At 45.1% G+C, this 57671-nt stretch carries 60 protein-coding genes and 1 pseudogene (2 of these 61 cut by a window edge); 44 read left to right on the top strand and 17 right to left on the bottom strand.

Annotated features, from left to right (window positions below; translation table 11 throughout):
- Positions 1-1017, top strand: partial view of an oligoendopeptidase F gene (gene pepF / locus P404_RS0102860; protein WP_014970844.1) — the 3' portion only. It extends 786 nt beyond the left edge of the window; the window shows 1017 of its 1803 coding nt (coding positions 787-1803); its start codon lies beyond the left edge, outside the window; it ends in the stop codon at positions 1015-1017.
- Between the two features lie 176 nt (positions 1018-1193).
- On the opposite strand, the gene P404_RS0102855 is transcribed toward pepF, so the two are convergent.
- Positions 1194-1949, bottom strand: coding sequence for a DsbA family protein (locus P404_RS0102855; protein ID WP_236624272.1), 756 nt, complete (start codon positions 1947-1949; stop codon positions 1194-1196).
- 127 nt (positions 1950-2076) lie between these two features.
- Positions 2077-2652, bottom strand: a complete 576-nt coding sequence (locus tag P404_RS0102850) for a CYTH domain-containing protein (RefSeq protein ID WP_026829920.1) — start codon at positions 2650-2652, stop codon at positions 2077-2079.
- 105 nt (positions 2653-2757) lie between these two features.
- Between P404_RS0102850 and yjbM the strand changes: the two genes are divergently transcribed.
- The 3 genes from yjbM to P404_RS0102835 are packed head-to-tail and all read left to right on the top strand — an operon-like array spanning position 2758 to position 5118.
- Complete coding sequence (gene yjbM, locus P404_RS0102845) at positions 2758-3408, top strand: GTP diphosphokinase (RefSeq protein WP_034774245.1); 651 nt, start codon at positions 2758-2760, stop codon at positions 3406-3408.
- Positions 3409-3418: 10 nt separating this feature from the next.
- Positions 3419-4222: an NAD kinase gene (locus P404_RS0102840; RefSeq protein ID WP_014970840.1), complete on the top strand. Its 804-nt coding sequence runs from the start codon at positions 3419-3421 to the stop codon at positions 4220-4222.
- Between the two features lie 17 nt (positions 4223-4239).
- The gene (locus P404_RS0102835; protein ID WP_026829919.1) at positions 4240-5118 is read left to right on the top strand and encodes an RluA family pseudouridine synthase; all 879 of its coding nucleotides are present in this window, start codon (positions 4240-4242) and stop codon (positions 5116-5118) included.
- A gap of 45 nt (positions 5119-5163) precedes the next feature.
- Here P404_RS0102835 and P404_RS0102830 read toward each other — a convergent pair whose 3' ends face one another.
- A complete protein-coding gene (locus tag P404_RS0102830; protein ID WP_014970838.1) occupies positions 5164-6333 on the bottom strand; it encodes an FtsW/RodA/SpoVE family cell cycle protein in 1170 nt (389 codons plus the stop codon).
- Positions 6334-6477: 144 nt separating this feature from the next.
- On the opposite strand from P404_RS0102830, the gene fabI reads away from it, so the two are divergent.
- Together fabI and P404_RS0102820 are read left to right on the top strand one after the other, a co-directional pair.
- Positions 6478-7251, top strand: coding sequence for an enoyl-ACP reductase FabI (gene fabI / locus P404_RS0102825; protein WP_014970837.1), 774 nt, complete (start codon positions 6478-6480; stop codon positions 7249-7251).
- Positions 7252-7382: 131 nt separating this feature from the next.
- Positions 7383-7586 carry a hypothetical protein gene (locus P404_RS0102820; protein WP_014970836.1) on the top strand — a complete coding sequence of 68 codons (204 nt, stop codon included), beginning with the start codon at positions 7383-7385 and terminating at the stop codon, positions 7584-7586.
- A 2-nt stretch (positions 7587-7588) separates the two neighbouring features.
- Here the strand turns inward: P404_RS0102820 and P404_RS0102815 are convergent, their stop codons facing one another.
- Complete coding sequence (locus tag P404_RS0102815; RefSeq protein ID WP_014970835.1) at positions 7589-8101, bottom strand: YjcG family protein; 513 nt, start codon at positions 8099-8101, stop codon at positions 7589-7591.
- A gap of 145 nt (positions 8102-8246) precedes the next feature.
- Here P404_RS0102815 and P404_RS0102810 point away from each other — a divergent pair, with 145 nt between their 5' ends.
- Genes P404_RS0102810 through P404_RS0102800 form a run of 3 tightly spaced genes read left to right on the top strand, consistent with a single transcriptional unit; the run spans position 8247 to position 9921 of the window.
- Entirely contained in the window at positions 8247-8792 is a 546-nt protein-coding gene (locus tag P404_RS0102810) for a phosphatidylglycerophosphatase A family protein (protein WP_026827879.1), read from the top strand.
- Positions 8792-9415 carry a phosphatase PAP2 family protein gene (locus P404_RS18005; RefSeq protein WP_051590454.1) on the top strand — a complete coding sequence of 208 codons (624 nt, stop codon included), beginning with the start codon at positions 8792-8794 and terminating at the stop codon, positions 9413-9415. Before P404_RS0102810 ends, P404_RS18005 begins: the two co-directional genes overlap by 1 nt.
- A complete protein-coding gene (locus tag P404_RS0102800; RefSeq protein ID WP_026829918.1) occupies positions 9415-9921 on the top strand; it encodes a hypothetical protein in 507 nt (168 codons plus the stop codon). Before P404_RS18005 ends, P404_RS0102800 begins: the two co-directional genes overlap by 1 nt.
- Before the next feature lie 65 nt (positions 9922-9986).
- Here the strand turns inward: P404_RS0102800 and P404_RS0102795 are convergent, their stop codons facing one another.
- From P404_RS0102795 to P404_RS0102780, 4 genes are all read right to left on the bottom strand, one after another.
- Positions 9987-10859: a DegV family protein gene (locus tag P404_RS0102795; RefSeq protein WP_014970833.1), complete on the bottom strand. Its 873-nt coding sequence runs from the start codon at positions 10857-10859 to the stop codon at positions 9987-9989.
- Between the two features lie 64 nt (positions 10860-10923).
- Entirely contained in the window at positions 10924-12249 is a 1326-nt protein-coding gene (gene brnQ, locus P404_RS0102790) for a branched-chain amino acid transport system II carrier protein (protein ID WP_014970832.1), read from the bottom strand.
- Positions 12250-12526: 277 nt separating this feature from the next.
- Positions 12527-12820 carry a hypothetical protein gene (locus tag P404_RS0102785; RefSeq protein ID WP_014970831.1) on the bottom strand — a complete coding sequence of 98 codons (294 nt, stop codon included), beginning with the start codon at positions 12818-12820 and terminating at the stop codon, positions 12527-12529.
- Positions 12821-13071: 251 nt separating this feature from the next.
- Complete coding sequence (locus P404_RS0102780; protein WP_014970830.1) at positions 13072-13803, bottom strand: hypothetical protein; 732 nt, start codon at positions 13801-13803, stop codon at positions 13072-13074.
- 121 nt (positions 13804-13924) lie between these two features.
- On the opposite strand from P404_RS0102780, the gene P404_RS0102775 reads away from it, so the two are divergent.
- Positions 13925-14482, top strand: a complete 558-nt coding sequence (locus P404_RS0102775; protein ID WP_014970829.1) for a GNAT family N-acetyltransferase — start codon at positions 13925-13927, stop codon at positions 14480-14482.
- An 8-nt stretch (positions 14483-14490) separates the two neighbouring features.
- On the top strand, positions 14491-15219 hold the full coding sequence (locus P404_RS0102770) for an alpha/beta fold hydrolase (RefSeq protein WP_014970828.1): 729 nt from the start codon (positions 14491-14493) through the stop codon (positions 15217-15219).
- Here P404_RS0102770 and P404_RS17300 read toward each other — a convergent pair.
- Positions 15209-15892 (bottom strand): annotated as a pseudogene (locus P404_RS17300) (RNA-guided endonuclease TnpB family protein); the annotation flags it as partial. The gene P404_RS0102770 and the pseudogene P404_RS17300 overlap by 11 nt on opposite strands.
- Positions 15893-16295: 403 nt before the next feature.
- On the opposite strand from P404_RS17300, the gene P404_RS0102760 reads away from it, so the two are divergent.
- From P404_RS0102760 to P404_RS0102740, 5 genes are all read left to right on the top strand, one after another.
- Complete coding sequence (locus P404_RS0102760; protein WP_014970827.1) at positions 16296-17387, top strand: virulence factor; 1092 nt, start codon at positions 16296-16298, stop codon at positions 17385-17387.
- A gap of 357 nt (positions 17388-17744) precedes the next feature.
- Positions 17745-17957 carry a hypothetical protein gene (locus P404_RS0102755; RefSeq protein ID WP_026829917.1) on the top strand — a complete coding sequence of 71 codons (213 nt, stop codon included), beginning with the start codon at positions 17745-17747 and terminating at the stop codon, positions 17955-17957.
- A gap of 95 nt (positions 17958-18052) precedes the next feature.
- The gene (locus P404_RS17295; RefSeq protein WP_034773986.1) at positions 18053-18526 is read left to right on the top strand and encodes a BsuPI-related putative proteinase inhibitor; all 474 of its coding nucleotides are present in this window, start codon (positions 18053-18055) and stop codon (positions 18524-18526) included.
- A 34-nt stretch (positions 18527-18560) separates the two neighbouring features.
- On the top strand, positions 18561-19376 hold the full coding sequence (gene nadE, locus P404_RS0102745) for an ammonia-dependent NAD(+) synthetase (RefSeq protein WP_014970824.1): 816 nt from the start codon (positions 18561-18563) through the stop codon (positions 19374-19376).
- Between the two features lie 110 nt (positions 19377-19486).
- On the top strand, positions 19487-20782 hold the full coding sequence (locus tag P404_RS0102740) for an FAD-dependent oxidoreductase (protein ID WP_051590453.1): 1296 nt from the start codon (positions 19487-19489) through the stop codon (positions 20780-20782).
- Here the strand turns inward: P404_RS0102740 and P404_RS0102735 are convergent.
- Positions 20776-21168, bottom strand: coding sequence for a disulfide bond formation protein B (locus P404_RS0102735; protein WP_014970823.1), 393 nt, complete (start codon positions 21166-21168; stop codon positions 20776-20778). The two genes, P404_RS0102740 and P404_RS0102735, sit on opposite strands and share 7 nt — an antisense overlap.
- A 65-nt stretch (positions 21169-21233) precedes the next feature.
- Here P404_RS0102735 and P404_RS0102730 point away from each other — a divergent pair, with 65 nt between their 5' ends.
- The 5 genes from P404_RS0102730 (at position 21234) to P404_RS0102710 (ending at position 26720) form a co-directional block, all read left to right on the top strand.
- Positions 21234-22124 (top strand): LysR family transcriptional regulator, encoded by an 891-nt coding sequence (locus tag P404_RS0102730; protein WP_014970822.1) that lies wholly within the window; start codon positions 21234-21236, stop codon positions 22122-22124.
- Complete coding sequence (locus P404_RS0102725; protein ID WP_014970821.1) at positions 22108-23220, top strand: N-acetyldiaminopimelate deacetylase; 1113 nt, start codon at positions 22108-22110, stop codon at positions 23218-23220. Before P404_RS0102730 ends, P404_RS0102725 begins: the two co-directional genes overlap by 17 nt.
- 221 nt (positions 23221-23441) lie before the next feature.
- Positions 23442-24830, top strand: a complete 1389-nt coding sequence (locus P404_RS0102720) for a cytochrome ubiquinol oxidase subunit I (protein WP_014970819.1) — start codon at positions 23442-23444, stop codon at positions 24828-24830.
- 12 nt (positions 24831-24842) lie between these two features.
- The gene (locus P404_RS0102715) at positions 24843-25865 is read left to right on the top strand and encodes a cytochrome d ubiquinol oxidase subunit II (RefSeq protein ID WP_014970818.1); all 1023 of its coding nucleotides are present in this window, start codon (positions 24843-24845) and stop codon (positions 25863-25865) included.
- A gap of 186 nt (positions 25866-26051) precedes the next feature.
- Entirely contained in the window at positions 26052-26720 is a 669-nt protein-coding gene (locus tag P404_RS0102710) for a potassium channel family protein (protein ID WP_012370886.1), read from the top strand.
- A 48-nt stretch (positions 26721-26768) separates the two neighbouring features.
- On the opposite strand, the gene P404_RS0102705 is transcribed toward P404_RS0102710, so the two are convergent.
- Entirely contained in the window at positions 26769-27545 is a 777-nt protein-coding gene (locus P404_RS0102705) for a Cof-type HAD-IIB family hydrolase (RefSeq protein WP_014970817.1), read from the bottom strand.
- Between the two features lie 170 nt (positions 27546-27715).
- Here P404_RS0102705 and P404_RS0102700 point away from each other — a divergent pair, with 170 nt between their 5' ends.
- Together P404_RS0102700 and rnjA are read left to right on the top strand one after the other, a co-directional pair.
- Positions 27716-27934 carry a DNA-dependent RNA polymerase subunit epsilon gene (locus P404_RS0102700; protein ID WP_014970816.1) on the top strand — a complete coding sequence of 73 codons (219 nt, stop codon included), beginning with the start codon at positions 27716-27718 and terminating at the stop codon, positions 27932-27934.
- Positions 27931-29598, top strand: a complete 1668-nt coding sequence (rnjA, locus tag P404_RS0102695) for a ribonuclease J1 (protein WP_014970815.1) — start codon at positions 27931-27933, stop codon at positions 29596-29598. Before P404_RS0102700 ends, rnjA begins: the two co-directional genes overlap by 4 nt.
- A 56-nt stretch (positions 29599-29654) precedes the next feature.
- Here the strand turns inward: rnjA and def are convergent, their stop codons facing one another.
- Positions 29655-30194 carry a peptide deformylase gene (gene def, locus P404_RS0102690; protein WP_014970814.1) on the bottom strand — a complete coding sequence of 180 codons (540 nt, stop codon included), beginning with the start codon at positions 30192-30194 and terminating at the stop codon, positions 29655-29657.
- A gap of 378 nt (positions 30195-30572) precedes the next feature.
- Between def and pdhA the strand changes: the two genes are divergently transcribed.
- The 5 genes from pdhA to P404_RS0102665 all read left to right on the top strand — a co-directional run bounded on the left by pdhA (position 30573) and on the right by P404_RS0102665 (position 35861).
- A complete protein-coding gene (pdhA, locus tag P404_RS0102685) occupies positions 30573-31655 on the top strand; it encodes a pyruvate dehydrogenase (acetyl-transferring) E1 component subunit alpha (RefSeq protein ID WP_014970813.1) in 1083 nt (360 codons plus the stop codon).
- 3 nt (positions 31656-31658) lie between these two features.
- The gene (locus P404_RS0102680) at positions 31659-32636 is read left to right on the top strand and encodes an alpha-ketoacid dehydrogenase subunit beta (protein ID WP_014970812.1); all 978 of its coding nucleotides are present in this window, start codon (positions 31659-31661) and stop codon (positions 32634-32636) included.
- A gap of 98 nt (positions 32637-32734) precedes the next feature.
- A complete protein-coding gene (locus P404_RS0102675) occupies positions 32735-34030 on the top strand; it encodes a dihydrolipoamide acetyltransferase family protein (protein ID WP_026829915.1) in 1296 nt (431 codons plus the stop codon).
- A 3-nt stretch (positions 34031-34033) separates the two neighbouring features.
- Entirely contained in the window at positions 34034-35446 is a 1413-nt protein-coding gene (gene lpdA, locus P404_RS0102670; RefSeq protein ID WP_014970810.1) for a dihydrolipoyl dehydrogenase, read from the top strand.
- 106 nt (positions 35447-35552) lie between these two features.
- Positions 35553-35861: an SAV0927 family protein gene (locus P404_RS0102665; protein WP_014970809.1), complete on the top strand. Its 309-nt coding sequence runs from the start codon at positions 35553-35555 to the stop codon at positions 35859-35861.
- Between the two features lie 49 nt (positions 35862-35910).
- Here the strand turns inward: P404_RS0102665 and P404_RS0102660 are convergent, their stop codons facing one another.
- Positions 35911-37398 (bottom strand): aminotransferase class I/II-fold pyridoxal phosphate-dependent enzyme, encoded by a 1488-nt coding sequence (locus P404_RS0102660; RefSeq protein WP_014970808.1) that lies wholly within the window; start codon positions 37396-37398, stop codon positions 35911-35913.
- 132 nt (positions 37399-37530) lie between these two features.
- On the opposite strand from P404_RS0102660, the gene P404_RS0102655 reads away from it, so the two are divergent.
- From P404_RS0102655 to P404_RS0102645, 3 genes are all read left to right on the top strand, one after another.
- Entirely contained in the window at positions 37531-37803 is a 273-nt protein-coding gene (locus tag P404_RS0102655) for a UPF0223 family protein (RefSeq protein ID WP_026829914.1), read from the top strand.
- A gap of 275 nt (positions 37804-38078) precedes the next feature.
- Positions 38079-38267, top strand: a complete 189-nt coding sequence (locus P404_RS0102650) for a hypothetical protein (RefSeq protein WP_014970806.1) — start codon at positions 38079-38081, stop codon at positions 38265-38267.
- Positions 38268-38405: 138 nt separating this feature from the next.
- Entirely contained in the window at positions 38406-39185 is a 780-nt protein-coding gene (locus P404_RS0102645) for an inositol monophosphatase family protein (RefSeq protein ID WP_014970805.1), read from the top strand.
- Positions 39186-39204: 19 nt separating this feature from the next.
- Here the strand turns inward: P404_RS0102645 and P404_RS18480 are convergent, their stop codons facing one another.
- Positions 39205-39375: a DUF5325 family protein gene (locus P404_RS18480; RefSeq protein WP_160166512.1), complete on the bottom strand. Its 171-nt coding sequence runs from the start codon at positions 39373-39375 to the stop codon at positions 39205-39207.
- A 187-nt stretch (positions 39376-39562) separates the two neighbouring features.
- On the opposite strand from P404_RS18480, the gene typA reads away from it, so the two are divergent.
- From typA to P404_RS0102625, 3 genes are all read left to right on the top strand, one after another.
- Complete coding sequence (typA, locus tag P404_RS0102635) at positions 39563-41410, top strand: translational GTPase TypA (RefSeq protein WP_014970803.1); 1848 nt, start codon at positions 39563-39565, stop codon at positions 41408-41410.
- Between the two features lie 27 nt (positions 41411-41437).
- Positions 41438-41791, top strand: coding sequence for a YlaH-like family protein (locus P404_RS0102630; RefSeq protein ID WP_014970802.1), 354 nt, complete (start codon positions 41438-41440; stop codon positions 41789-41791).
- Between the two features lie 142 nt (positions 41792-41933).
- Positions 41934-42980, top strand: a complete 1047-nt coding sequence (locus P404_RS0102625; RefSeq protein WP_026829913.1) for a PQQ-dependent sugar dehydrogenase — start codon at positions 41934-41936, stop codon at positions 42978-42980.
- Positions 42981-43007: 27 nt separating this feature from the next.
- Here P404_RS0102625 and P404_RS0102620 read toward each other — a convergent pair whose 3' ends face one another.
- Positions 43008-43211: a YlaI family protein gene (locus P404_RS0102620; RefSeq protein WP_026829912.1), complete on the bottom strand. Its 204-nt coding sequence runs from the start codon at positions 43209-43211 to the stop codon at positions 43008-43010.
- Between the two features lie 116 nt (positions 43212-43327).
- Between P404_RS0102620 and P404_RS0102615 the strand changes: the two genes are divergently transcribed.
- A complete protein-coding gene (locus P404_RS0102615; protein WP_014970801.1) occupies positions 43328-43780 on the top strand; it encodes a PNPOx family protein in 453 nt (150 codons plus the stop codon).
- A 39-nt stretch (positions 43781-43819) separates the two neighbouring features.
- Positions 43820-45136, top strand: coding sequence for a PhoH family protein (locus P404_RS0102610; protein ID WP_014970800.1), 1317 nt, complete (start codon positions 43820-43822; stop codon positions 45134-45136).
- 66 nt (positions 45137-45202) lie between these two features.
- Here P404_RS0102610 and P404_RS0102605 read toward each other — a convergent pair whose 3' ends face one another.
- Positions 45203-45664 carry a hypothetical protein gene (locus tag P404_RS0102605; protein WP_014970799.1) on the bottom strand — a complete coding sequence of 154 codons (462 nt, stop codon included), beginning with the start codon at positions 45662-45664 and terminating at the stop codon, positions 45203-45205.
- Positions 45665-45786: 122 nt separating this feature from the next.
- Here P404_RS0102605 and P404_RS0102600 point away from each other — a divergent pair, with 122 nt between their 5' ends.
- The 4 genes from P404_RS0102600 (at position 45787) to P404_RS0102585 (ending at position 52292) form a co-directional block, all read left to right on the top strand.
- Positions 45787-46065, top strand: a complete 279-nt coding sequence (locus P404_RS0102600) for an Fpa/YlaN family protein (RefSeq protein ID WP_014970798.1) — start codon at positions 45787-45789, stop codon at positions 46063-46065.
- A 70-nt stretch (positions 46066-46135) separates the two neighbouring features.
- Positions 46136-47407, top strand: a complete 1272-nt coding sequence (locus P404_RS0102595) for an FtsW/RodA/SpoVE family cell cycle protein (RefSeq protein ID WP_014970797.1) — start codon at positions 46136-46138, stop codon at positions 47405-47407.
- Positions 47400-50834 carry a pyruvate carboxylase gene (locus P404_RS0102590; RefSeq protein WP_026829911.1) on the top strand — a complete coding sequence of 1145 codons (3435 nt, stop codon included), beginning with the start codon at positions 47400-47402 and terminating at the stop codon, positions 50832-50834. Before P404_RS0102595 ends, P404_RS0102590 begins: the two co-directional genes overlap by 8 nt.
- A 102-nt stretch (positions 50835-50936) precedes the next feature.
- Positions 50937-52292 carry a cryptochrome/photolyase family protein gene (locus P404_RS0102585; protein ID WP_026829910.1) on the top strand — a complete coding sequence of 452 codons (1356 nt, stop codon included), beginning with the start codon at positions 50937-50939 and terminating at the stop codon, positions 52290-52292.
- Between the two features lie 51 nt (positions 52293-52343).
- Here P404_RS0102585 and P404_RS0102580 read toward each other — a convergent pair whose 3' ends face one another.
- Positions 52344-53237, bottom strand: a complete 894-nt coding sequence (locus P404_RS0102580) for a COX15/CtaA family protein (protein ID WP_026829909.1) — start codon at positions 53235-53237, stop codon at positions 52344-52346.
- A 324-nt stretch (positions 53238-53561) separates the two neighbouring features.
- Between P404_RS0102580 and cyoE the strand changes: the two genes are divergently transcribed.
- The 4 genes from cyoE to P404_RS0102560 form a co-directional block, all read left to right on the top strand.
- Entirely contained in the window at positions 53562-54494 is a 933-nt protein-coding gene (cyoE, locus tag P404_RS0102575) for a heme o synthase (protein WP_014970793.1), read from the top strand.
- 62 nt (positions 54495-54556) lie between these two features.
- Positions 54557-55588, top strand: coding sequence for a cytochrome c oxidase subunit II (gene coxB / locus P404_RS0102570; protein ID WP_051004088.1), 1032 nt, complete (start codon positions 54557-54559; stop codon positions 55586-55588).
- Between the two features lie 34 nt (positions 55589-55622).
- On the top strand, positions 55623-57491 hold the full coding sequence (gene ctaD, locus P404_RS0102565) for a cytochrome c oxidase subunit I (protein ID WP_026829907.1): 1869 nt from the start codon (positions 55623-55625) through the stop codon (positions 57489-57491).
- Position 57492: 1 nt separating this feature from the next.
- Positions 57493-57671, top strand: partial view of a cytochrome (ubi)quinol oxidase subunit III gene (locus P404_RS0102560; RefSeq protein WP_014970790.1) — the 5' portion only. Its footprint extends 451 nt past the window's final position; 179 of the gene's 630 nt are visible here — the first part of the coding sequence; its start codon is at positions 57493-57495; its stop codon lies beyond the right edge, outside the window.

Raw genomic sequence — 57671 nt, 5'->3', positions numbered from 1 at the left:
ACGATTCCTGAACAAGTTTATGATGGTTTGATCGAAGCGGTCCATGAGCATTTGCCATTACTGCATCGTTACGTGGCCTTACGGAAACGGATTTTAGGTCTGGATGAGTTGCATGTTTATGATATGTATACACCACTCGTCAGTGAAGTCGAGATGAAGGTCACATATGAGGAAGCCAAACAATTGATGGTGGACGGTCTAGCCCCGTTAGGCGCTGAATATAAGCATATTCTAGAGGATGGCCTTGCGAAACGATGGGTCGATGTACGTGAAACACGTGGTAAACGGAGTGGCGCATACTCGTCAGGAGCTTACGATACGCAACCGTTCATCTTGATGAACTGGCAAGACAATGTCAACAACTTGTTTACATTGGCACATGAGTTTGGTCATTCCGTTCATAGTTACTATACACGTCAGAACCAACCATATGCGTATGGAGACTACTCGATTTTCGTGGCAGAAGTGGCTTCTACGACAAATGAAGCACTCTTAAATGATTATTTATTGAAACGTGTTACGGATAAAAATGAGAAACTTTATCTATTGAACAACCAATTGGAAACGTTCCGTGGTACGCTGTTCCGTCAGACGATGTTTGCTGAATTTGAACATCAGATTCATGAAGCAGCACGTCTTGGACAAGCATTGACTCCAGAATTCTTGACGAAAACGTATTATGCGCTCAATCAGACATATTTTGGTGATGGCATCGTACTAGACGAAGAAATTGGTTTAGAGTGGGCGCGGATCCCGCATTTCTACTACAACTATTACGTGTACCAATATGCGACCGGCATCTCTGCCGCTGCCGCATTGACATCACAAATTCTAGAAGAAGGACAGCCTGCTGTTGAACGTTACATCAACAATTTCCTAAAAGCAGGGTCAAGTGATTATCCGATTGAGGTCTTAAAAGCGGCTGGAGTCGATATGACGACAAAAGCCCCAGTCGAAGCAGCTCTTCGCCAATTTGAGCGGGTGTTAGATGAATTCGAAGCGTTACTTGGAGAATGACGAATTTGTGAATTTTTGAACAAAGTGCTGGATAAAATAGAACGGTCGGTTTATACTAAGAATGTGAAGAGAATCACATTCCCCTGATGGTTCTCTTTTTCCCCCATCCAGTGGTCATAAACAATAAAAAAAGCCGTTTTCGCGAGTTCTTAATCGCGGAAACGGCTTTTTTTAGGTTAAGCATGGGCAGAGTCTTTTAAATGACGCCATACTTTACCATCACAGTACGTGAGGGACACACATTTTTGCTGAAGCATTAATTTTTTTAACTCATGTTCCACTTGAGCTTCTGTTGCATCATAAATGAAGGCAATTTCAGAAGTCGTTGCTGTATCATACCGTCTCAAGAACTGTTCGAGAGGAGGTTTTGCCTGCTTCTCAAACGGTTGTTCTAACAATTCATTCAGAATCGATACATAAATCAAATATTCATAATGGCCTTCCGCCTTAATCGCTTCCTCATCCCCAACAAAAGCAAGTGTCGGGAGAATACGTACATCCCAATCCGTAACGAGCTCCGTTTCTTTTTCGAGCATCAATTGGATGGTATCTGATTCGATGTCACGATGGAATTCCGCTAAATCCAGACCAAATTCGGTTAAGGCTTCCGCTAAACGCATCAGAGAGGCACGTGAATAGGCACTTTCACCTTCGACATTATGCAACATGCGCAACCGGCGCATAAAACGCATGCCGAATGTTTTTCCTTGTAACTCAATCGCTTTTAAAATCAACAGTGGTGACATGTCACATGCTGATCGTGAAGGGGCACAGGGAATCGTCGCGATCGTCCGAAGACGGAATAAATGACCGTATTCTAATTCTAATTTCTTGAGAACGGGAATCAACCGTAAACCATCCGTTTGTGTGACGTCTAGAAAATGATAAATTTCTAGTGGTTTCGTCGGTTGTTGAATTGATGGTTCGTCCAATGAACAATATGATCCGTTGCATTGTTCGTGTTCCATCCGTTCACCCCTTTTCTATTAATATCGTTACCCTATTTTAGCAACGAAAAAAAAGAAAGAGCAAAGGTTTTGCTTGTACATTTCTACACGATTAACGTGTAAGCGCTTTAAGGTCCATGAAACGGACGATTTTATTTTTGGTTTCACGCGTAGGAATCCCATTCGATTCAAGCAATTCATGAAAAGCTTGTTTGCCTGTCGTATAGTCGGTTACTTCAAATTCAAGTTCATAATCGGTCACGCCTAAGTAGCGGCTTTTATCTAAGACGAGCAGTCCGGTGTCGAGTTGTTTCTCGAACCGCTCTGTTTCTAAACGACCTAAATGTTCAAGGGAAGTCGTCAAATTAAATTTCTCTAATTGTTGTTTCATTGCATTCGAATGGATGAGACCATATTGAAATAAGTCTTCGGCTTCTGTTTCCGACAGGGTAACGTGGGTTTCCAGTAATCCATCGTCTTTCGGTTCTTTTAAGGTCAAGACGAGACCTGATTTTTTTTCACGGATGCGTAGCGCGGCACCGTGACTCCGAAGTTCGAATGTCGGGGTATCAAAATAATCGTTTGCCTGCCAAACGGATGATCCAGATGTGTTATACCGTTCCATCAATCGTTGGTATTCCGTTTCGATTAAAAGATTTTTAAATTCAATTTCCATTTCTTGTCTCATTTGTGACCACACCTTTCTAGTTGAATGCTTGAAAATATGATACCATGAATGGTGTAGTGGAACGAATCGAACTAACAATTTAGATTAAAAGTGGTGACAATGACGATGACAAAAGAAAATTGGGACTTATTTCTCGCACCTTATCAAATCGCAGTGGATGAACTGAAAGTAAAATTAAAAGCCATTCGAAAACAATTTCAACAACGTGGGGAACATTCACCGATTGAATTTGTCACAGGACGTGTCAAACCTGTAAAAAGCATCTTACAAAAAGCAGAACGAAAAGCAATTGATATCGAGCTACTGGAACAAGATATGCAAGATATCGCCGGTCTGCGAATCATGTGCCAATTCGTAGATGACATCATCCATGTTTTAGAATTGTTGCGTTCACGGGGCGACTTCAAGATCGTCGAAGAACGAAACTATATAACGCAAAAAAAGGAAAGTGGGTATCGTTCGTACCACATCATCATCGCCTATCCGGTCCAAACGATTGAAGGAGAAATTCCGACGCTCGTCGAGATTCAAATCCGGACACTGGCGATGAATTTTTGGGCGACGATCGAACACTCGCTAAACTATAAGTACCAAGGTAATATTCCGGAAGAAACAAGAGAACGGTTGCGGCGCGCAGCTGAAGCGGCTTTTTTACTTGATGCGGAGATGAGCCAATTGAAGGTTGAGATACAAGATGCTCAAGTCGTCTTACACGAACGTGAAGCGACCGAAGCGAAGAATCGATCAAAAGAGTAGGAGGATGACGATGCGTTTTGCGGTTACAGCGCGGGGCGATGAACGTTCCCATATGCTAAAAGAACAGTTGGAACAGGCGTTAATTGAACGGGGAAGTCATCGAGACACCGTTACTCCGGAAATCGTCATCTCAATCGGTGGGGATGGGACGATGTTACAAGCCTTCCATTCCTATTTAGATCAAGTCGAAGAGATCACACTCGTCGGGATCCATACCGGTCACCTCGGTTTTTATGCTGACTGGCGACCGGAAGAAATGGACGAATTGATTCAACACATTGCAGCGAACAATATTGCAACTGTCGAATACCCGTTACTTGAACTATCGATTGACTATGCTGACGGGTCGACGAATAAATTGTTGGCATTGAATGAGTGTACGATTAAAAGCTTTAACCAGACGCTTGTATGTGATTTATCGATTCGTGGGGAGTATTTTGAAACGTTTCGGGGAGACGGTCTATGTATTTCCACACCGTCCGGCTCAACGGCATATAATAAAGCATTAGGTGGAGCAATCGTTCACCCGGCACTCGAGGCGATTCAAATTACGGAGATGGCATCGATCAATAACCGGGTGTATCGAACGATCGGGTCCCCGATGTTGTTGCCGAAACATCACGATGTCGAAATTCGACCCGTCAATCCGATTGATTTTCAATTGACGTATGATCATTATGCATCGATCGTCCATCAAAACGTCACATCGATTCGCTGTCGGGTCTCCGATAAAAAAGTGAAATTTGCACGGTTCCGCTCGTTCCCATTTTGGCAACGGGTACGTGAATCATTTTTAGAAGAAGATGGAAGTTAACTAAACGAGGTAACGTTATGGCATTTCAACTAGAAGAACAAGTCACAAAGCAGCAAGACGGGTGGAGTGTCGGTCATTTTTGTACGACCCGTCTGCATATTTCAAGGAAGATGCTTGTTTCGATCAAGCATCATGGTGAGATACTACGAAATGGCGAACATGTCATCGTCAGTGAAATCGTTCATGTGGGAGACCGGATTCACGTCCGATTTCCAGAGGAAGCTCCGGCACCTGACATGCATGCGACAAACGGGGAACTAGAAATTTTGTTCGAAGATGATTGGCTCTTGATCGTCAATAAACCACCGGGCATGGCATCGATACCGTCACGCCTTCATCCGGAACGGTCACTTTCGAATTTTGTACTTGGGTATTACCAACAACATCAGATACCGTACGCGATTCATATCGTCAATCGATTGGACCGGGACACGAGTGGACTGGTCGTTTTTGCAAAACATGCGCTTGCCCATCATCAATTAAGTAAGATGCAACAAACGGGTTTACTTGACCGACGTTACATCGCGTTGATTGAAGGACAAATCCTGCCGCAAACGATTAATCTTCCAATCGGACAAACCGATCACTCGTTCATGGAGCGAATGGTTCGAGAAGATGGTCAGCATGCCGTCACGCATATCTTAACAAGTGAACCACTGTCTGCCTTTTCTCGTGAATTGTCTCAACTGACCATCAAACTCGAGACAGGGAGAACCCATCAAATTCGTGTCCACCTTGCGGCTCTTGGTCATCCGTTAGTCGGCGATACGATGTACAAAGGAACACCTTTGATTCCACGGCAAGCCTTACACAGTGCGTCAGCGTCGTTTCCCCATCCGAGAACAGGAGAGGTAATGCGGTTTGAAGCCCCTTTACCGGATGATTTACGTCTGTAAACGAAAAAGAGTGAATTCCAACTATCGGAATTCACTCTTTGTTGATTAGTCTTCATCAAACATCGAAATACGAGATTGAGAAGCAATCGCCATGATCAGACCAAGTCCAACTAAGTTGACGATCATCGTGGATCCTCCGTAACTGATGAAAGGAAGTGGCAAACCGGTAATCGGTAAAACGCCCATCGTCATCCCGATGTTTTGGAAAATCTGGAATGTAAACATCGCGACATAGCCCGTCACGATGTACGTACCAAACGGATCGGCTGTTTCGAGTGCGATTTGAATCAACCGATAGATGAATAAGAACAAGATGATCAAGACGACAGCGGCTCCGATGAATCCATAGTGGGCCGAGATGGCCGTGAAGATAAAGTCCGTGTGCAGTTCTGGTACGGAAACTTGTAGTTTCCCATATCCGACACCAAACATCTGTCCGGAACCGATTGCATTAATCGACTGAACGAGTTGGTAGGAAAGGTCATCTGCATACTCAAACGGTTGTAACCAAGCCATGATTCGGTTCATGGCGTGTCCAGGGAAAAATGTTGCGAGTAAATCATTTTGGAAATAAAACAGATAAAAGAATCCGACGATGGCAACGGCAAATATGCCGAACATACCGAGTAACCATTTCCAGTTTAATCCGGAAAGTAACATCGCGCAGGCTAAGATGACGCAAAGAATCAATCCGATTCCTAAATCGGGTTGAATGATGATCAACGCTAACGGAAGCAATGTGATCGCGACCATCTTGATCAGCAATAATAAATCACGTTCATGTTGGACGTAACGGGCATTGTGTTCCGAGATGACCGCAGCTAGCGTGACGATCAGGAAAAACTTCATGAATTCGGCCGGCTGAACGGTTCCGATGACCGGAAACTGATACCAACCATAAGCCCCTTTGATGTTTGCGACTAAAGGAGTCCCCCGTAAGACGACGAGACCGATCAAGGAAAGGATGCCGGCGCCATACAAGTACCAGTGAAACCGCTTCAGTTGCTCGTAATCGATGAGGATGACGATGGAAAGTGCGATGAAGCCGATCACGTACCATTGAATTTGTTTTGCGGTAAAGTTGATTTCACTAATCGCTCCTTGCAAAAACGGTTGAGCGGTGTAGATCGCCAGAACGCTGATGACCATCAAACAACCGAGCAAAAAAAGCAATGTGTTATCATAACGTTGTGTAAATGATTTAAAACGGTTCATTCCATCCCTACTTTCTGTCTCTTTCTATATTACCGTAATTTATCAAAATCGCAATATCAAGAGCGATGGTTGACAGAAGCGTTACGTTTTTGTAACCTAGACATAGGTGTTATTACCAGGTACTAATTTAAGGGGGAACTCATAATGAATATTTATCCTTCACTTGAGGGGAAGACGTATGTTGTAATGGGTGTCATCAATCAACGATCAATCGCATGGGGCATTGCGCGTGCACTTGACGCAGCAGGAGCAAGTCTTGCGTTTACGTATGTCGGGGAACGTTTTAAGGCACCACTTGAAAAATTAGGGCAAGAGTTATCACGTCCCGCTTCATATTATACATGTGATGTCACGAGTGACGAAGAAATCGAACAGGTCTTCCAGACGATTCATGCGGATCACGGGCAGATTTCCGGGATTGCACATTCGATTGCGTTTGCAGACAAAGAAGCCTTACGCGGCGAATTTTCATCCGTGACACGCGAACAGTTTACACAAGCTCTTGATATTTCAGCGTTTAGTTTGACAGCTGTCGTCAAAGCGGCAAAAGACTTTTTCACGGAAGATGCGTCGGTCATCACGTTGACATATCTTGGTGGTGAAAAGATGGTTCCGAATTATAACGTCATGGGTGTCGCTAAAGCAGCGCTTGATGCGAGTGTTCGTTACTTAGCAGCAGAGTACGGGAAACAAGGTGTTCGTGTCAATGCGATTTCAGCAGGTCCGGTTCGGACGGTTTCTGCAAAAGGAGTCGGTGATTTCAATTCGATTCTTGAGAGCATCGAAGAACGTGCACCTCTTCATCGAAACGTCACGACAGAGCAGATCGGTCAAAGTGGATTGTTCTTACTTTCGCAGATGTCGAGTGGTGTGACAGGTGAAATTCTTCACGTCGATAGCGGATTCCATATCCTATAATAAGATCTAACTCACTCTAAAATCTTAACTTATCAGCTAAAGCCAGGGGAAACCTTGGTTTTTTTGTTTTTCTTGAAGATATTTTGGGAATAAGACAATAACAAGCTGAAGATGAAGGGGAGGGAAGTCATATGTATCAAGTAGATTTTACGGTTGTACAATATGTAAATCGTCAAGTCAGAGTCGATTTGGAGCGGAAAACAGAACCAGTCGCTCGCATCAACCCAATCAAATACGTAGAACCGCATCATGAGGAATTAGAAGAACAAGCAAATGCTTATGGCGTATTGCCTGAATTAAAACTTCCCGGTCGCACGTTCGACCGGGAAGTTTGATGTTATTGAGATGTGAAACGGAAAGTTTCGTATACACTCCATGAACCGTTGTCCAGTTCATACAGAAGGGCCATTTTCGTGACATCTTCTTGGAAACGGATATCTTCCATCTTTAGACGTTCGAGCACATCAAATAACTCGACGTCCGATAAATCTTGTCCAATCGTGATATGAGGCAAGAAGTCATATTTTGGTGTATGCGCGAGATCACCAGCATGTAGTGCTCGGTGAAGTTGTTCCAGCTCATCCGTCGGCATGACTTTTAAGAACAAGACATTATTTGTCGGATGGAAAGAACGTGCTCCTTGGATATGAAGGGAGACTGGTTTTGTTTGCGCAGCTACTCTGTTGAGTGCAGCAACAATCGTTTCGAGCTCGGCATCGTCGACACTGATCCGCTCTCGCATCGTAATGTGTGGTGTGATTAACGCATACTTGGAATCGTACCGTTTCCGGTATGAGTTCGCAAAATCTTGAATCTGTTTCGATGGAAACAAAACTACCCCGATGTTCATCGAAAATCCCCTACTTTCCCCTGAAATGATAACGCTTTACAGGATAATCATGACCGATTATCCGCTTGATGTCAAAGAAGTTTGAGGAGAGAATAGGAATCCGTGTATACTTATGAAGAACTTTGTCAGAGAGGTGGTTTTTGTCATGAAAGAAAAAGCACATTCAAAAGAAGTCAAACAAGCAGCAATCGATAAACTGCATGAACGAGGGGTAACGATTCATGCGATTGCTGAAATCGTCTACCAGATGCAGGCTCCGTATACGATTGAATTAACACTTGAAACGTGTGTCAGTTCAGTCGAACGTGTCCTTGAAAAACGTGAACTCCAACATGCAATCCTCGTCGGAGCGGAACTGGATATCTTAGCGGAAAAAGGGTTGTTATCTGAACCCCTCCTATCAATCATCCGCAGTGATGAAGGACTGTTTGGCGTAGATGAGACGATTGCAATCGGTGCCGTCAACACGTACGGATCAATTGCCGTGACGACGTTTGGGTATCTGGATAAAGCAAAAATCGGCATCATTAAAGAACTGGATACAAAAGTGGATGACGGTCGAGTCAACACGTTCATGGACGATATCGTCGCTGCAATTGCTGCGAATGCGTCCGGACGACTGGCACACCGTTTGCGTGATAAGGAAGACTACTCGGCAGAAGAGCTGGAACAGCGAAAGGGCACGTATTGATGAAAGTAAATCAGCGGGTATTAATCGTCGCAGGAATCGTACTCGTTCTTTTTTTAACGATTGCGTTATCAATTCGCCTGACCGGTTACTTTTTGTTTGATGCACAATTATCTAATGAAATGGCAGAACGCGTCCCAGGGAGCTATGTGTCGTGGTTCACTCAAATCGGATCAGGCGTCGGAGCCGTGACGATCACGAGCATCCTTGCGATTATGAGCTACTTAATTTGGCGTGATAAAATCGGGAGTATTTGGTATTTCGTGACCTGCCTATCTGTAGGTATGTTAAATCAAGTCGTGAAATTAATTTTTGTCAGAGATCGTCCGTCACTTAATGACTTGGTAGGAGGCGTTGGCTATAGCTTTCCAAGTGGACACTCGTCGATGGCATTTGCCGTATACGGAGGATTCATCGTCCTTGCATGGCGCTTTTTAAGTCGAACAGGACGGATTGTCGTCAGCACAGTCTGTACCTTGATGGTTCTTGCAATGGGGTCTTCAAGAATTATTTTGAACGTCCATTACTTCTCTGATGTGCTCGGAGGCTTTTTATTCGCTGCCTTCGTCCTCAGCTTGTCGTATGCCTTCGTAGCACCGAGACGAAAAAAGGAGATTTATAATTAATGTTATTACTTGATATTGACACTAGTATTTTGTTTGATGAAGCAACGATGCAAACGATGGACCAACCGACCTTGCTCGTCGAGCGGATGGACGGAAACAAACGGTTCATGACGATGCGGGCGCATTTACGTCTGAAACGATTAGTGGAGATCAACCAAGTGATTCCTGTTACGAACCGAACAGTGGAGCAATTCAAACAGCTTGAATTGTTTCAAATTGATGCGAAACCGAAATGGGCAATCCTTGAGAAGGGCAAGCTTTTATTAAAAGATGGAAAACCGGATAAACGATATACGAACTGGTTGCGACAACAGCAACAAACAACTTCCTTGGATACAATCTTAAGTTATCTAGAAGAAGTGGAGCACTTAGCATGGTCGGTCTATCCAGCTGAAGCATGGACCGAACGAATAAATCGAAAGCATCAAACAATCCATCATGTAGCAGACGAAGCTAAAATGCTCGACGACGTGTTTAAAGACGTTCAAGCTGAAGCTACTCGTTAGGAAAAATGATAATCCAAAAACCCCTCTTTGCCGTCATTAATAGACGGCAAAGAGGGGTTTTTGGGTTAAAACGGAACAGTAATGTCGTCAAACCAAAAGACACCAACTGTTTCCGATCCAGCATGAGTCAAAATGGAAGGACCGAATTGTGTGATTTCAATGGAGAGTTGTGGCAGTTTAGCCTGAATCGTGTCCCGCAACTGTTCAGCGGCCGACAAGGCGAGCGTATGACCGATATAGAGGGTCTGTTTGTATAAACCGGATCGTTCCACCTGTGAGACGATTTCTGATGTCATTTCATGAAACGCTTTTTTGATCGAGCGAACCTTCTTGAAGGGAACAAGTTTACCGACTTCGTCGAACTTGACAATCGGTTTGATGTTCAGCATGTTTGCGAGTAAAAACTGGCTGCTCGAGACACGACCACTTCGGCGCATCGTCTCCATGTTACCGATGATCAAATAGAAATGGGACTGATGTTTGAATTGATCCAAAACAGCCATCACTTCTTCTGGTCGTTTACCGGCTTGAGCTAATTGCATGGAAATACGCAACATTTCTTGTTGATTGGCACCACCTGTATAAGAATCGACCGCATACAGTTTAAATCCGACGGCATCTGCAGCGGCGACAGAACTAGCATACGTTCCGCTTAAGCCACTTGTGATGTGTACTGCATAGGCATAATCATAACCTTCAGCCTGCAGACGTTCGTAGAGTTCGACTAACTCACCAAAAGAAGGTTGTGAAGTGGTTGGGACAACGGAAGAATCTTGACGCATCTTTGCATCAAGTTGTTCGACTGAAAGATCAACGTATTCACGATAGGATTCTCCATTGATGATGATTAACGTTGGTACTACGTGGACTCCGATTTTTTCTGATTCCCCCGGTGGGAAAAAAGCCATACTATCGGTAATCCAAGCGATCTTATCCATTAAAGCGACGCCTCCAGTAAAAAGTCATTTTGTTCATCATACCATAGCGATGAAAGCGGCATCACTAGCCAATACGCTTTTCAGGAATAGAATCTTTAGAAACGTGTCCAATCGATGAACTGATGACGAATGTAACTAAAACGGGCAAAAGCCAAGCTAAATTTTGTTCGGTCAGCGGAAAGATCTTGTAGATAGTAATCAAGATCCCCGGTAAGACCTTTAAAGAGGTTAAGGCGCTTAATAACGAAAATAACGCAGTCACGAATAAAGTCGTTCGGTAAACGAGTGATGGTCTTTTTAGGAATGAACGGATGAACGTCAATCCGATTAAGACGATGACGATTGGATAAAGGAACATCAACACAGGAACAGCGATGGTGAGTAACGTGTTGAGACCGAAAATCGAGATCGCAAAACCTAGCACGGTCGTAAGTGTTCCAGTGATGGGGAGCGAAAGTCGACTTGAGAACGACATCAAGTATTCAGAAAAAGCTGTGACGAGACCGACGGATGTCGTCAGACAGGCGAGTAAAATGGCGATTCCTAAAATAATCAGACCAATCGTTCCAAACGTATTATCGGCATATTGTTGCAATAAAGAGGGTCCATCGACGGATCCAACGGCACCAAAACTGTTTCGGCCGATGAATCCGAGTCCGGTATAGACAAGAATCAGTGATACGGCAGCAATTAAACCAGCTCTTGTGACTGTTTTTAACTGGACCGTCCGATTCTTCAGACCACGTGCGTGTAACGTATGCAAGATAATCACTCCGAATACGAGTGCGCCTAAAGCGTCAAGTGTCAAGTATCCTTGCAGGAATCCTTGAATAAAGGCATCTGTAAAACTAGCATAACCCGGTGCCGGTTGTTGGACAGTAGACAAGGGGTTCATGATACTGCTAATACTTAGCGTGGCAAGTGCGACAAGCAACAACGGTGTGATGAATCGGCCGATGATATCAAGCAACTTGCCCGGTTTCAGGACAAGGTATAACGTCACTAAAAAGAAGAGCGAAGAAGAAATCATTAAACTCGTCTGGCTTGGTCCACTTAAAAACGGGACGACACCGAGCTCATAGGTGACGACAGAAGTCCGGGGAATTCCGAAAAACGGACCGATGGCGACATACAGCGCAAATGTCAATAAAGCGCCGACGAATTTAGGCAACGGATTTGCAAGCGTACTGATCCCCCCGCCGACCCAGGCGACGGCAATTAATCCGACTAACGGCAATCCGACACCAGTGACGATAAAACCGAGCATGGCGGGTAAAAATTGTGTGCCCGCTAAAGCACCGAGCTCAGGAGGGAAAATTAAGTTACCGGCTCCAAAAAATAAAGCAAAAATCATGAATCCTAAAGCGAAAATATCTTTTCGGTTCAACATATATATTACCTCCTGTTTTTCAATAATCTCATACACTATACCATTTGCTAAAAAGTGATGAAAGAATTTTTAGAATATTCATTTCTTTAAGAAGCTACTTTTTCATGGGAGTCGTCAATTCTTTTACTGTTAATTTTGCAAGACTAACATGACGTGGACGATTCCTCAACAGAAATTGCCAGACAAAAACGCCCTCTTAAAGCCAGAGTTTCCTGACTTATGAAGAGGACGTACGCAACAAAGTAATAGACACATGGTAAACTAGAGGAACAAGTATTCAGCTAGATGCCATGAAACGACCTTTCTTTTGTCGTCTCAATTTATGGAGTAGCCAAGCGTGAACGACTTCGCACGATTGACGAGGGAGGGTCAGTTCCACTAAAGGTTCCTGTTGCTGACCACGGATAATGAATAATCCTGTTTCTTCATCAATTGGTGAAATAGTCATTGAGCTCGCTTCATTCAAGGACACTTTCAGTTCGCCCGTCGTGGCATCCTTTAACTTCAGAATGTTCCCGTTCGTCGCAAACTTGGTGAATGAACCGATTCCGTTCACTTTTAACTGATCCATGCTAAATTCCTCCTTCGGTTAATACATTGCTGAAATAAATCATAAGAAAAACCGTACCAATTTCTAACTTCCAAAAGGTTAATCTTATTATAACGAAGTCTACTCAAGATGCCAGCTTTAATTTATGTGAAAATTCAAATGATTCAGTAATGTTATCGTCATATAAACGATTGGACAAAAAATGAGGCGGAGCTCTCGTCAGAAAGATATGAAAAAAGCATCTTGTCATGGAGCGACGAAGATGCAGAGGATCATTGTAACTCAAAAATCCAAGCTTTTTTACGGTGAATCAGTTCACCACGTTTTACAATCGATTCTTTATTTGTATCCAGGTCTTCTTTTAAGACCGTCATATCTTCGTATCTTCCGGCGACATAAACCGGAATGGTGATTTGTCGCGTGAACACAGACTGTTTAACGTTCGCAAAATCAATCAAAACGCCTTCATGCAGCAAATGACGAAGGTTGATGATGATTTCGGCAGTGAGAGGAGAAGCAGACAGAACACGGAATTCCCGTCGGATTTTTCGTTGGATTAGTAAAGAGAGGGCATGTTCGATCTGAGACCAGTCTTTTAAGTAGACCGTAGCTTGGACACTGTCTTGTTCGCTGAAGTAGGCCCACTCGTTGCCGACGGATGAAAGGAACGGACTAGGCATACCACGTTTCATATGCATCAAAAATAGCAATTCCGCGATTTCGACGTCTGTTAATGTGTCGAGTGAATGCGAAGAACGAATATCGATGGTACTCAAGGGGGAGCGTTCGACATCGATCGATTGGGCAAACTGTTCGACTTCGTGTCCTTCGACATAATGAAAAGAAGTTCGGAAAGATTGTTTAACGGATTTGAAGGCTGCCCCTGAAACGAGTAGCGGACGTTTTGAATCGATAGACAGGATAAAGTCAGAAAACGAAACACCAGACATCGTCAATCGGTGGTTTTCCGCATCTTCATACAAGTAGAGTAGTGAACTAGACATGATAGGAAACTTCCTTCCTTGATAAGTAACTTCGTTATTTCAATAGTAGCAAAACTTCCGGAGAGCGAAAAGGATATTTCCCTTTGAAAACGGGCATAATATAAAAAAGAGGTGATAGGGTATGTGGGGATTACGAAAACCATTCCCGGAACTGAAAACAGAACGTTTTATTTTAAGAGAGTTAGAAAATAAGGATGCGCGTGATTTGTTTAAAATCTTATCAGATGATGACGTGATGTATTATTATGGATCCGATCCATTAGTCACCGTATATGAAGCCAAAAACGTCATCAGTTATTTTAAAGAACAGTTTACGCAAGGTAAGGCAATCCGATGGGCGATCGCCGATCAGGAGACCAATCAATTAGTAGGGACGATTGGGTTTCACAATTGGTTGACCCAATACCATCGTGCAGAAATTGGATTTGAGGTTAGCCAAGAGTATTGGCAACAAGGGGTAGCTTCTGAAGCAGCACGTGCCGTGTTGACTCATGGATTCGAAGATTTCGCTTTGCACCGAATCAGCGCCCTCGTCGCACCTGAAAATATTGCATCCAATGCACTCGTGCAAAAGTTGGGATTTCAAGCAGAAGGACTGCTTGAAGACTATGCATACAGTCACGGTCGGTTCATGGATTTAACGATTTACCGCATGCTTGCATCGGAATGGAAAGGATGACTAGTTGAATGTCAAAAAAATCACTTGTCTTATTACACGGATTTGCTGGAGGAACTGATTATTTTAACCGAGTCGAAGCGCGACTTCGCTTATCGTTTGATGTGCTTGTACTCGCATTACCGGGACACGAAGGGGAATCGGTCGGACCGGATACAATCGAAGGGTTTGCGACATGGGTGATGAACGACTTGGAACGAAGAGGGATTGAGCAACCGATCTTAATCGGGCATTCGTTTGGTGGATACATCGTCGCATCAATTGTCGAGATGTATGCTGAAAAAATTTCTGGTTTTGGATTAGTCTACTCGACCGCAAAAGCAGATACGGAAGAAGCAAAACAAAAACGAAATCAAAACATCAACCGGGTGTCAGAAATCGGGGTTCGTGAATTCGTTGACGGTATAGTACCTGGACTGTTCGCAGAAGATGCGGATCCGATGATTGTCTCGGAAGCAAAAGAACTCGGATACATGATGACTGTCGAAGGGGCAATCCGGGCATTAGCTGCGATGCGGGATCGAAAAGATTTAACGGATGCGTTGAGTCAAGCGAAAGTCCGTGGTGTGATCGTTCATGGTACAAAAGACCCCTTGATTTCCGAAGCAAGTGCCTTTGCGCCTCAAAATGATCAGATTATGTTCCGTTCGACAAGCAGCAGTCATATGGGGATGTTGGAAACACCGGATGCTTTTTGTGACATCATTGAAGAACGGTTTTCTCAGGAAACCTCTTTTTAAACGTACGATTAATGCGTTCTGCTTCTTGTTTGAGATTCAGTCCTGCGTTCACATCACGGTCGTTCTTGTATACCGTGCCATCCGACAGGATGGCGAAGTTCTTGAGTCCGACGTCGACGCCGACGGATGAACCGGTCTTCGGCAGTTCGTTGATCTCCTGCTCGACGAGCAGGGAGACGAAGTATTTGCCTGAAGCGTTACGTCGGATCGTGGCGTTCAAGATACGGCCTGTGACCTGTTTCGAGTGGGCGAAACGAACCCATTTCAGCTTCGGAAGTTTGAGCTGGTTGCATCCAATCGAGACTTCAGGAAGCTGGTTTTTGCCTTGGATGTTGGTCTTGTACGACTGGACGGGATGGCGCTTGGACTTGAATCGAGGGCGTTCGTTCTGTTTCTTGAAGAAGCGATCAAACGCATCGGCAAGGTGTTTGACGCTGATCTGAACAGATGTACTATCGACTTCCTTCAACCAGTCGAACTCCTGCTTCAACAAAGGAATTTCTTTGGAACAAGAACCGTAGGACAGTCCTTTTCCAGTGGTCTTGTACGTTTCATCCCACTTCGCCAAGAAGTGGTTGAAGACGAAGCGCGAACACCCGATCGTCTTCGCGATCAGGATTTCCTGCTCTTTTATGGGGTAGATTCTGAATTTGTAGGCCTTATGCTTCAACACCATTTTTCACCTCCTTCCAAGGGAATATACCCGAAAGGCAGGCTGGCGAGAATACTCCCACTTTCACTTCGTTTAGAAGTGGGCGTATTCTCGCCTAATTTTGATAAAAGGAATCACTCTTTCTTTCGCGCGCTTTCTTCAGGTGAGACACAAGCCGGCTTCGCTGTCCTTGATGGACAGGAAACGGGTCCGCATAATCTTGCACTTTTCCTAGGAGCCGCATGAAGCGAGTGGTCCCCTTTCAACGAGACGCGGGTGGCGGATTTAACATCTGCCACCCACGTCTGTGTGGAGAATGGATTTTGAGTCAATCCTATCTTTTTTTGAAACCACGCAGCGAAGAAAAGCGTTTACGTTGCAATTTGAAGTGAATTTCTGAATGATGAATGGGGGAGGGATCAAGATGAAGATTATAGCAATCGAACCAACACCAAGTCCGAACAATATGAAAGTAATCGTCGATGAGACATTTTCTGAAAAAGGCCAAACATTTGAACATCCGGTTGGTGCGCCAGAGCATATCGTAAAGTTACTGGACATACCAGGCATCAAATCGGTCTACCAGGTGAGCGACTTTTTAGCCGTCGAACGTTTTCCGAAATATGATTGGCGAACACTTGTCATTGAGATTCGTCGTACGTTTGGCGAAGTGCTCAGCGATGTCGAACAACACGAAACAGATGCAGCGTTTGAACCTGTTCATTTATTCGTCCAGTTTATTTTAGGTGTCCCGATGCAACTGAAAGGGGTCAAAGGTCTGGAAGAAAAACGACATGGTCTACCTGAACGATTCCGGGAAGCGGCTTTATTCGTTCAACCCTATGTCAAAAACGTCATCAGTGATCGTCGGTGGGTCGAGCAAGCACCACGTTATGGGGATTTAGATGATAGTTTAGCTGAAGTCGCGCAAGAAATTGAAGTGGCGTACCCTCAGGAGCGAATTGAACGCTTAAAAACGATTGCTTCCGGAGAAGAAGTGACGTTTGATGGGGAAACATTAACTTCATCTGATTGGAAACAACGATTTGCAGCACTGGATGAGTTACCAATCAATCTAGCATGGGTACCTGCCTACGCTAAAATGCTCCAGGATGAAAAAATGCAAATCCGAAGACAGGCCGTCGTCAAACTCGGAATGTTTGAAGAGAATCGACTGGAGTTATTGGAATACATCACGAATGCGCTGCACGATCCGTCGAGCAGCGTACGTCGAACGGCCGGGGATACGATTTCCGACTGGGCGTTACCTGAAGCGGAACCAATGATGATTGAGGCGCTGACTGATAAAAACAAATTAGTGCGTTGGCGAGCAGCACGCTTTTTATTCGATGTTGGGACAAAACAATCGATTCCTCGATTAACGGAAGCGGTCCAAGATCGTGAATATGAAGTGGCGCTACAAGCTGAATTGGCGTTGGCTCGAATCGAGAGTGGGGAAGAAGCACTAGGAACGGTTTGGCAACAAATGAATCGAATGACTGGTGAAGGTTCATGAGAACTTGAAAAAAAGAGCGTAAGAAGAACCATTCGACAAAATAACGCATAGGTTGTCTAGGTATATTTTCCCTATCGCTTAAGAAAAATGGGAAAATATGAATATTATTTTGTAATGGTTTTGAAACGGAATTGAAATGTGTTGATAAAACGCCAATTTTAAGATGTATTTGCCAACTAATTGAATGTGTAAAAAAATGGTTGTATCTTTTGTAATAAAGTTTTGACACGAAATGTCGAATGAGAATTTCCTGATGTTTGTACCGGTTTGATAAAGTGAAATCACAATAACTGATTCGATTTCAAACAGCTGTTTTGGTTTGACTGACATCTGACATAACAAAGGAGATTCGGGGATATGATACTTTTTGCTGAAACAGATTTAGCGGTAGGATACAAAGAACGGACGGCGACAGGTATATTCGTGACGATCGAAACAATGGACAGTCGGACGATCACGCTCGTCGCACCAGCGACTGCGACGGACGCGATTTGCGACGAATTGTTCGTGACGGGGATCGAACAATTGTTTTCGATGACAAAAGCGAGTGTAACGATTCCAGTTGCCTAACGTAAGAAGCCAAGAGGTAGGATGAGGTCAAACCTCATCCTACCTCTTTTTTGTGCTAAAATCGGCAGTAGAAGAAGTAGGGAGGGGGCGTTGTCTTGAAATGGATAACCCGGTTATCCTGTTTATGTGTACTGACATTGATCATGGTTGGTTGCAGTCAGCAAGAACAACAGAAGCAGGTTGGACAAACGACACAAGACGCTGCCTTGGAGCAACCAGTTGAAATCACGGTATCTGCAAAGCAGACGAAGCCGACAGTGGTGGAAGCAATCGTGTTGTTGAAGAATCCTAACGATGAGGATCTGACAATAACGTTTCCGACATCCCAACGATTTGAATTGATTGTCGAGGATGTAAACCAAAAAGTCTTGTACACGTTCTCACAAGAACAGGTATTTACCCAAGCGATTGAACAGGAACGTTTTGAAGCACTGGAGACAAAACGTTACGAAGTGAAAATTGAACTTCCCGCTTCGAGTAACCCGGCAAAAATCGTGGCCTCAACGATTCGACAGGTGGACGGTGCGGCTACATCCGTTATAACGGATCAAAATGAAATCACAAAATAAGCTAAGACAAACGCTGAAGGAGAGTGACGGTTTCATGCAACAGGAAATCATTCAAGTGACGGGAGTCAAACCGGTCATCGTAGCTGAAGACGAAATGAAACAACGGATTCAATTTTTAAAGGAGTATCTTGTACACACGGGAGCAAAAGGGTTTGTGCTCGGGATTTCAGGTGGACAAGATTCATCATTAGCCGGACGTTTATGCCAGCTTGCAGTCGAAGAGTTACGAGAAGAGATGGAGCGAGACTATCAATTTTATGCCGTCCGTTTGCCACACGGTCAACAACAGGACGAGTCAGATGCGCAACTCGCTTTATCGTTCATCCGACCGGATCACGCGCTACGTGTCGATATCAAACCGGCCGTCGCTGCCTCGATGGCTTCATTCGAACAAGTGACGGGGCAAGTTCTGTCGGATTTCAGTAAAGGAAATACAAAAGCCCGTGAACGGATGAAGGTGCAGTATGATTTAGCAGCACACTTCGGTTGTTTAGTCGTCGGGACGGATCATGCAGCAGAATTCGTGACCGGATTCTACACGAAACATGGAGATGGGGCCTGCGACTTGACGCCATTGACGGGACTGAATAAACGGCAAGGAAAACAATTGTTACGTCATTTAAAAGCACCTGACGGATTGATTGAGAAAGTGCCGACAGCTGATTTAGAGGACGATCAACCAGGATTGCCGGACGAACTGGCTTTAGGGATGACGTACGATGAAATTGATGATTACTTGGAAGGGAAGCAGATTTCAGCGGAAAGCCAAGCTAAACTAGAAGCACAATATAAACGTGTAGGTCATAAACATCATATGCCTGTCTCACCGCTCGACACATGGTGGAAATAAGTCATACCACATAGGAAACGATAGCTGCGTCAGCTGTCGTTTTTTTCGTCTGAAATCGGGAAAAGAACTACAAGGTTAGACAAGTGTTGAGAAAGTCGGAGGTGAAGGACGTGGAGACGGTTGCTGTTGTCGGTGGAGGATTAGCAGGGTTGTCAGTTGCAGCGTTACTTGCGCGTCAAGGGAAACAGGTCCATCTGTATGATGCCGGTCTTCTAGGCGGGCGGGCAACCTCACAAGTCATCAAAGGATTTACGTTCAATTACGGAGCCCATGCCATTTATGGGCGTGATCAGTCTATTCTACGGACGATCATCAAGACGTTGAAGCTAGAGATCACATGGCTCGATTTTTCTTCGACCAAAGCGAAATATGAATTTGCGGGTCATCTGACGGCGGCCCCTGCGAATGCGATCGGATTATTAAAAACAGAAGTCATCAATGGGACGGATAAACTCCGATTTACATGGGAGGTCGTCAAAACGGTGTTGCATCTCGAGCGGGGAACACCAGATGTATCGATTGGTCAATGGTTGGCTCAAGAAAAAGTAGAAACGGACGTCTCGCGTCTGATGCTTGACTTAGCTTCAAGTAATTTCTTTACGACAGAACCGGAAAATATTCCTTCGGTCGTTTATTTTGATTATTACCGGAAACTATTTCGGACGCGAAAACCGGTTTCGTACATTGCTGGGGGGTGGCAAGTACTGATTACTGAGCTGGAACGTGTGTTACAAGAAAATGAGGGAACAATCCATCGGAAAACAAAAATTACCGCGATTGAAGAAATTGAGCAACGTTATCGGTTGCGTGATCGAAAAAAAGACGAGTGGACGGTTGATCGGATCATATTCGCTCTTCCACCTCGCGACATGCGGAAATTGGCATTACCGGTTCCGATTCAGTCCTTCATCGAACCATTCGCCTATTATGAGCCGGTCGAGGTGCTTGTCTATGATGTTGGTCTCAGCCCTTATATCCAAACACCGTTTTCGTATGTCTACGACCGGACGCATCAACTATTCGTGACGGATTTATCCCACTATGATCCGAGCATCGCACCGAAAAACGGCCAAGTTTTACAAGTGGTTGCTTATTTAGCGCATCAGTATGTCGGGAATCCAGACTATCTCGCAGAAAAAGTGGACCAGATTCATCGTTTGCTGGATCAACATTATCCGGGATGGCGCGATCGGTTAACCGTTGAGCGAACGATGAAGCGGGCCATCGTACAAGAAATCAAATGGAAGATGGGACAAATCGCCTTACCTTGTTTTATGAATGAAGAAACTGGGCGCACGGTCGCTTTTGTCGGAGACTGGTGTGAGGGAGAAGGGCAATTATCGGAGTTATCTTTTTCAAGTGCCTATACCGTTGCGGCCGCATGGGAACAAAAAAACGCTCATTGAGCGTTTTTTTGTTGGGGGTAGAAGGCGAGGATGACCAGTAGCGTAAACGCGATCAGACTCATCATCGGAATCGTCAAGAACCCAAAATAATTGACCCATTTGATCAGACACCCATTCGTACAGAGGGCTTCTCCGTCCGGCAAACGTTCCAATATGACGTGATAGGCAGCAACTGCAAAACCAAGTAACGTGTACAAGCGGATGAAAAAGGCATCGACTGGTCGGTTACGGAATAACGAAACGAGTAAATAGATAGCCGTCGTATACATGAATAAGCGTTGCCACCAACACAACGGGCAGGGGATGAAACCTCGAATTTCACTAAAATATAGACTCCCGAGAGTCGCGATCGTTGAGACGATTAACATAAAATGATAGCGTGACATATGTACCTTCCTCTCTAACGTGTTAAACTAATGCCATCTTATATCATGAGGAGTCGAATCATACATTGCAAGTGTCGGAAATGGAAATGTTGATTACGTTATCGGAAGAATTGAACATGCGAAGAGCAGCGGAACGTCTTTTCGTCTCACAACCGGCCCTCAGCCAACGACTAGTGGCAATCGAGCGACGCTGGGCGACGAAACTCTTCATTCGTTCGTCTCGTGGATTGAGTATCACGCCTCAAGGGGAAAAGGTCATCGGACTTGCAAAAGAGATGAACCGAAAAGAGTTGGAACTAAAAAGTGAACTGACCGCAGAAGAAGGAGCCGTCTACGGGACGCTCCGAATCGCCGTTGCCTCGATCATGGGGCAGTACTGGCTCCCCCGTGTCCTAAAACGGTTTGTCGAACGGTACCCCCATGTGCGGATCCAACTCGTCACGGGGTGGTCGAGTGAGATGATGCGTCATATGTTAGAAGAACATTTTCACATCGGCATCATCCGAGGAAATCCGGACTGGAAAGGCGTGAAGGAACGCCTGTTTTCTGATCCATTGTATCTTGTTGATAGCGAACTGACATCATTAGAGCAACTCCGGAAAACAGAACGTCCTTTCATTCAGTTTAAGAGTGACTCGACATATTACCAGGAAATTTTAGAATGGTGGCAAGATCGCTTTTCGAGTCCACCAGCCCGGACACTTGTCGTCGATCAAATCGAGACATGTAAGCAGATGGCTCTCCACGGAATTGGATTTGCTATCTTACCGGAATCGACGATCCACGAAGCGAATGAAGTGATGCAAATTCCACTCAAAACATCATCCGGGAAAATTCTAAAGCGGGACACATGGATTCTATCAACGGAATCGATGCTGGAATTAAAACAGGTCCAGGCGTTTTGGGACATCGTAAAAGAAGAAGGAGGAAGTCAGTCAGATGGAATACGCAATTGAAATGCGCCGCGAACTTCATAAAATACCGGAACCTGGATTCAAGGAGTTCAAAACGCAAGCTTTCATTTTAAATCAAATCCGGTCCTATCCGGAAAATCGAGTCAGCTATGATACGTTCGAGACGGGCGTATTCGTTCGGGTCAAAGGATTAACAGGGAACCGGACAATTGGCTATCGTGCGGATATTGACGGATTACCGATTGAAGAAGCGACCGGACTTCCGTTTTGCTCAGAGCATCCAGGGTTCATGCATGCATGTGGACATGATATCCATGCCTCGATTGCGCTTGGATTACTGAGAAGGATCGTGGAACTTCCTGTCATGGATGATGTCGTCTTCTTGTTTCAGCCGGCGGAAGAAGGACCAGGTGGGGCTGAACCGATGATCAAAAGTCCGTTATTCGAAAAATATCGACCGAGCGAAATGTACGGTTTACATGTTGCACCAGAATATCCAGTTGGAACGATAGCCAGTCGCCCAGGTGTTTTATTTGCAAGTGCACGCGAAGTCCACATTACGATTTATGGGCAAAGTGGTCATGCGGCGTTCCCGCACTTGACCATCGATACCGTCGTCGCGCAAGCGGCTCTGATCATGCAATTGCAGACAATTGTCAGTCGATCGATCAATCCGATGAACTGTAGTGTCATTACGATTGGCAAGGTCGAAGCGGGCATTCGGGAAAACGTCATCGCTGGTCGCGCCTTACTCGACGGCACGATGCGTGCCCTAAACGGCACGGACATGGAGAAATTAGAACAACGTGTACGGGAAATCGTTCGCGGTATCGAAGCCTCGTTTGGTGTCAAAATCGATCTACAGTTCGGCAATCGGTATTATGAAGTCGTTAATGATCAAAATGTCGTCAATAAATTTTCGTCATTTGTGAAGATGAACGCAACGTACATCGAATGCGATGCTGCGATGACAGGAGAAGATTTCGGATTCATGTTAAAAGAAGTGCCGGGGATGATGTTTTGGCTTGGCGTCAACAATGCGACGTCTGGACTGCACCAGCCGACGCTCAATCCGGATGAAGAGGCCATCCCATTTGTGATCAACTTGTTGGATCATTACTTCAGAGAGTATGTCTAAACAAAATACGTGACAAGCTGCCCTTTATTCATGAAAAAACGGATAAAGGGCTTTCATTTTATGGAATGGAACAGTTTTCGAACGTTTTGTGAAATAAATCACGAGTATATGTGAACAATTTGTTACATCAAACATTAAGAACAGACACAAATGATTATGTTCTCTATGATACGGATATAAACAATATATAGAAGTACGTTTAGAAAGAGGGGGCTATACACATGTTCAATGATCCAGTAATGCTCAGTCGATTATTGACAGGGCTCACATTAGCATTCCACATCATCTTTGCGACGATTGGGGTAGGGGTTCCATTGATGGTACTCGCAGCCGAGTACATCGGAATTAAACGAAAAGATCCAGATTATATTCTGTTAGCTCGACGCTGGACGCGCGGTTATATCGTAACGGTAGCAGTAGGTGTCGTGACAGGAACCGCGATTGGATTGCAGTTATCACTTTTATGGCCTTCCTTGATGCAAGTAGCCGGTCAAACGATTGCGTTGCCATTATTCATGGAAACGTTCGCGTTTTTCTTTGAAGCGATTTTCCTGGGGATTTATCTGTATACATGGGATCGATTCAAAAACCCGTGGTTACACTGGTTAATCGGGATTCCGGTCGTCATCGGTGCGACATTGTCGGCATTTTTCATTACGACGGTCAACTCGTTCATGAATTCACCAGAAGGATTTAAAATCGTCAATGGGACATTGACACAAATCGAACCATTAAAAGCGATGTTCAATACGGCGACACCAACAAAAGCGACGCACGTCATCGTTTCCGCTTATTTGACAGTCGCCTTTATCTTAGCGGCGATTGCAGCGTTCCATTTACTACGCAAAAAAACGTTGTCTGCAGCTGAAACGGCATATCATAAAAAAGCACTTCGCTTAACAGTCATGGCTGGATTGATTTTTGCCTTCTCAACAGCACTCGTAGGTGATTTCTCAGGGAAATACCTGGCGAAATACCAACCAGAAAAATTAGCAGCAGCGGAGTGGCATTTTGAAACGACTAGCGAAGCCGAATTGATATTTGGTGGTATTTTAGATGAACAAGCTGATGGAAGTTATGAAATCAAAGGTGCAGTCAAGATTCCATACGCGTTATCGATTCTCGCAGGTGGGGCACCGGATACGGAAGTCATCGGATTAAATGAGTTTGCAAAAGAAGATCAAGCTCCACTGTTTGTCCATTATTTCTTTGATATCATGGTATCAATCGGAATGTATTTGGCGGCGATCTCAGCCTTGTTCGTCTTAGCGTTCCGCCTTAAGAAATTGAATCCGTATAACAAGTGGTTATTACGTGGTATTTTCATTGGTGGACCACTCGCCATCGTCTCGATCGAAGCCGGTTGGATGTATGCGGAAATCGGACGCCAACCATGGACACTCTATGGGATTATGAGAACGGCCGATGCGGCGACGACGTCAACCGCCGTCGGACCAATGCTCATCTTATTCAGTTTGCTTTACCTGTTGCTTGGAACGATCTGTACGATCGTCCTGCTCCGGATGTTTAAAAATAATCCTGTCGGCAAAGAACTCGCGGATGACCATCATACACGTGGTGAAGCGATGTTTGCAGACGACAATAAATAAGGAGGGAACGAGTTGGACATTCAAACACTTGGAATAACCGTACTTTGGACGTTCCTTTATGGATATCTCATCGTTGCCTCAATTGACTTCGGTGCCGGTTTTTATGCGTTCTATTCAAAATATACGAAACGGGATCATCTGACGAACCGTTTGATTTTACGTTACCTTTCGCCAGTCTGGGAAGTGACGAACGTCTTTTTCGTCTTCTTCTTTGTCGGACTCGTCGGGTTTTTCCCGGATACGGCGTATTATTATGGAACAGCTTTACTTGTTCCAGCATCAATCGTCTTAGTCTTGATCGCTATTCGCGGTAGTTTTTATGCCTTTGCGAACTATGGCTCAAATGACAGCATGTTCTATACGTTCTTATACGGAGCAACCGGACTGTTGATTCCGGCTGCGATGTCAACGACGCTGACGATCAGTCAAGGTGGTTTTATTCGTAAGACAAACGAAACGGTCGAGTTCCTCGGAACGAAACTGTTCACGAACTTTTATTCCTGGACGGTCGTCGCACTTGCGATTGTCTCCGTCCTTTACATCAGTGCCATGTTCCTCTTGTTTTATGCGGACAAGGCGAAGGATGAGAATGCCACACCGCTCATTCGGAAATGGGCATTGTTTTGGAGTATTCCAACCATCGTCGTCTGTGCGTTAGTCTTCTTCGGTTTAAAAAATCAAGCGGCCTGGCATTATGAAAACATCTTAAATGGTAACTGGTGGTGGTTCGCGGCAAGCTTCTTATTCTTCTGTGTTGCCGTCACACTTGTTTATTTGAAAAAAAATTATGGTATTGCCTTTATCGCCGTCATGGCACAGTACGGAGTTGCCTGGTTCGGATATGGTTATACGCATCTGCCGTATATCCTCTATCCGTATATCGATATCAATAAAGCTGTCGTAAACGAAACGATGGCGACGGCACTTGTTGTCGTCTTCATCTTTGGACTCCTCTTATTGATTCCAGCCTTGTACTTGATTCTTCGCTTATTCTTATTTGATAACGACTATGTCAGTGGAAAAAAAGCCAAGTGACGTATCCAACAAATCGCATCATACGGACGTGTAATCCTTTCAGTGGATTACGCGTTTTTTTGTTGATCCTGACGTGGATTTCGCCATCCCGTATGAATGGAAACCCCATCGTCAATACGTTCGTAGTATTTTAGAAGTGAATCAGTTACACTACTACTGAAGCAGAATTGTGAAGGAGAGCTGACCATGAATGGAGAGTTTGCAGTAATCGGTTTAGGACGGTTTGGGGGATCGATTGTCCGGGAATTATCGAAGAATGGATATGATGTGTTAGCGATTGATTCAGATGAGGAACGTGTCAACGAATACATGGGAATTGCCACGCATTCGGTCATTGCTGATACGACCGATGAGAATGTCTTGAAGAGTCTTGGGATTCGAAATTTTGACCATGTCATCGTTGCGATTGGTGAAAACATCCAAGCGTCGATTTTGACGACGTTGATTTTAAAAGAACTTGGCGTACAATCGATTACCGTCAAGGCGACGAATGATTACCATGAAAAGGTTCTACGAAAAATCGGAGCGGACTTCATCGTCCATCCGGAGCGCGATATGGGAGTCCGGATTGCAAACGGATTGATGAGTTCGAATATTTTGGACTACCTTGATCTCTCACAAGAGTTCTCCATCGTTGAGATTAAAGTCAGTGACCGGATGGCGAATCAAACGTTGATTGATCTGGATCTACGAAGTAAGTATGGTGCAAACGTCGTGGCGATCAAACGTGGTGAAAATGTCATGATTTCGCTTCAGGCAGACGAACTGATCGAAAAAGGTGATTATCTTGTCGTCATCGGTGAGAATGATGACTTGGATCGATTAGAACGCGCCATTCACAAAGTGAAAAATTGAAAACAAAAAAAGGCTGAGGAGCTGTTCCTCGGCCTTTTTAGTCGTGATTCAAATCAATTGAAACTCTTTTAATCCATGGGCGATGCCATCTTCTAGTATGTGTTTGGTGACAAAATCAGCTGCCGCTTTTGTTTCAGCAAGCCCATTGCCCATCGCGATACCTGTTCCGACGTAGCGTAACATCTCTAAATCGTTTAAGGCGTCGCCAAACGCAAACGTATCTTCACGTCGTATGTTCGTCAGTTTCAAGAATTGTTTGATACCATCTGCTTTTGACGAACCGACATTGATGACATCCATTGCGTGAGGATGCCAACGAATGAAGTCGAATGCTTGATAGTTTTGGACGTATTCAGCTTCTTCTTCTGCTGTACAGTAGACGAGCGTTTGAAAGACGTCATGCGTCAAAAATGCCTGTTCATGAAAAGCGGGTAAGGGAATATCGAGTTTTCCTAATGATTCTTGGACCAACTGGTCAGAAGGTTTCGTTGAGAATCCTTGATTTTCCCCTAGATAGACAAGCGTATGTCCATTTTTATGTGCTCGAGCCGTCAAGTGTTCAAGATCTGCAGTCGGTTGGGGCCGTTTATAGATGATTTCATTTTGATGGACAACGATTTGTCCGTTATAACCAATGATCGTGTCGATGTTAAGTAGTTCACGTACACCTGACAACATTGCGGGACCACGTCCTGTCGCGATGGCGACATACACGCCATTTTCTTGTAATTGTTTGATTGCTAGTTTGGTCGACTCGGGAACGAAATGACCATCGTGAAGTAAGGTTCCATCGATATCGAAAAAGACGACTTTCTGATTTGCCATGGTTTCACCTTCTCTTTTTAATTGGCTGTTCAGCCGGATACATGTGGAATTATAGCATAGCGTTGACGTTTACGCAGACCTTGGATTAGGAATAGGATGAAAAAATAGTAGGATATCGTGTATACTAATCTAAGGACAAAAAACAATGGACTGATAAGGAGTTGCTAAACATGATTTTTAAAGTATTTTATCAACCGCTTCGTTCGGAAGCCCCGGTACGGGAACGGACAGAAGTAATGTACGTTGAAGGAGAGAACATTCGTGAAGTGCGAACAGCGATTGATCATCTCATCAAAGACATCAATGTTGAATTCATCCGTGAAGTAAGTGGAGAATTCCTCGAGTATGAACAACTGAGTCCGGATTACAAGGTTGAAACGTTCGCATGAAGTTCGTTAAAAACCATCAAGCAGCCGTATTCGCACTCGGCGGTTTAGGAGAAATCGGGAAAAACACATACGTCGTTCAATTCCAGGACGAAATCATCGTCATTGATGCTGGTGTCATGTTCCCGGAAGATGAATTGCTTGGGATTGATTATGTCATCCCGGATTATACGTACTTGATCAAAAACAAAGAGAAAGTAAAAGGTGTCTTCATCACCCACGGTCACGAAGACCATATCGGCGGTCTGCCGTTTTTACTCAAGCAAGTCAATCTACCGATTTATGCAGGAAAGATTGCGCTTGGTCTCATTAAAGTGAAGCTTGAAGAACATGGCTTGTTACGGACGACTGAACTTCATGAGATCGATGAAGATTCAATCATCAAGTTCCGCAAAACGAGTATCTCGTTTTTCCGGACGACACACTCGATTCCAAACTCGTTTGGAGTCGTCGTCAAGACGCCACAAGGAAATATCGTCCATACCGGTGACTTTAAGTTTGATTTCACACCTGTCGGAGAACCTGCTGACTTAACGAAGATGGCGGAACTCGGCAAGGAGGGTGTCCTCTGTCTGTTATCTGATTCAACGAATGCAGAGATTGAAGGCTTTACAATGAGTGAGCGCGTGGTCGGGGATACGATCTCAAACATCTTCCGTAAAGCAGAAGGTCGCATCATCTTCGCGACCTTTGCCTCAAACATCTATCGTCTGCAACAAGTTGTCAATGCGTCTGTCGAAGCTGGTCGAAAAATCGTTGTCTTCGGACGTAGTATGGATAAAGTCATGATGATTGGGCAGGAGCTTGATTTCATCAAAGCACCAAAAGGCACCATCATCGAACCAAATGAAATGAAACGGTATAAGTCAAACGAATTAACGATTCTTTGCACCGGATCACAAGGGGAACCGATGGCAGCACTTAGTCGGATCGCAAACGGGACACACCGCCAAATTTCAATCATTCCGGATGATCTCGTCATCTTCTCGTCGTCTCCGATTCCGGGGAACGTCGTCTCAGTCGGTAAAACGATTAACCAGCTCTATAAAGCAGGTGCAGACGTCATGTACGGGAAGTTAAATGATATCCATACGTCGGGTCACGGTAGCCAGCAAGAACAGCTATTAATGCTTCGTCTGTTGCAACCAAAATACTTCATGCCGATCCACGGTGAGTATCGGATGCTCAAGAAACATATGTCGCTTGCGATGGACGCTGGTGTTCCGGAAGAAAATTGTTTTGTCATGGATAATGGTGAAGTCTTGGCGCTTGATGCCAATGCGGCAGCCATCACTGGGAAAATCCAAGCAAATGCCGTCTATGTAGATGGAAAAGGAATTGGAGATATTGGGAATATCGTCCTGCGTGACCGCCGTATTCTTTCAGAAGAAGGACTCGTCGTCGTCGTCGTGACACTGGATTCGAAAACCAATCGTCTCGTTTCCGGACCGGATATCATCTCACGCGGATTCGTCTATATGCGCGAATCAGGAAACTTGATCAAAGATGCTGAACGCCTCTTGAAACGGTCACTTGAACAGTCGCTTGCGAATCGTAACACAAAATGGACGGACATCAAGCAAGTCATCAACGACACGTTGACACCTTATTTGACAGAAAAAACACAACGTCATCCGATGGTCATGCCGATCATCATGGAAGTATAAATCAAAAAAGACATTTCCACATCGTGGGAATGTCTTTTTTTGAGGGGGAACCCCGCTTAGAGCGGTGATCCGTAGTCCTTAAATGGTTCTTTTGCATCGATGCGGTCATAAAACATGACTCCATCTAAGTGATCGTATTCATGTTGGCAAACCACGGCTTTTAATCCCTTTAATCTTAATTTTATGGGATTTCCGTTATGATCGATGCCAGACAGGGTAATACGCATATAGCGTGGCACGTGACCTTCCACTTCACGGTCAACGGATAAACATCCTTCACCGCCGGCTAAATACGTTTGTTCCACGGAGTGGCTGATGATTTTAGGATTATAGATTCCGAACTCGAGTAAGTCCTCTCCATCCTGTAGGCGAACCGCGAACATCCGTTTATTGACCCCGATTTGAGGTGCAGCTAATCCGATCCCGCTACGCAAATCATATTTTTCTGCTAACTCATCGTCTTGACTGTTGGATAAATACTCCATCATGAGACGCATCGTTTCTTTATCTTCCTCACTGAGTGGGAAGGTAACATCGACCGATCGTTCGTGAAGTGAAGGTACATCTTCTCGAACGATCTCATTCATGGTAATCATGAACAGCCCCCCTTTCATCTAAAAAAATTATAGCATAACAAAGGAGGAATATTAATAACTAACACAGGGGTAGATAGTTGAATAGTACAGAAGTGACAACGTTCTTATAATGTGATTGATTTCACAAGAGGGTTTGCTAAAAAAAATAAAACATTTCCTTTGATTTTATAGGTGTTAGAGTTTTATACTTGTAACGTAATGAACAAGACATGCATTCATGTCTCGTCATGTTAATACAGTTTACTCAACTGGATAGGTACACAGATATATGTTCAAGAAAAGGTCATACGGGACTTCATTTTTTGAACACTATTCGTATGTGAGCAAGTCAGTCAGAGGAATATTTCGCTGAGCACAGTGAAAGGATGAGGTGAAAAGATGAACTTAAACATGTTTAAAAACGTGGAAGAAAACTTTGAAACATTCCGCATTCTGGATGAGAAAGGTGAAGTCGTCAACAAAGACGCGATGCCAGATCTTTCAGATGAAGAACTTACGGAATTAATGCGTCGTCTCGTCTACACACGTATTTGGGACCAACGTGCAATCTCACTCAACCGTCAAGGACGTCTTGGTTTTTATGCGCCAGTCGCAGGACAAGAAGCTTCAATGATCGGTACACAATTTGCATTAGATAAAGATGATTGGATTCTTCCTGGATACCGTGATATTCCACAGATGGTCTTCCATGGTTTCCCACTTTATAAAGCGTTCTTGTTCTCTCGTGGACACATTACAGGTGGTAAGATTCCTGAAGGTGTCAACGTCTTAATGCCGCAAATCATCATCGGTGCACAAATCGTGCAGGCTGCTGGTGTTGCGCTCGGTCTTAAGAAAAGTGGCAAAAAACAAGTTGCGATCACATACACAGGTGATGGCGGAGCGTCACAAGGTGATTTCTACGAAGGTATGAACTTTGCTGGAGCGTTTAAAGCACCTGCAATCTTCGTTGTCCAAAACAACCGTTTTGCGATTTCGACACCGGTTGAAAAACAATCGATGGCGAAAACAATCGCGCAAAAAGCTGTTGCAGCCGGTATCAACGGAATCCAAGTTGACGGTATGGACGTTCTTGCGGTTTACGCAGCAACAAAACAAGCACGCGTCGAAGCACTGAACGGTGTACCGACATTGATCGAAACACTAACATATCGTTACGGACCACATACACTTGCTGGTGATGATCCAACACGTTACCGTACAAAAGATATGGACGATGAGTACCAAGCACAAGATCCACTCGTTCGTTTCCGTGCCTTCATGGAAACAAAAGGTCTTTGGAACGAAGACAAAGAAAACGAAGTGATCGAACAAGCGAAAGCGGACGTAAAAGAAGCGCTTGCTCAAGCAGATAAAGAACCAAAACAAAAAGTAACAGACTTCATCAACGTGATGGCTGAAAAGTTACCACAAAACCTGCAAGAGCAGCTTGATGAGTATACAGCAAAGGAGTCGAAATAACCCATGGCACAAATGACGATGATCCAAGCGATCACTGACGCAATGCGCGTCGAGATGAAACGCGACGAGCAAGTTCTCTTGTTCGGTGAAGACGTCGGTAAAAACGGTGGGGTATTCCGTGCGACAGAAGGTCTTCAAGACGAATTAGGCGAAGACCGTGTCTTCGATACACCACTTGCCGAATCTGGTATTGGTGGTCTTGCAGTCGGATTCAGCTTAACTGGTTTCCGTCCAATCATGGAAATCCAATTCTTTGGTTTCGTATTCGAAGTATTTGATTCTGTAGCGGCACAACTCGCACGTTTACGTTACCGTTCAGGCGGCACGTACAATGCACCTGTCACAATCCGTTCACCATTCGGTGGTGGCGTTAAGACACCTGAGCTTCATGCAGATAACTTGGAAGGATTAATGGCTCAGTCACCAGGACTTAAAGTCGTCATCCCTTCAACTCCATATGATGCAAAAGGTCTTTTGATTGCTTCCATCCGTGATAACGACCCAGTTGTTTTCCTTGAGCACATGAAACTATACCGTTCATTCCGCGGCGAGGTACCAGAGGGCGATTACACGATCGAACTCGGAAAAGCTGACATCAAACGTGAAGGTACGGATGTTACAATCGTGACGTACGGTGCAATGGTTCACGCGTCACTTAAAGCAGCTGAAGAACTCGAAAAAGAGAACATCAGCGTTGAAATCATCGACTTGATGACAATCAGCCCGATCGACATCGACACAATCGTTGCGTCAGTCAAGAAAACGAACCGTGTTGTCGTCGTTCAAGAAGCACAAAAACAAGCAGGTGTGGCTGCAATGGTCGCAACTGAAATTCAAGAGCGCGCAATCCTTGATCTTGAAGCACCAATCCTTCGTGTGACGGCTCCTGACACGATCTTCCCGTTTGCACAAGGTGAAGATGCATGGCTCCCAGACCACAAAGATATCGTTGAAAAAGTGAAAACAGTTTACAATTTCTAAGCGTATATCGGAGAAAGGAGAGAGGCAATTCTCTCCTTGCTTCCGTTTTAAAGATAACAATCGACTTTGAAGAGTGAAATAAAAGGAGGCTAATTCAAATGGGTTTATTTGAATTCAAATTACCAGATATCGGTGAGGGTATTCATGAAGGTGAAATCGTAAAGTGGTTCGTTAAAGCAGGCGACACAATCAAAGAAGATGATATCCTTCTAGAAGTCCAAAACGATAAAGCTGTCGTTGAAATCCCGTCACCAGTTGACGGTACTGTCAAAGAAGTAAAAGTAGACGAAGGTGTTGTTGCCATTGTTGGCGACGTGTTGATCACGTTCGAAGTTGAAGGCGAAGGTTCTGCTCCTTCTGAAGAAGCGGTCGAGCAGCCTAAAGCGGCAGATAATGCGAAAGATGTCCAAGACACAGACAAAAAAGTCGAAGACAAACCAACAGAAGTCCAAATCCATAAATCAGAACGCGTCATCGCGATGCCATCAGTACGTAAGTACGCACGTGAAAAAGGTGTCGACATCCGCGAAGTTCAAGGTTCTGGTGACAACGGTCGTGTCGTCAAAGAAGACATCGATGCATTCGCAAACGGTGGACAATCTTCAACTGCACCAGCAGCAGAAGAAAAAGCACCAGCTGCACAAGCTTCAGCTGCTAAATCTGAAGTGAAACCGTATGTCGCAGCTCAACCCGAGCTCGAAACGCGTGAGAAGATCAAAGGAATCCGTAAAGCGATTTCAAAAGCAATGGTTAACTCGAAACACACAGCACCACACGTAACGTTGATGGATGAAGTAGACGTGACGAATCTTGTGGCTCTCCGTAAAAACTTCAAAGAAGTTGCGGCAGCACAAGGTACGAAATTGACTTACCTTCCGTTCGTCGTCAAAGCGTTGACAGCAGCAGCTAAAAAATACCCTGCGATCAATGCATCAATCGATGACGTGAACGAAGAAGTCGTTTACAAAAACTACTTCAACATCGGTATCGCAGCAGATACAGACAATGGTCTTGTTGTTCCTGTCGTCAAAGATGCAGATCGTAAATCGATCTTCGCATTAGCAGACAACATCAATGATCTTGCTGGTAAAGCACGCGAAGGTAAATTGTCTGGTGAAGAGATGAAAGGTGGATCAATCACGATCACTAACATCGGTTCTGCTGGTGGACAATGGTTCACACCTGTCATCAACCACCCAGAAGTAGCTATCCTCGGTATTGGCCGTATCGCTGAAAAAGCGGTTGTTAAAAACGGTGAAATCGTTGCAGCACCAGTACTCGCATTGTCATTCAGCTTTGACCACCGTCTCATTGATGGTGCTACAGCACAAAACGCGCTTAACTTGGTTAAACGTTTGTTGAACGACCCACAACTTCTCATTATGGAGGGATAAGCAATGGTAGTAGGTGAATTCGCACAAGAAACAGATTTACTCGTAATCGGGGCTGGCCCTGGTGGTTACGTCGCTGCAATCCGCGGTGCGCAACTTGGACTTAAAGTAACAGTCGTCGAACGTGAAAACGTCGGTGGTGTGTGTTTGAACGTCGGTTGTATCCCGTCAAAAGCATTGATTACAGCAGGACATAACTTCCAACATGCAAAAGGTTCGGATTCAATGGGAATCACGTCTGAGAACGTTGCAGTCGATTTCTCTAAAGTTCAATCTTGGAAACAGTCCGTTGTTAACAAATTAACTGGTGGCGTTGGTGGCCTTCTTAAAGGTAACAATGTTGAGACAGTCGTAGGGGAAGCGTACTTCCAATCTGAAGATACAGTCCGTATCATCAACGAAGATTCTTCAACACCTTACAAATTCAAAAAATGTATCATCGCAACAGGTTCGACGCCAATCGAACTTCCAGCGTTCAAATGGTCAAAACGTGTCCTTTCTTCAACAGGCGCATTGAACCTTCCTGAACTTCCGAAAAAACTCATCGTCATCGGTGGCGGATACATCGGAATGGAACTTGGTACAGCGTATGCTAACTTCGACACGGAAGTTGTCATCTTAGAAGGTACAAAAGATATCCTTTCTGGTTTTGAGCCGGCAATGACACAAGTCGTCAAGAAAAAGCTCAAACAAAAAGGAAACATCACGATTCACAACGAAGCACTTGCACAAAGTGTCGAAGAGACAGAAGAAGGCGTGAAAGTCACGTTTGAAGTCAAAGGTGAAACACAAACTGTTGAAGCGGATTACGTCCTCGTCACAGTTGGTCGTCGCCCGAACACATCTGATCTTGGTCTTGAAATGGCAGAAGTTAAAGTCAGCGAACGTGGACTTGTTGAAATCGACGATCAATGCCGTACGTCGAACGAAAACATCTATGCAATCGGTGACATCGTTCCTGGACCACCACTTGCGCACAAAGCTTCATTCGAAGCTAAAATTGCTGCAGAAGCTGCTGCTGGACATCCGGCTTACCTTGATTACAGCGCAATTCCTGCTGTTGTCTTCACGGATCCAGAACTTGCAACAGTTGGTTATACAGAAGCACAAGCAAAAGAAGAAGGTCTTGATTACCTCGCTTCTAAATTCCCATATGCTGCGAATGGTCGTGCGCTTGCGCTCAACGAGCCAGATGGCTTCTTGAAAATGATCACGCGTAAGTCTGACAATCTCTTGATTGGTGCTCAAATCGCTGGTACAGGTGCATCTGACATGATCGCTGAGATGGGACTCGCAATCGAATCTGGAATGACTGCGGAAGATATCGCTTTGACAATCCATGCGCACCCTTCACTCGGTGAAATCGCAATGGAAACAGCTGAAGTGGCTATCGGAAGCCCAATCCACATCATTAAATAAGTTGAAAACCCTTAAGCGGAGAGCCGACCGCTTAAGGGTTTTTTTGTCGAATCGTTTAGATTGCTGTAAAAGCAGGAAAAGAATAAAAAAGAAAGGATGGGACACGATGGAACCTCAATTGTCACCATTAGAAGAACTGTATCATGTCTCAGAAATCGATAAAGTTCGATTCATCGGCGTGACGACGGAACATGCGCGGTATGATTTTGGCGTTGTCTTTACGGGTCAGTTTTTCGGTAAGATGTTAGTCGTCAGCTTGAGTAGTGGACGAGCGGCTTTACTGGATCACGAAGATGTCCTGGATGACGAGGCGTTGCATCGCTTACTCGATGTCGACCCAATCGATACAAGTGTTGTCGGTGACTTTTTAGCGACCCTTTTGCCCTATGTCCCAAGTTATGAACAGGCTGATTAAAAAATCACGCAGTGCATACGCACTTGCGGGGTTTTTACGGTAGTTCTGATTACCGAATGGCATTGGATTGTTGAATGACTTTGATCGTCTCAAGCGTATGATCTTCTAATCCTTGTACAGGCAGACCAGCTTCAATGTTTTCTTTGATATACGCTAGATTGTCCGTCGTAATCATTTCACCTGGAATAAAAATCGGGATTCCGGGTGGATACACCATCATGAATTCTGCCGAAATCCGACCGACGGCGTCTGCGAGCGGAATTGTTTCCGTCTCCTCATAAAAAGCATCGCGTGGACTGAGCGCAAGTGCAGGGATGTCTGGTAAGACGATGGAATGAGAAATGGTTTTTGATCCTGTATCACGATGACGCTCTACCAGTTCAGCCATTCCTGTCAGCAAAGCGTCAATCGTTTCTTCTGAGTCACCAGACGTGATGATCAGTAAAATATTGTTCAAATCAGATAGTTCCACTTCGATGCGGTGTTCGTCGCGTAAAAACTCTTCGACGAGATGGCCGGAAATACCAAGTCCTTTGACGGAAATCAACACTTTTGTTGGATCAAAGGCGAACGTTGCACTCGAATGCAAATCGGACTCCCCAAAAACAGCAAGGTAAGGGAGTTTCGCTAAGCCCATCCGCATCCGGGTAGCAAGTTCAAGTGCACGACGGTTCATCGCCTCACCGTTGATCGCGAGGTGACGACGGGCACAGTCGAGTGATGCTAATAACAAATAAGAAGTGGAAGTCGTCGTCAGCATCGAGAGGACGGCTTGGACTTTGTCTGGCGAGACAAGACCACGTCGGACGTTCAAGACGGAGCTCCCTGTCAAAGACCCACCTAATTTATGAACACTCGTTGCTGCAAGATCAGCACCTGCTTGCATCGCAGATAACGGCATATCATCATGGAATGCGATATGAACGCCGTGGGCTTCGTCGACAAGCACCGGTATCCCTTTGCTATGAGCAAGGGAGACGATACTTTCTAGGTCACCTGCAACGCCGAAATATGTCGGGTTGATGACGAGGACAGCTTTTGTATCTGGGTGGAGGCTGAGTGCACGTTCGACCGCACTTGGCGTAATGCCATGCGCGATACCAAACATTTCATCAAACTCAGGGTGAATGAAAATCGGGTGCGCTCCAGAAAGAACGATAGCCGACATGACCGATTTATGCACATTTCGAGGAACAAGGATTTTGTCGTCGGGACCAACGACACTCATGATCATTGCCATGATTGCTGTTGAGGTTCCTTGAACAGAGAAAAATGTTTCGTCTGCATGAAAGGCTTGGGCCGCAAGACGATGGGCATCTTTGATGATTCCTTTTGGATGATGGAGATCATCGAGCGGAGCGATATTGATCAAATCGATATCGAGCGCGTTCTGACCGATGAATGATCGAAAAGCAGGATCCATTCCTTGACCATTTTTATGACCAGGAATATGAAATTGAATTGGTTGACGTTTCGCATGCGCAAGTAACGCATCGAATAAAGGTGTATCGAGCTGTGTTAAGCTTTTTGTTTGCACCAGATTTCCCCCCTTAAAACCGAATAAAAATACAATCAAACAAGCTAACTATAACAAGTTTTCATGAGGTTGCAACTGTTTTATCTTCGATTTCGTTGTAAAATAGGAAGCGTCAAGAAAGGAAGTGTCATAATGGCAGTCAATTATCCGATTAATTCGGACTGGTCGACAGAAGAAATCGTTACAGTCATTCATTTTTTTAATGTCGTAGAAGAGGTCTACGAAAAAGGGGTCGACCGCGGTGTTTTTTTAAATGCTTATCAAGCTTTTAAAACGATTGTCAATTCAAAATCAGAAGAAAAACAATTGGACCAGTTTTATTTCGAAGAGACCGGATGTTCAAGTTATCGGGCCGTACAACAAGCTAGAAAACAAGAACAGTCCCTCTTACGTTTGAAAAAATAAGAAGTGTAGATCTAAAAAAATAGTGAGAACTTCAAACTAATTTTTGAGAGCGGCTTTTCCTCCTGGGTTTCTAGGGGAAAGAGCTGCTTTCTTGTTTAGAAAAAACAAAAACTGGTTATATACTACATACAAGACGATATCGTACAACTGTAAAAATTAAAAATAGATCCTTTACATCTAAGTTAAATCGTACTATTATGGATTCAATCCACTAATTAGTCGCAATTGTCTGATAACTGAGTCAGTTTTTTATCCCGCGAAGGAGTGTGGTTACTGTGAAACAAGTAATAGAAGCATACAAAAGAAAAGATGCAGAAAAACGCATTCCTGTATTGCGCCTTGAAATCGATTATGAACTTGCGACGTTGCACGATGCGATCGTAGCGAGTGATATGGAAGCAATGGGTGCGAGTAAGGAACGCCTTGAGAAATATCGTCAAGAGATGGTGCGTCTTGAAGCATAAACAAGGTTGTCCCTATTAAAAATAAAATAACCTAAAATAAAATAATGCCATGATCAACCAGCGAAACTTTTCGTTGGTTGATTTTTTTTGTTACTATTACAGTAGAACGATCTTGAACAGACTGAAGGGGTGAGATAGATGCAAGGGATTGAGTTACATGCAATCGATCTAATGAAACGGGCAGGTAAGTATATCCGCCAAAAAATGGATCAGGCGTATCATATAGAAGAAAAAACGAATAAAAGTGATCTTGTCACGGAAATTGATCAACATGTCGAAGATCTATTGATCAAGGGCATCCTAGATAAATATCCGGATCATCTCATTTATGGCGAAGAAGGGCGAATAGCACGTCCGGAGACATTGGACGGAACGATTTGGTTTGTTGATCCGATTGACGGGACGATGAACTTCATTCGTCAAAAACGTCTATTTGCGATTTCAATCGCCATCATGGTGGAGGGTGAGTTACGGTATGGATTTGTCTATGATGTGATGGCAGATGAGATGTTTCACGCCATCAAAGGGCAAGGGGCCTATGAAAATGGGATCCGTCTTGCTCCTCTTGTCGAGCGGCCGGTCAAAGAAGCGATTGTCTGTATGAATGCGACATGGGTGACGGCGAATCGTCGGATTGATCCGGCATTGCTTGCCCCACTCGTTCGGGATGCAGTCGGGACGCGGGCGGTTGGCGCAGCTTCTCTTGAATTGGCGTGGATTGCTGCCGGTCGGGTAGATGGCTATATTACGATGCGGAACATGCCGTGGGATTATGCAGGTGGTCAAGTGCTGATCGAAGAATTAGGTGGACGTGTTGGAACGATCGAGGGGGACGCGATGACATTTCTTGAACAGACAAGTGTTCTTGCAGGAAGTCACGTGTTTGTTTCCGACGTGTTGACGTATGTTCAAAAATAAAACGCCCCAGGAGGACGTTTTAAGCTTGTTTCCGGAGACGGGCTTTTAAGACGAAACCAAGCCCCATCGTACCGATCGTCAAAAGGAATGAGACGAAAATCATGACTACATTTTGTTCTGCGATAAAAATACCGATTGCAGCCATCGAACCAACTGCGATGATGGCTAATAGTAGAAAAAGAATCCGCATCTGTCGTTTCCCCCTCGATTTACATGAGTACATCTTTAGTTTAGCGTGAATCGTAGACAATGAAAAGGCTTTCGCTGTCAGCTTAAATCGAAGTGATTGCCAACTACTGGTCAACCTGTGCTATACTCATAAAGTTGACCGAAAGTATTAGTGGATTATTTAAATGAACAGAAAGAGGTACACACCTATGACAACAGTAGTAAGAAACGATTTACGCAACGTCGCGATCATCGCCCACGTTGACCATGGTAAAACGACACTCGTCGATGAGCTTTTAAAACAATCTGGAACATTCCGTGCGAATGAACTAGTCGAAGAACGCGCAATGGACTCAAATGATATCGAGCGTGAGCGCGGAATCACGATCCTTGCTAAAAACACAGCAATTGATTACAAGAATACACGCATCAACATCGTTGATACACCAGGTCACGCCGATTTCGGTGGTGAAGTGGAACGGATCATGCGTATGGTGGATGGCGTTATCCTCGTCGTTGACGCACGTGAAGGCTGTATGCCACAAACACGTTTCGTCTTGAAAAAAGCACTCGAGCAAGGGTTACAACCAATCGTCGTCGTCAACAAAATTGACAAGCCGATGGTTCGCCCACTCGAAGTTGTTGACGAAGTTGTCGATCTTTTGATTGATCTTGGTGCAGACGAAGATCAACTCGAATTCCCAGTCGTTTATGCATCGGCAGTTAACGGCTCAAGTTCATTTGACCCTGAACTTGAAAACCAAGAAGATACAATTACAAACGTTCTTGACTTGATCCTTGAACATACTCCGGCTCCTGTTGATAACAGCATGGATCCATTACAATTCCAAGTTACGATGCTTGACTACGATAACTACCTTGGTCGTATCGGAGTGGGACGTGTCTTCCGTGGAGAAATCAAAGTTGGAGATAGCGTTTCGCTTTCTAAACTTGATGGATCAATCAAAAACTTCCGTGTAACGAAACTATTTGGTTACTTCGGTCTAAAACGTGTCGAAATCGAAGCAGCGAAAGCTGGAGATTTGATCGCGATCGCAGGGATGGAAGACATCAACGTTGGTGAAACGGTTTGCCCGACTTCACACGTCGATCCACTCCCATTGCTTCGTATTGATGAGCCGACTCTTCAAATGACGTTCATCGTCAACAACTCGCCATTCGCTGGTCGTGAAGGTGACCTCGTCACTTCGCGTAAAATCGAAGAGCGTCTTGAAAAAGAGCTTGAAACAGACGTTTCGCTTCGGATCGAAAACACAGATTCACCAGACCGCTGGATCGTATCTGGCCGTGGTGAGCTTCACCTCGGTATCTTGATTGAAAACATGCGCCGTGAAGGATACGAAATTCAAGTATCTAAACCGCAGGTAATCATCAAGGTTGAAGACGGCGTAAAAGTTGAGCCGTTCGAGCGCGTTGTCATTGATACACCTGAAGAGTATACAGGTGGTGTCATGGAATCGATCGGTCTCCGTAAAGGTGAACTGACGAACATGCAAACAATGGATAACGGACAAACAAAAATGGAATTCATCGTCCCTTCACGTGGATTGATTGGATACCGGAACGAATTCTTGTCTGCAACACGCGGATACGGAATCATGAACCACACATTCGAAGAATACCGTCCGTTCATTAACGCGGATATCGGTGGACGTCGTAGCGGTGTTATGGTTTCAATCGAAGCTGGTAAAGCGACTGCGTACGCGATCTCTGCACTCGAAGACCGCGGAACGATCTTCATCGAGCCAGGCCTTGAAGTATACGAAGGAATGATCATCGGGGAATGTAACCGTGACGTCGATCTCGCCGTTAACGTCGTTAAAGCCAAACAGTTGACGAACATGCGTGCATCTGCGAAAGATACAACAAACGTTCTTAAACGTCCACGTGTCTTCTCACTTGAAGAATCATTAACATTCTTGAATGAAGATGAGTATTGTGAGATTACACCACAATCTGTTCGTCTTCGTAAGCAAGTCTTGAACAAGAACGAACGTGAAAAGCAAGACAAGCGTCGTCGTCTTGGTAAAGACTGAGCTCTTAACACGTAAGGGGGACTGGCAATGACTGCACAACCTGCCGTTGCGTCTGATTTCTCGAAATATGATATTCCTGCCGTCGCGAAGTTAGTCGGCGTAGGAAGTGACCCGAATAATCTAAGTGCTGGTTTTAATGCGCTGATGATTACGGTCGTCATCTTGACGTTAATCGTTTTTAAATTAGGTTTTGCGAAAGAGTTAGCGTGGTGGAAATCACTCATTGTCTATCTGCTGTTGGCTGTCTTCTCTGCAGCCTTAACACTTGTCTTTTGGACATGGCCGATTCCTGAAGTCTTGCTTGCGATGGTCGTCATTCTCGGAATCTATCGGTTCCGGATGTGGATGGTCAAACGAGAACGAGAACGAACCGCTTCTTGATCGACAATACGAATAATCGAAAGTCCGTCTTCTTCATGGAGACGGACTTTTTTTGTGTGAAATGAAGGGAAAGGTCATGCATGTTCAAATTCAGGAATAGTTTGCAAGCAGTTTGGGGAAAAAACAATAAGGGGGGATAAACATGAAAAACCGAATCTGGGGCATTCCATGCGGTCTCGCAGTCGTGTTAGCAGGATGCTCAGAGCCCGTAGAACAAGATTCATCATCGGTTCCAAAAACATCGGAATCGGTTAAGAGTGACGTCGTGTTCAAGGATTTACGTGCACCTTGGAATATCGAGAAAAATCAGGAAGTTTTTTATATCACAGAGCGCAACGGCGCCATCGTTAAAGGAACTAAAGATGATTATGTCCGCATGAACCTTGATTTAAAGGAACAGGTCGTTGCCGAGGGGGAAGGTGGATTGTTAGGGATGGCACTTGATCCGGACTTTACAGACAACCAGACGGCTTACATCTACCATACGTATGAGAAAAATGGATCACTTTTGAATAGAATCATTGCGATTGTCGAACAGGACGGCATCTGGAAAGAACAACGTGTGTTACTCGATGCGATTCCTGGAGCGTCAATCCATAATGGTGGGCGGATTGAAATCGGGCCGGATGGATTATTATACGTAACGGTCGGAGATGCAGCCGTTCCGGAAAATGCACAGAAGTTATCTTCTTTATCTGGCAAGATTTTACGGATGAAGTTGGATGGACGTGCTGCTTCAGGAAACTTACAAGACTACGTGTACAGTTACGGCCATCGAAATCCTCAAGGGTTGGTTTTTTTCAATCAGACGTTATATGCTACGGAACACGGACAGAGTGGACATGATGAAATCAACCGAATTGAAACCAAAAACTACGGTTGGCCGCTGATTGAGGGGACGGAGAAACAACAAGGACTCGTGACACCGTGGTATGAAGTCGGTGAACAGTCGGTCGCGCCAAGTGGGGTGGCTGAGTTGGGTGGGAAATTGTATTTTGGGACTCTTGTTGGTCAGAGTCTTCGTTCAATCGAGACGTCAACGGCTCAAGTAGAGCAAGTCGTATCGGATCGAGGGCGAATTCGGGACGTGATGACAGATGGGAAGCAGCTCTATTATGTGACGAATAATACAGATGGGCGAGGTAACCCATCAGACGGGGACGATGTCCTCATTCGTCTCGAACTGTAAAAAAGCTACTTTGATATACAAAGTAGCTTACCATCTTTTTTTCGTCGTCGGCCATGTAGGGTACAGCTTAAATTGACCTGTTTCTTGCCGAGCAAGGGTACGTTGTGTGACCCGCTCGTGGCATTCATCACATATGTAGATGCGGACTGGTTTGTTACGCAGCCTTTTTGCCGTAAAGGACCAGTCGTCGATGGTTTCTCGTTTATCACAAATTGTGCATTTGACACGCATTGGAGGTCCTCCTCTTTTTTTCTTAGTATATCATATTTGACAATTGTTCAAATTGAAAAAGGAAAGCGAACACGTGATATCGAATGTAATGAAATAAGGAAAGAGGGGATGGTAACATGGCAAACAAAGTGGAACATCGTCTGAGTGAAAAACAGATGGAAGCATTAACAGACCTGCCACTTGTGTTTTTAATTACGCATGATCAGTCAAAAAGCTGGCCGATTACACATGCCATCAGTTGGGTGTATGCCAAAGATGAAGCGACGATTCGCTTTGCGATTGAAGCCGATTCGCTGATTGTCAAAACGTTAACGGATCATCCCGTCTTTACACTCATTTTCTTTGCCGATCAATCCACCTACAGTCTAACCTGTACGGGTGTAACGGCATGGGAAACGACAGCACCTTTACCATTGAAGGTTGCACTATATGAAGGGCAAATCAAAGAGGTACGCGATATTTTATTTTACGGGGCAGCTGTTTCAGATCGACCGCGTGTGCATAAGACGTATGACGAGGCAGCGGCAATGCGGCTTGACCAACAAATCCAGACCATCTTAAAAGGATAACATTCATCAAAACTCGACTCTAAAGGAGCGAACGATGGAATGAAGAAAATATATGTGCTCGATACCAATGTCATGTTACATGATCCCTTGTCGCTGTTTCAATTCCAAGAACACGATGTCGTCATCCCGGCGATTGTTTTGGAGGAACTCGACGGAAAAAAACGAAATATGGATGAAGTGGGACGAAATGCACGTGAGACAGCACGAATTCTTGATCAACTCCGTGAAACGGGGCATTTGCATGCGGGCGTTCCGCTTGGGAATGGTGGGATTCTTCGCGTCGATATTGGCGATACAATCAGTGATGCTTCACCCTTTACCCATGATTCCAATGATAATAAGATTTTGGAGCTCGCCTGGTCCATTCATCGGGAGCAAAAAGAACAACAAAGTGGACGTGATGTCATCCTAGTCTCAAAAGATATCTTAGTCCGTGTCAAAGCGGATGCGTATGGGCTGGTGGCAGAAGACTATCTCACCGATCATATTGCGGACTTGACGGGACTTTACACCGGTTTTGTTGAGCTGGTCGTCGATCAGGAGTACATCGATGCATTTTATCAGGATAAACGCCTGTCGGTCGATGTCCTGCCGGAAAAAGTTCACCCGAATCAATTCGTCATTTTAAAAAGTAACATATCCAAAGCCTCTGCGATCGCCGTCGTCGACCAAGAGATGCCGGTCATTCGCGCCTTGTCGCTTGACGTCGATCAAGTGTGGGGCGTCATTCCGCGGAACGTGCAACAACGGATGGCGTTTGAGTTGTTGCTGCGGGATGACGTGCCGCTTGTGACCCTCGTCGGGAAGGCGGGAACCGGAAAAACGTTGCTTGCACTTGCTGCCGGTTTGTTACAAGTCGAAGATGAACATCGTTATAAAAAGTTGGTCGTTGCGCGGCCTGTCGTTCCGATGGGGAATGATATCGGGTATCTACCGGGTGAGATGGAAGAAAAACTTCGCCCATGGATGCAACCGATCTACGATAACTTGGAGCATCTGTTTAATACGAGTTCAGGTGACGAGTTAGGAAACATCCTTGCCGGCATGAAGTCGATTCAACTCGAAGCGTTGACGTATATCCGGGGTCGGAGCATGCCGGGACAATTCATCATCATCGACGAAGCGCAAAATTTGACGAAACACGAAGTGAAGACGATTTTGACACGCGTCGGTGAAAATTCGAAAATCGTACTTGTGGGAGATCCCCAACAGATTGATCATCCGTATCTCGATGAGTACTCGAATGGACTTTCCTACGCCGTTGAACGACTTAAAGATGAAAAAATGACGGGGCATGTCAAGCTCGTCAAAGGGGAACGGTCGAGTCTGGCGCGACTTGCAGCAGACCTTCTCTAGTCGGAAGAAACAAAACCGCTCTGGTTCCCTCTTCGTTTTCAGAAGGAAGCAGAGCGGTTTTTTGTTTTACAAGACGGTAATCCGTTCGATGGAACGAATCACGTGATTTTGATACAACAGATGGACGGGACCATCCGTCAACACTTTCCCGTCTTTTGAAAATTGTAGGTACAATTCTGGTAAAGTGCTTAAAGCGAGTTCAATCGTCTCGGCCCCTTCAAAACGAAGTGACGTCGCTCCGTCGAGTACTTCAGCATTCTGGATGAATGGGGCTAACGGCATCGCAAACGTACCACGTAAGGCGGCGTCTTTTTCTTCACGCGTCATCGGTTTATTGTGATCGGTCCGACTGCCTTCGGTAATTCCTTTATCCCAAGCAGCCCCCATCTTGGCATAATACGCTTCTTGTGCGTTATCGTCGATTGTTTTCCCAATCTGATTGACCTCAATCTTCCGTTCATCAAAGATCCAGACGGTTGGATCGATTGTGAGTGGATACCGTACGTTACCTGTTATCGGAAAAATCATCATTATTCCCCCTAAATGTATGAGTCGTGCAAATCCATTATACCGAAACGTTGAATTGTTGGCGAAAGTAAGGTAAAGTTTATCTATAACAGGAACGCGTCATTTGATGAGGAGGGATTGGATTGTCAACTGAAATCGGGACAGTTCATCGCCAGCGCGCTCTTGAGCTACTAGAAGCGGATGCCCATAAAATCCGCCGGTTGATCGAGGTCCAGCTTGCGAATTTAACGATGCCACAATGTCCTCTTTATGAGGAAGTATTGGATACACAAATGTTCGGATTGTCGCGTCAAATTGATTTTGCCGTTCGTCTCGAACTGATTGATGCGAGTGAAGGAAAACAGTTACTCGACTCATTAGAACAGCAATTATCTGATTTACATGATGCGGAGACGTGCTGATTTTCTACTCAAACGTGAAATGCGGCGTTTGGGTATTTTTTTTTAGAACTAGAAAAAGGACGTGTACATAATGCAATCGAAGTTTAAAGAAAGACGTGCGTTTTTTGACTATCGCTTGTTTTTTACGATGCTGATCCTCATGGCAATCAGTACGGTGATGGTCTACAGTGCTAGCGTATGGAATGGCGGCGACTACGCCAATACTTCATTTTTTGAAAAACAGTTGATGTTTGATGTCATGGCGATTGCACTTTTTTTGTTTGCAGCACATGTCAATCATGAAGTCTTTCGGGGTCCGATTTTTCGTTTGATGCTCTATCTCGTGACGTGGTCCTTACTCATGGCAACATTGTTTGCCACTCCGTTAAACGGTGCACGTGCGTGGTTGAATTTCGGGATTTTTCTAATCCAGCCGATTGAACTGTGTAAGTTTGTGCTGGTCATTGGACTAGCCAATTACTTTGATCAAAAACATAAAGGACAAATGAATGGAGTAGTGGGGATCGTCCATCATTTCATTCATCGACAAATGGCGCCTTCTTCATCGATAAAACGGATTTTACTCAGCTTTGCGGACTGGATCTTAATCCCGATGCTCGTGTTGCTAGCGCCCTATGCCATCATCATCCGGATGCAACCGGATGACGGGGGTCTGTTCATCCTGCTACTGATTACAGTGATGATCTGGTTTGCTGTTGGTTTACCAATCGGTTACCTGGCGTTAGCAGCTGTGGGTGGTCCGTTAGTTGGTTTATATGCTTGGAGTAATTTCTCGGCGAATCAGATGGAACGGATTCAAGCCATTTTTAATCCATTCCTTGATGCCGAGGGAAAAGGATACCAACTGATCAATTCGGTCATCTCGATTGCCCACGGTGGCTTCTTCGGAGTCGGATTAGGGAACAGCTTTCAAAAGTACGGCTATCTCCCAGAACCGGAGACCGACTACATCATGTCGATCATTTCAGAAGAAATGGGATTTGTTGGTGTGTTTGTTGTGCTTGGTTTATTGTTCTTTTTAATGTTCCAGGGAGTACGGATCGCCTATCAATCAGCATCGATTTATTCCAGCATGGTCGCTTTCGGGATTTCATCGATTATTTTCATTCAGACCTGTATCAACATCGGAGCAATGTCCGGTCTGTTTCCGGGAACCGGTGTCACGCTTCCATTCATTAGTTATGGCGGTTCGTCGCTACTTGTCATGAGTACGATGCTTGGTGTCGTAGCAAATATTTCGATGCAAAACAAGCACCGGATAGCGTATCATAAAGAAGTACAGGAAGCACGTAAGATGAGTGCTACGAGTTCGTTACCTAAAGGGGGAGCATCAGTTGACTAAAATCAAAAAGATTCTTGTCGCAAACCGCGGAGAAATCGCGATTCGGGTATTCCGTGCGGCAACCGAACTTGGGATTCGGACAGTCGCTATTTATTCACGAGAAGATATGGGATCGCTTCACCGATACAAAGCCGATGAGGCCTATCGAATTGGCGAAGGGAAAAAGCCGATTGAAGCCTATCTCGACATCGAAGGAATCATCGCCACTGCAAAAGAAGCAGCATGTGATGCGATTCATCCGGGTTATGGTTTTTTATCAGAAAATATTGAACTCGCAACACGTTGTCGCGAAGAGGGAATCATCTTCATTGGTCCTCGGGAAGAGCATCTCTATAGTTTTGGAGACAAGGTACGCGCACGCACGACGGCAATCGAGGCCGGTCTACCTGTCATACCCGGTACGGACGGCCCCATCACATCGATCGATGAAGCCTATGCCTTTGCGCAACAAGTTGGATATCCATTGATGGTCAAAGCGTCTCTTGGTGGTGGTGGACGAGGGATGCGTGTCGTCCGGACGGAAGAAGAACTACCAGAAATGATTGAACGCGCGAAATCAGAAGCCTTAAAAGCATTTGGCTCAGATGAGATTTATGTCGAAAAATTAATTGAACGTCCAAAACATATCGAAGTTCAGATCATCGGAGATGCCCACGGGAACATCGTCCACCTGTTCGAACGGGATTGTTCGGTTCAACGCCGTCACCAAAAAGTCGTTGAGGTCGCACCATGTGTTACGTTATCAGATGCAGGAAGAAAGAAGATTTGTGATGCTGCCGTCACACTGATGAAACATGTCGGATACGAAAATGCGGGAACGGTCGAATTTTTGGTCACGCAAGACGAATCGTTCTATTTTATCGAAGTCAACCCACGTGTGCAGGTCGAGCATACGATTACAGAAATGATTACCGGGATTGATATCGTTCAGACACAAATTCGAGTAGCAGAAGGCGAATCACTACATAGTGAATTAGTTGGCATTCCTGCTCAAGAAGATATTCAAATGCTTGGTTTTGCGATTCAAAGCCGGATTACATCGGAAGATCCGGAAAATGGATTTTTGCCGGATACAGGTAAAATTAAAGCCTACCGCTCACCGGGCGGTTTCGGTGTCCGACTAGATGGCGGAAATGCCTATGTCGGAGCGGAAATTTCACCTTATTATGACTCATTGCTCGTTAAGATCTCGACACACGGCTTAACGTACGATCAAGCCGTTGCGAAGATGAGCCGTAACTTAAGTGAATTCCGAATTCGCGGCATTAAAACAAATATTCCATTTTTAAGTAACGTCTTGAAGCACCATGCGTTTGTCAGCGGGGACTACAACACGTCCTTTATCGACGATACGAAGGAATTGTTCATCTTCCCGAAACGCCATGACCGCGGAACCAAGCTGTTGACGTATATCGGAGAAGTCTCCGTTAACGGATTCCCTGGAATCGGGAAGATTGAAAAGCCACTTGCCCGGGATGTCCGGATTCCAAAAGATTTGCCGGATGGTTATCAAGCAGGTGCAAAAGCGATTCTAGACGCGGAAGGACCGGCTGGTGTCATCCAGTGGTTGAAGACGCAAGAACACGTCTTGTTGACGGACACGACGTTCCGAGATGCCCATCAATCGTTACTCGCGACGCGGATGCGGACAAAAGACTTGGTCGCAATCGCCGAAGCAGAAGCCAAACTCTTACCGGAACTCTTTTCGGTCGAGGCATGGGGCGGGGCAACGTTTGATGTTGCGTACCGTTTCCTCTCGGAAGATCCGTGGGTTCGTTTGATGAAGTTACGCGAGAAGATGCCAAATGTCTTGATTCAGATGTTGTTACGTGGTGCCAACGCGGTCGGTTACAAAAATTATCCGGACAATGTCATTCATGCATTCGTTAAAGAAGCGGCACAAGCTGGTGTCGATGTCTTCCGGATCTTTGATAGTCTCAACAATCCGGAATCGATTCAGCTCGCGATTGATGCGGTATTGCCAACTGGAAAAATTGCGGAAGCAGCCGTCTGTTATACAGGTGACTTGTTTGATGCCAACCGTCCGAAATATCATTTGCCTTACTATGTCAAACTGGCGAAACAACTAGAAGCAAGTGGTGCGCACATCATCGCAATCAAGGATATGGCAGGTTTGCTGAAACCGGAAGCGGCATATGCGTTAGTATCCGCATTAAAAGACGCCGTTGACTTACCAATTCACCTCCATACACATGATGCGAGTGGAAACGGAATCTACACATATGCCCGTGCTGTTGATGCCGGTGTTGATATCGTCGATGTTGCTGCTTCAAGTATGGCGGGACTCACGAGTCAGCCGGCAGGAGGAAGCTTGATCCATGCCTTGAGTGGTCATAAACGCCAACCACTGGTCTCCGTTCAGAAATTTGAACAGATTTCTGACTACTGGCAGGATGTCAGACACTTGTACCAATCATTTGAACTCGATATGTTAGCGCCAAACCCGACTGTCTACGATCATGAAATGCCGGGTGGCCAGTACTCGAACTTACAACAACAGGCGAAAGCAGTCGGCTTAGCAGATCGTTGGTCAGAAGTAAAAACGATGTATGCGCGTGTCAACATGCTGTTTGGTGATATCGTCAAAGTCACCCCTTCCTCAAAAGTGGTCGGAGACATGGCCTTGTTCATGGTTCAACACCACCTGACGGAAGAGGACGTGCTGGAACGCGCCAGTAACTTAGATTTCCCTGATTCTGTCGTCGAATTGATGAAGGGTGAACTTGGAACACCACCGGACGGGTTCCCAAAACACGTTCAAGCCGCTATCTTAAAAGGGGTCGAACCGTTGACGGAGCGCCCGGGTAAGATGATGGAGCCGCTGAACTTCGATGCCATCAAACATGAACTGTTTGAAAAACTAGAGCGTCCAGTGACGGAGTTTGATGCACTTGCCTATGCGCTGTATCCAAAAGTTTTCCTGGATTACAGTTCGTACGTCGAACGGTATGGCGATATTTCGGTGCTCGATACAAGTACGTTCTTCCATGGTATGCGTTTAGGTGAAACGATTGAAGTGGAGATCGAGCGAGGAAAAACGCTTTATCTCAAACTGATTCAAGCCGGTCAACCCAATGATCATGGTGTCCGCATCATCTATTTCGAGATGAACGGTGTCCCACGCGAAGTGGAAGTGAAAGATATTAGCGTCAAAGAAAGTTCGTCAAGTCGTCCCAAAGCGGATCGAGCGAACCCGAAACAAATCGGTGCTTCGATGCCGGGTAGCGTCTTGAAAGTGCTTGTTGAACCAGGAACACGTGTCCGTAAAGGGGAACAATTACTTGTCACGGAAGCGATGAAAATGGAAACGACGATTCAAGCACCAGAAGACGGTGAAATCAAGGCCGTTCATGTCAAAGAAGGCGAAGCGATTGCGAGTCAGGATTTATTGATCGAATTCATCTGACACGTAGAGTGGACCATCATTAAATAGTCATGACGAGAAACAGGCGAAACGCATGGCGGATTGCCTGTTTTTCGTTCATTATCATGTTGGGGAGGGACGAATGTGAATATCATCTGTTGGATTCGGAGTGATTTTCGAATCGAGGATAACCATATGTTGGCGCAAGCCGCGCAATATCTTGAAGACAATCCGCAGGCAAACGTCGAGTTCGTGTTTTGGATAAATCCGGATTATATCGGAGAGTATGATGCCCGGCAACAGTATTTTTTTCAAGCACTCGAACAGTTTGCGAAGACATGTAAATCACATCGGATGCCGATTCGGTTTATCGAAGGAGACGAAAATGACTTCTTAGAAGCGACCGCGATGGCGGACCTTCTCTTGTTCAATGCAGAATACGTAGAACCGTTCAAGACACGAGATGATAACATCATAAAAAAACGAGGAGGCAAAAAAACGGAACGCTTACTTGATCGTCATCTGCTTCACCCCCATGCCGTCAAGAAAAATGACGGCTCCTATTATAAAGTATTCACCCCCTATAAAAATGCATTCCTTAAAAAAGAGTTGCCGGTCCCCTATTCGGTCAATCTAACATGTTTGCAAGAACGTTATCAGACACGCCGGCAAAATAATACGTTCATGGTGGAATATTTCAAACAAGCTGGGTCGGACGTAGCGTTTAAACCGGGCGAAGAGCAGGCGAAGAAACGGCTTGATCAGTTCCTTCAAACAAGTCTGGCATCGTATGAAGAGCAACGTGATGTTCCGTCAATCGATGGTACGAGTTTAATGTCACGTTATTTGCGGACAGGGGAAATCGGTATCCGGACGATTTTTGAGGCGGTTAGTCAGAAGGAAGACTCGAAGGGGAAACAAACTTATATCACGGAGCTGATTTGGCGGGAATTTTATTATACGATTCTGTTGCATTATCCAGAAGCCAAACGTTTGCCGGTCAATGAACAGTATACGAACATCGAGTGGGAAGAGGACGAAAAAGGATTTCAAGCTTGGTGTGAAGGGAAAACCGGGTATCCAATCGTTGATGCTGCAATGCGGCAACTGAACACGACAGGGTGGATGCATAACCGACTCCGTATGATCGTCGCCTCATTTTTGACGAAGGATTTGCTGATTGATTGGCAAAAAGGAGAACGTTACTTTCAGCAAAAGTTAGTCGATTATGAAGCAGCATCGAATATTGGCGGGTGGCAGTGGGCAGCGTCGGTCGGAACGGATGCCGTTCCATACTTCCGCGTCTTTAATCCGACGACCCAATCGAAGAAATTTGATAAGGACGGAACGTTTGTTCGTCAATACGTACCGGAAATCAAAGAATTATCAAACAAGTACATTCATGAACCGACGGACCAACAGCGACAAGATCATGCGTACCCCATGCCGATCGTGGATCATGACATGGCACGAAAACGAGCGATTACCCGCTTTAAATAAAAAAGCATTCCGAGTGATGTCGGAATGCTTTTTAGCGGGTTGAATATCCGGTCAGTGTAACCGGGAATTTGCTTTTCGGGTCCGAAAAGCATGATACGCAAGATACGAGATGACCCCGAAGTAACACGTGATCAAGAAGGCGTGTAACAACGGGACATATGTCGCATGCCCGCCTAAGACGATCCAGGCGCCAGTAGCGACCTGGCAAGAAATGAAGAACGTCGCAAACAACATGCCAGTGCGGGTCGTCCGGTGTTTGAGACGAATCGCCATGTAATGGACGAACAACGTATAGAAGAACAGCAGTCCGGCTAAAATACGGTGAATCATCTGCACCCATGCTTCAAACGTCATCGAGGGTTGCGAACAGATGGGCCAGCCGACACAGGCGTATGTCGCTCCGACGTGGCGCACGAATGCGCCGGTATAGACGACGATCAACGTATAAATCAGGAGACCATAAAGCAGTTTACGCAAGAATGCTGGGACCGATTCCCTGAATTCTCGACCCGGACGCTCCATGATCAGTATCGTTAAGATAAGTAAGGAAGCAAAGGATATCAAAGAAATTCCGAAATGCAACGCCATGACGAGATCCGACTGTTGCCAGACGACTGCTCCTGCCCCTACGATGGATTGAATCAACATGAAAATAAAGGCGAGGAAAGCAAAAATCTTTATATCGAGACGCTCTTTGAATGCAACGAGTGTCCAAAGACATAATGCAATGATCAGTAATCCAACAACACCTGTCACGGCCCGATGACTATACTCGATCATTGTTTCTACACTCGGGTTGGTCGGAATCAGTTCGCCGTGACAAAGCGGCCAGTCCGTTCCGCATCCATTCCCTGAATCTGTTTTCGTGACTGTTCCGCCCATGAGTAAAACGATCATCATCGTGAATGTGACAAATGCTGAAAAAATCGAAAGTTTTCGATTCAAGACGCAGACACCACCTTTCTGGAAAAATACAAGATACTTGAAATACCTAGCAATAGTATCGCATAAAAAATATCGAAACGCTTGCAATCTTTTAGAACAACGCTATTCTAATATTAGGTAAATATGGTGAACTGTGAGGTAAATCACATAGATTTCACATTTTGTTCATTATGTCGAAAGTATTTTCATACGTCATGCCCGTGAATATGTGGTATCTTTTATAGAGAAAAGGGCGTTTCGTGGCGTGTCTGTGTTATTTCTGTGAAGAAAATACGTGAATCATACGTGCAGAAAGAACAGAGGCGGTTAGAAGGAGGAAACAACATGGCGAAAGTAAACGGGGAGACCCTTGATATCATGATCGAACAAACCGATCAGCCGACATTCAAGGACTACGTCACCCTAGCAAAGATGGGGATCGTCCGGGCGAATCTCATCACAGTCTTCGCAGGTTATGTCATAGCAGCATCTTATTTAACGGATGATGTTCTACTGTACCTGTGGCAGACGAAGTTGACCTTATTGTGGACACTTCTCGGAAGTGGACTGGTCATTGCCGGTAGTTGTTATCTCAACAACTACATTGATCGCGATATCGATTACAAGATGGAGCGGACGATGGGAAGACCGAGCGTGACCGGTAAGATGGATGGGCAACGTATATTGGCATTAGGACTGGGCATACTGGCTACCGGTACCGTTCTTTTGCTCATCGTTAACCATGTCGCGGCAGTCTTCGGACTGATTGGATCCTTTGTCTATGTCGTCATCTACACGATGTGGTTAAAACGGACCCATACGATCAATACGGTCGTAGGTGGTATTTCAGGAGCAGTGCCACCGATCATTGGATTTGCGGCAGTCACTCCGACACTTCACATCGATGCATGGATTTTATTTCTCATCATGTTTGTCTGGCAACCGCCTCATTTCCTTGCACTCGCCATGAGACGGACGGAAGAATACCGGGCTGCCGGCATTCCGATGTTACCTGTCGTCAATGGTTTTGCAATCACGAAACGGCAAATTGTATGGTGGATTGCAGTCTTGCTTCCATCATCACTCCTCTTGGCACATTACGGCATCATTTATGTGCTTGTCATGGCAGTGCTCGGTGGATACTGGCTCTATATGGGACTGCAAGGTCTCAAGATCAAAGAAGAACAAGCTGAGATTAAATGGGCTTCGAAGATGTTTTTCTTCTCGCTCTTTTACTTCACGGCTTGGATCGTGACGGTCGTACTCGTTTCTCTCTAAAACGATTTGACATATTCACGTACACCATTACGTAAGAAAAAATTGGGGAAAAGAAAGTGGGGATGGTTGTGAAAAAATCAGGAAAAATGCTCTTCCGGCTTCTTCCGATCGGTTTGATGGCATTATTGTTATCAGGTTGTGGAATTCCGGAATTGTCCGCACTACAACCTCGCGGGGAAGGTGCACAAATGCAACTTGAGATCATTAAGCTTAGCTTATGGGTCATGTTGTTTGTCCTTGCGATCGTAGCGGTCATCTATATTTACGTACTTATGAAATTCCGTCGTAAAGCTGGAGACAACACTGTTCCGAAACAGGTGGAAGGAAATCATACACTTGAAATCATCTGGACGGTCATTCCGATTCTTTTGTTAGTCGTGCTTGCTGTACCGACAATCAAAACGACGGTTGAATTAGCAGATGCAAAAGAAGCGAAAAAGAATGAAATCATCAACGTTACTGCAAACCTCTACTGGTGGGAGTTCGAATATCCAGACAAAGGTGTTTCGACTGGACAAGAGCTTGTCATTCCCGTTGGAAAACGTGTTGCTGTCAACTTGACATCAAAAGACGTCATCCACTCATTCTGGGTGCCTGCACTTTCAGGTAAAACAGATACAAACCCAGGTCTTGAAAACGAGATGTGGTTACAAGCACAAGAAGCCGGTACCTACTACGGGAAATGTGCGGAACTTTGTGGACCGTCACACGCATTGATGGACTTTAAAGTCATCGCGCTTGAGCAGGATGACTACGACGCATGGCTCAAAGACATGAAGTCGGCAAAAGAAGCAGAAACAAAACAACTTGATGCGAAAAACGAAAAAAACTGGACGACAGGCGAGCAAGTGTACGCACAAAATTGTCTCAGCTGTCACGGTGGCGGGAAAGTCGCGCCAAGCTTAACAAACTTTGGTGATCGTCAACGTATCGCAGGATACCTCGACCACGACAAAGAAAATCTCGAAAAATGGATTCGCGATCCACAAAAAGAAAAACAAGGGACAAAAATGCCTGGTTTCTCTGAAGAACAGATTAGCGATGAAGACTTAAGCGAACTTGCAGACTATCTATTGGACAAGAAGCTCCAATAATATTTAAGGGGGAATCATAGTGGGGACACATACTATGGGTATGCCGAAGAAAAAAAGCGGCATCATGGACTGGCTAACGACAGTCGACCATAAAAAAATTGGGATTCTCTACATCATGTCCGGATTGTTTTTCCTTCTGGTTGGTGGCGTAGAAGCCTTAATGATTCGTTTTCAGCTGATTAAACCGATGAACGATTTCGTCAGCGGTGAGTTATTTAACCAGTTGATCACGATGCACGGTACGACGATGATCTTCCTGGCAGCGATGCCGATGTTGATCGGATACATGAACGCAGCTGTACCATTACAAATCGGGGCGCGCGACGTCGCCTTCCCGTTCTTGAATGCACTTGGTTTTTGGTTGTTCTTCTTCGGGGGAGTATTACTGAACCTATCTTGGTTCTTCGGCGCAGCACCAAACGCAGGATGGACTGCGTATGCGCCACTTTCAACGGTTCCAGAATCACTTGGTGTTGACTTCTACGCACTTGGGTTACAGATTTCTGGTTTCGGTACACTCATGGGGGGGATCAACTTCCTCGTCACGATTTTAAACATGCGTGCACCAGGTATGAAACTGATGCGGATGCCGTTGTTCACTTGGACAGCATTCGTTGCTTCTGCCTTGATCGTTTTCGCATTCCCACCACTTACGGTCGGTCTGTTCTTGCTGACGTTTGAACGTTTGTTCGGAGCACATTTCTTCGATCCGGCAGCGGGTGGTAATATCGTCATCTGGGAACACCTTTTCTGGATTTTCGGTCACCCGGAAGTATATATCTTGATCTTACCGGCATTTGGTATCTTCTCAGAAATCATTCCTACCTTTGCCCGTAAACGTCTCTTCGGTTACACGACGATGGTCTTTGCGACAATGTTGATCGGGTTCTTAGGATTCATGGTTTGGGTTCACCATATGTTTACTGTTGGACTTGGTCCTGTTGCAAACGCGATCTTCGCAGTTGCGACAATGGCAATCGCTGTTCCGACCGGGGTTAAGATCTTTAACTGGCTCTTTACGCTGTGGGGCGGGAAATTGACGTTCCCTGTTGCGATGCTGTATTCGGTTGCCTTCATTCCATCGTTCCTCGTGGGTGGTATGACAGGGGTCATGCTTTCAGTTGCTCCTGCCGATTATCAGTACCACGACAGTTACTTCGTCGTTGCCCACTTCCACTATGTTATCGTTGGTGGGGTTGTCTTCGGTCTCTTCGCCGGTCTCTACTACTGGTTCCCACTCATGTTCGGGAAACAGCTGAACGAGTTCTGGGGTAAGATTCAATTCTGGTTGTTCTTCATCGGCTTCCACTTGACGTTCTTCCCGCAACACATTCTTGGTCTGACTGGGATGCCACGTCGTGTCTTCACGTACTTGCCAAACCAAGGCTGGGAAACGATGAACTTGCTGTCATCAATCGGGGCAGGATTCATGGGTGTCTCGACAATCGTATTAGTCGTTTCGATTGTAGCAGCACTGATGTCAAAAGAATATGTCAAACGCGACGTATGGGGAGATGGACGGACACTTGAGTGGACGCTTCCGGTACCGACGCCAGAATATAACTTTGCTCAAACACCACTCGTTAAAGGGTTAGATACGTACTGGCTCGAAAAAATGGCGGGAAACAAAACCGTTTCTGTTTCGGAAGAAGTCGGTGATATTCATATGCCGAACAACACGATTCTGCCGTTCGTCATGTCTGTTGGTCTGTTCCTTGCAGGTCTTGGATTCATTCTTCGCCTGGACTACGGAACAGTTGGTCTCGTCGTTGCCTTGATCGGTCTCGCTACGACACTCGTTGCGATGTTCCTCCGGTCATGGATTGATGATGAAGGATACTACATCCCGAAATCAGTCATCGAAGAAGATCTACGCCTTGAAGCTGAAAAGGAGGCGAAGTAAGATGGGACATCATTCAGTTCCAAATAACCCGATTACGGGTATTCCGGATCATGTTGAAAAAGCAACACTTGAGGGTAAGAATAAATATGTAGCCTTCTGGTTCTTCCTTGGAGGAGAAACGACATTGTTCGCTTCTCTCTTCGGAACGTACATCGGGTTGCATAACTCGGGTGCCAAAGA

The sequence above is a fragment of the Exiguobacterium antarcticum DSM 14480 genome (assembly GCF_000685865.1).
Classification (GTDB): domain Bacteria; phylum Bacillota; class Bacilli; order Exiguobacteriales; family Exiguobacteriaceae; genus Exiguobacterium_A; species Exiguobacterium_A antarcticum.
Note: the sequence above shows the minus strand (reverse complement) of the source record. Positions and strands in the feature narration are given on the sequence as shown.

What these genes read in the sequence shown, in the direction of transcription:
- P404_RS0102850 (WP_026829920.1), bottom strand. Translation starts at nt 2,652, where the DNA reads ATGAGACAAGAAATGGAAATTGAATTTAAAAATCTTTTAATCGAAACG.
- yjbM (WP_034774245.1), top strand. Translation starts at nt 2,758, where the DNA reads ATGACAAAAGAAAATTGGGACTTATTTCTCGCACCTTATCAAATCGCA.
- P404_RS0102840 (WP_014970840.1), top strand. Translation starts at nt 3,419, where the DNA reads ATGCGTTTTGCGGTTACAGCGCGGGGCGATGAACGTTCCCATATGCTA.
- P404_RS0102835 (WP_026829919.1), top strand. Translation starts at nt 4,240, where the DNA reads ATGGCATTTCAACTAGAAGAACAAGTCACAAAGCAGCAAGACGGGTGG.
- P404_RS0102830 (WP_014970838.1), bottom strand. Translation starts at nt 6,333, where the DNA reads ATGAACCGTTTTAAATCATTTACACAACGTTATGATAACACATTGCTT.
- fabI (WP_014970837.1), top strand. Translation starts at nt 6,478, where the DNA reads ATGAATATTTATCCTTCACTTGAGGGGAAGACGTATGTTGTAATGGGT.
- P404_RS0102820 (WP_014970836.1), top strand. Translation starts at nt 7,383, where the DNA reads ATGTATCAAGTAGATTTTACGGTTGTACAATATGTAAATCGTCAAGTC.
- P404_RS0102815 (WP_014970835.1), bottom strand. Translation starts at nt 8,101, where the DNA reads ATGAACATCGGGGTAGTTTTGTTTCCATCGAAACAGATTCAAGATTTT.
- P404_RS0102810 (WP_026827879.1), top strand. Translation starts at nt 8,247, where the DNA reads ATGAAAGAAAAAGCACATTCAAAAGAAGTCAAACAAGCAGCAATCGAT.
- P404_RS18005 (WP_051590454.1), top strand. Translation starts at nt 8,792, where the DNA reads ATGAAAGTAAATCAGCGGGTATTAATCGTCGCAGGAATCGTACTCGTT.
- P404_RS0102800 (WP_026829918.1), top strand. Translation starts at nt 9,415, where the DNA reads ATGTTATTACTTGATATTGACACTAGTATTTTGTTTGATGAAGCAACG.
- P404_RS0102795 (WP_014970833.1), bottom strand. Translation starts at nt 10,859, where the DNA reads ATGGATAAGATCGCTTGGATTACCGATAGTATGGCTTTTTTCCCACCG.
- brnQ (WP_014970832.1), bottom strand. Translation starts at nt 12,249, where the DNA reads ATGTTGAACCGAAAAGATATTTTCGCTTTAGGATTCATGATTTTTGCT.
- P404_RS0102785 (WP_014970831.1), bottom strand. Translation starts at nt 12,820, where the DNA reads ATGGATCAGTTAAAAGTGAACGGAATCGGTTCATTCACCAAGTTTGCG.
- P404_RS0102780 (WP_014970830.1), bottom strand. Translation starts at nt 13,803, where the DNA reads ATGTCTAGTTCACTACTCTACTTGTATGAAGATGCGGAAAACCACCGA.
- P404_RS0102775 (WP_014970829.1), top strand. Translation starts at nt 13,925, where the DNA reads ATGTGGGGATTACGAAAACCATTCCCGGAACTGAAAACAGAACGTTTT.
- P404_RS0102770 (WP_014970828.1), top strand. Translation starts at nt 14,491, where the DNA reads ATGTCAAAAAAATCACTTGTCTTATTACACGGATTTGCTGGAGGAACT.
- P404_RS0102760 (WP_014970827.1), top strand. Translation starts at nt 16,296, where the DNA reads ATGAAGATTATAGCAATCGAACCAACACCAAGTCCGAACAATATGAAA.
- P404_RS0102755 (WP_026829917.1), top strand. Translation starts at nt 17,745, where the DNA reads ATGATACTTTTTGCTGAAACAGATTTAGCGGTAGGATACAAAGAACGG.
- nadE (WP_014970824.1), top strand. Translation starts at nt 18,561, where the DNA reads ATGCAACAGGAAATCATTCAAGTGACGGGAGTCAAACCGGTCATCGTA.
- P404_RS0102735 (WP_014970823.1), bottom strand. Translation starts at nt 21,168, where the DNA reads ATGTCACGCTATCATTTTATGTTAATCGTCTCAACGATCGCGACTCTC.
- P404_RS0102725 (WP_014970821.1), top strand. Translation starts at nt 22,108, where the DNA reads ATGGAATACGCAATTGAAATGCGCCGCGAACTTCATAAAATACCGGAA.
- P404_RS0102720 (WP_014970819.1), top strand. Translation starts at nt 23,442, where the DNA reads ATGTTCAATGATCCAGTAATGCTCAGTCGATTATTGACAGGGCTCACA.
- P404_RS0102710 (WP_012370886.1), top strand. Translation starts at nt 26,052, where the DNA reads ATGAATGGAGAGTTTGCAGTAATCGGTTTAGGACGGTTTGGGGGATCG.
- P404_RS0102705 (WP_014970817.1), bottom strand. Translation starts at nt 27,545, where the DNA reads ATGGCAAATCAGAAAGTCGTCTTTTTCGATATCGATGGAACCTTACTT.
- P404_RS0102700 (WP_014970816.1), top strand. Translation starts at nt 27,716, where the DNA reads ATGATTTTTAAAGTATTTTATCAACCGCTTCGTTCGGAAGCCCCGGTA.
- rnjA (WP_014970815.1), top strand. Translation starts at nt 27,931, where the DNA reads ATGAAGTTCGTTAAAAACCATCAAGCAGCCGTATTCGCACTCGGCGGT.
- def (WP_014970814.1), bottom strand. Translation starts at nt 30,194, where the DNA reads ATGATTACCATGAATGAGATCGTTCGAGAAGATGTACCTTCACTTCAC.
- pdhA (WP_014970813.1), top strand. Translation starts at nt 30,573, where the DNA reads ATGAACTTAAACATGTTTAAAAACGTGGAAGAAAACTTTGAAACATTC.
- P404_RS0102680 (WP_014970812.1), top strand. Translation starts at nt 31,659, where the DNA reads ATGGCACAAATGACGATGATCCAAGCGATCACTGACGCAATGCGCGTC.
- P404_RS0102675 (WP_026829915.1), top strand. Translation starts at nt 32,735, where the DNA reads ATGGGTTTATTTGAATTCAAATTACCAGATATCGGTGAGGGTATTCAT.
- lpdA (WP_014970810.1), top strand. Translation starts at nt 34,034, where the DNA reads ATGGTAGTAGGTGAATTCGCACAAGAAACAGATTTACTCGTAATCGGG.
- P404_RS0102665 (WP_014970809.1), top strand. Translation starts at nt 35,553, where the DNA reads ATGGAACCTCAATTGTCACCATTAGAAGAACTGTATCATGTCTCAGAA.
- P404_RS0102655 (WP_026829914.1), top strand. Translation starts at nt 37,531, where the DNA reads ATGGCAGTCAATTATCCGATTAATTCGGACTGGTCGACAGAAGAAATC.
- P404_RS0102645 (WP_014970805.1), top strand. Translation starts at nt 38,406, where the DNA reads ATGCAAGGGATTGAGTTACATGCAATCGATCTAATGAAACGGGCAGGT.
- P404_RS18480 (WP_160166512.1), bottom strand. Translation starts at nt 39,375, where the DNA reads ATGCGGATTCTTTTTCTACTATTAGCCATCATCGCAGTTGGTTCGATG.
- typA (WP_014970803.1), top strand. Translation starts at nt 39,563, where the DNA reads ATGACAACAGTAGTAAGAAACGATTTACGCAACGTCGCGATCATCGCC.
- P404_RS0102630 (WP_014970802.1), top strand. Translation starts at nt 41,438, where the DNA reads ATGACTGCACAACCTGCCGTTGCGTCTGATTTCTCGAAATATGATATT.
- P404_RS0102625 (WP_026829913.1), top strand. Translation starts at nt 41,934, where the DNA reads ATGAAAAACCGAATCTGGGGCATTCCATGCGGTCTCGCAGTCGTGTTA.
- P404_RS0102620 (WP_026829912.1), bottom strand. Translation starts at nt 43,211, where the DNA reads ATGCGTGTCAAATGCACAATTTGTGATAAACGAGAAACCATCGACGAC.
- P404_RS0102615 (WP_014970801.1), top strand. Translation starts at nt 43,328, where the DNA reads ATGGCAAACAAAGTGGAACATCGTCTGAGTGAAAAACAGATGGAAGCA.
- P404_RS0102610 (WP_014970800.1), top strand. Translation starts at nt 43,820, where the DNA reads ATGAAGAAAATATATGTGCTCGATACCAATGTCATGTTACATGATCCC.
- P404_RS0102605 (WP_014970799.1), bottom strand. Translation starts at nt 45,664, where the DNA reads ATGATTTTTCCGATAACAGGTAACGTACGGTATCCACTCACAATCGAT.
- P404_RS0102595 (WP_014970797.1), top strand. Translation starts at nt 46,136, where the DNA reads ATGCAATCGAAGTTTAAAGAAAGACGTGCGTTTTTTGACTATCGCTTG.
- cyoE (WP_014970793.1), top strand. Translation starts at nt 53,562, where the DNA reads ATGGCGAAAGTAAACGGGGAGACCCTTGATATCATGATCGAACAAACC.
- coxB (WP_051004088.1), top strand. Translation starts at nt 54,557, where the DNA reads ATGGTTGTGAAAAAATCAGGAAAAATGCTCTTCCGGCTTCTTCCGATC.
- ctaD (WP_026829907.1), top strand. Translation starts at nt 55,623, where the DNA reads ATGGGTATGCCGAAGAAAAAAAGCGGCATCATGGACTGGCTAACGACA.